Below are 56,928 nucleotides of genomic sequence, written 5' to 3'. Positions count from 1 at the left end.
GACGCGTGGGGCTCTTTACCATAATTTTGGCGATAAAAAAGGATTGCTGGCCGCTGTGGTTGCCCAGATAGACGGTGAAATGGCACGACGCGCTAAGGATGCCGCAGCGACGGCCGGTGATGACTGGGAAAAGCTGCTGGCTGAAGGGATCGCCTATATCAATATGGCGCTGGATGAAGAAGTTCGCCGCATTGTATTGCTCGATGGCCCTGCTTTCCTGGGCGATCCAGCGCAGTGGCCGAGTCAGAATAGTTGCCTCGAATCTACCCGCCAGAGTATTACAACGATGCTCGAACGTGGTGTCATCAAACCGGTGGACCCGGATGCCGCCGCGCGGATGTTAAACGGAGCCGCGCTGAATGCCGCTCAGTGCATCGCTGCCAGCGACGATCCGCAGCAGGCGCTGCCAAAAGTGGTGCGCGTTTTTACATTACTGGTAAACGGCTTACTGAATAGTTCCGGTAAAGGCTGATACGCCTAAAATTCCCCGGCCTCGCTATTGACTTAAATCCGCATGATACGAGAATGCTTCTTTCATGCGGCGATTAGAAGTCAATGGAGTCTATGATCATTCGTTCTCGTCACTATCCCTTTTCCACACCAGTGAAAAGTCGCACCACGCTTATTGCCTGTGCGTTGTTACTTGCCGGTTGTACGTCTAAACCCCCTGCTTCTCTTGTCACGCCGCTGCCGCCTGTTGCGAAGCAGCCGTTGCCGGATAAACCGGGCCAGAACACGCAGGTGCGCGGCGTCTGGCTGGCGACGGTTTCCCGCCTCGATTGGCCACCTGTGGAATCGGTGAATATCAGCAATGCGGGTGTTCGCAACGCTCAGCAGCAACGCGCGCTGATAGCGAAGCTCGATAAACTGCAAAGCCTCGGCATCAACACAGTGTTTTTCCAGGTCAAACCGGATGGAACCGCGCTGTGGCCATCAAAAATATTGCCGTGGTCCGATATGCTGACGGGCGAAATTGGTAAAGATCCGGGCTACGATCCGCTTCAGTTTATGCTCGACGAAGCGCACAAACGCGGGATGAAAGTACACGCCTGGTTTAACCCTTATCGCGTATCAACCAACATCCGGCCTGGCACGGTCGCTGAGCTGAACCGCACCCTGCCCCTTCATCCCTCCAGCGTTTTTGTTCTCCATCGCGACTGGATCCGCACCGCCGGCAATCGCTTTGTGCTCGACCCCGGCATTCCCGATGCGCGTGACTGGATCACCAGCATCGTGGCGGAAGTGGTCGCGCGTTACCCTGTCGACGGCGTGCAGTTCGACGACTATTTCTACGCGGAATCGGTGGATTCCCAGCTTAACGACAATCAGACTTTCCAGAAATACGGTCAGGGATTTGTGTCGAAGGCCGACTGGCGGCGGAACAACACGCAGCAGTTGATCGAACAGGTGTCACGCACCGTGAAGCAGCTAAAACCCGATGTGGCGTTCGGCGTCAGTCCGGCGGGCGTGTGGCGTAATCGATCCCACGATCCGGCGGGATCGGATACGCGCGGCGCGGCGGCGTATGACGAATCGTTTGCCGATACCCGTCGCTGGGTGCAACAGGGTCTACTCGATTACATCGCCCCGCAAATCTACTGGCCTTTCTCCCGCGATGCGGCTCGTTATGATGTGCTGGCAAAATGGTGGGCTGCGGTGGTGAAGCCGACGAATACCCGCCTTTATATTGGCGTCGCGCTGTATAAAGTGGGAGAACCGTCGAAGAATGAACCGGACTGGACAGTCAGCGGTGGCGTGCCGGAGCTGAAAAAGCAGCTCGATTTGAACGAATCAATGGCGAACATCAACGGCACGATTTTATTCAGAGAGAATAATCTCAATCAGCCTCAGGCTCAGGAAGCGGTCAGCTACCTGAAAAGCCGGTGGGGAACTCAGACCCCGTGAAAGGTCACCCCATAGCCCTGCTCCTGCCAGTGGGAAAGTTGCTCCTGCTGGCGTCGCGTTAACGCTTTTCCCGTCCAGACAAACAGTTTTTGCCCCGGGAACAGCTCCGGACGTGGCGAATCAAGTGGTTCGGCCAGCACATCGATGTGCCAGCCCTGCTGCGAAAGACGCCACGCTTCCAGCCACAGACGGGTGCGATCCTCACTGCCCCAGCCGATTAACAGCGCGTCTTTGCCTGGTTTTTTACGCGAGTTTGCCAGGCTCAACACCACATATTCCACCAGCGCGCCATCCAGCAGACTGCACATGGTGCGGGCGGTATTCTGATCCAGCGTCAGCCGGTGACGAACCGGAACATAAATATGGTCGATCAGCGAATCGACCGGGTGCTCCCGGCCAAGTGCCGTCAGCATGGCGCGCAGTTTTGCCGGTCGAACCTGGCGCAGGACGGACATCATCTCTTCCTGCAGCACGCCCCAGCCATCGCTCACCGCGTCGCTATTTTTATCAATTAACGCTTTAACTTTTCCGACAGGCACGCCGCTTTCAATCCAGCGCTTGATCTCTTCAATGCGCTGAATATCTTCATCGTCGAACTGCCGATGCCCGCCTTCGCTGCGCTGCGGTTTTAACAAACCGTAACGCCGCTGCCAGGCGCGCAAAGTGACAGGGTTGATTCCGCATCGTTCGGCTACATCGCCGATGCTATAAATAGCCATTAACTCCCTCATGCTTAAATCCGACACGTATATATCTGACATCAATTAACCCAATGAGGTTGTACAATCTATTATATATTGTACAATATAAAAATGCAGGTGAATCAACCCTGCATTTTATTGGGTTAGTTTTTAAGTCATTCGAACATTAAAAACCTGACTTTTCTGGCCATGCGACGGCCGGGATACCCTCCACCAGCGGTGAGGCAAACAACGGGCCCTGAAACTGAGAAATACCGGCAGATTCAAGCCACATCCACTCTTCCGCTTTCTCCACACCCACGGCTGACACCAGGATTTCAAGCGAACGACAGCCTTTAAGTATGGCCTGGATAATCGCCTGTCGGGAGCCACTTTTGTGTACATCTTTAATCAGATCACGATTAATTTTGATCCGGTCCGGCTGGAACTGCGCCAGCAATAACAGCCCGGCAAAGCCCGCCCCGAAGTCATCGATCGCCACGCGGATACCCGCAGCCTTTAGCTGTCTGACCGCCGTAGTGAACTCGTCCAGCTGCGAAATCACCTCGCGCTCGGTGAATTCAACAATGATTTGCTCAGGCACCAGCCCGTTGGTTTCAATCTCCTGCAACAGGAAATTAACCGCACCGGGGATCTTCACCAGCGTCATCGGCAGCAGGTTCACTGACAGCGACTGTTCGTCAATATCCAGCGCCTTCGCCACCGCAAACGCCGCTTTCTTGCTGTAGAGGTCAGCCTGATAAACCTCATCGCCCGTCTCTGCCGTTACGTTGTCGCCTGACGTCGGTTGTATCACTTCCAGCGCAATAACGTCGCGGGCAAGCGGGTCGATAATCGGTTGAAAAGCAAAGCGATATGCAGACTGCTCATCGGTTAACGCAGACTGAATAACGGTGGCTTCTTCATCCTCAAGAAACTCCCAGGAATCCGCCGGAGGCAGTTCAAAGTAGTTCTCTTTTTCCGTCGCCTCGACAAAGGTGCGGAAGAACTGAAGCGCGCGATCTTCATAAAGGAGCTGATACTTCGAGGTCCCCTTATCCAGCACGCCTTGCAGCACATCTTCCCTGTCATACTCACGTAAATCAAAGAGTTCCATCCCGGCCTTACCGAAACGCCGCGTCGGTGCATAGTCGCAAAGCAGTTCGACGACATTGCAGTGGCGGGCATCTTCACAGATATCCCGGTAAATCTTAAACACGCCCTCTTCGGGCCCTTCAAGAAGCTGGAAGAAGTGGGTGCCGTTGAAGAGCAGGATCCCGGTAACGCCTGCCTGCTCATTCTTTTTCGCAGCCGTGTTAACCATATCCCGGAGGGTTTTGACGGGTACGTCGTCGCTAATATGACTGCGGTAAATAATTGTTGTGAGCATGAGGGGTCCGCCACGCTGAAGTAAGAAGCGCCCACCTTATCAGATGAAAATCGGTACGTCTTGCCCGGTTTACCCCTCAAAAATCTAAGACATCCGGCTGAATCTGCACAAAATTTCAAAAAGCTGTACAACTTCTATGTACAAACTTTTTATTTTTGTATAACTTTATCCCTGTTCTTACTGATTACAGAATTTACAGGAGTGACAGATGCACCAGAAAGGTTACGTTCCGGATCAGACAAATGCCATTGCCCAGTACTTCAACAAGGCGTCTCTGCCATCTCAGCAAGAAACCTTAGGAAGGATTGTGGTGGAAATTCTGAGCGAGGGCCGCAGCCTGAACCGGAAAGCCATCTGTACGAAATTGCTTGGCCGCCTTCAGCAGACTGCTGATGCGGAAGAAGAGGCGCATTTCCACACGCTGATAGGACTGCTTTTCAATCGTTAATATCATCCTGTTACAGGCAATCCGGCGGGAGGGTTTATTGCAGGCGTCAAACAGTCCTTGCAATCAGAGACGCAGTTATGAAAAGAAGTGACATAGAGCAACTGACCGACGAATTTATTGGGGAGGCCGTACTCTCTCTCCTTTCAGAAAATGGCCCTGTGAATACGCAGGCGCTAATTAAAAGACTGCGCGCGATGGCAGCAAAAGAACAAGACGGTCAGCGCAAAGACGTGTTTGTTCGCGTTATTGCCGAAATTAGTAACAACAGCCTTTCATCAATGCATTCGGACGCAACACCCACACCAGCGGATTGGGACGGGGACCAGGCCAATAATGTTTATCCCCTGTTTGGCGACAGCCTGCAGAAAACGACCCGCAAAAAGCATTGAGCGGCCCCTTACTCATTTATAACAAAGGTATGACAACGTGAACTCGTCTATGCCACAGCAATCACCAATTTACACAGATATGCCTAATACTGCGCTGTCCGACTATTTCCGTCACGCAGGCGACATGCTCACCGAAGAATCTGCTCTGCTCGGTGGCATCATCCGGAATATCCTTGCGACAGGCGAAGCGCTGACTAATAAAGCCCTTATCCTGCAATTGATTGGTGCGCTGGAATCGACCAGTGACGTTGTCAGAAGTGATGTTATTCGTAAGACGCTGGAAATCGTGGTTGATCATACGCTCGACGATCTGTAACGCGGGTTTATACCCTCACCCCGACCCTCTCCCTTAGGGAGAGGGAGAAAGGCGGCCCTAGCCAAAATTTGAGCACATTCCATCCCCTCTCCTTAGAGAGAGGGAGAAAGACGGCCCGAGCCAAAGTTTGAGCACATTCCATCCCCTCTCCCCAGGGGAGAGGGCCAGGGTGAGGGGAAACCACTCTACTACCTACTACTCTTTACTCACCCGCCAGATCGCATCCCCGGCGTCATCCGCCACCAGCAACCCGCCCTGTTGATCCATCGCCAGCCCGACCGGCAGCCCGCGAACCTGCTTCTGATCGTCAGTCAAAAATCCGGTGACCACCGGCTGCGGCGTGCCGACGGGCATCCCGTTCTCAAACTTCACCCACATCACCTGGTAGCCGTTAAGCGGTTTGCGGTTCCAGCTACCGTGTTCGCTAACAAACGCCCCGCCGCGATACTGCGGCATATTATCGCCGGTATAAAACAGCAACCCCAGCGGCGCAACGTGGGAGCTGATTGCATAATCCGGCTTAATGGCTTTCGCCACCAGATCCGGGCGCGGCGGTTTGGCGCGCTCATCCACATGCTGACCAAAGTAACTGTACGGCCAGCCGTAGAAGCCGTTCTCCTGCACCGAGGTCATATAATCCGGCACCAGATCGGAGCCGATCTCGTCGCGCTCGTTAACAATCGCCCACAGCTTGCCGCTCTGCGGTTCCCACTGAAGCCCGGTCGGGTTGCGCAGGCCGCTGGCATATATACGACTGGCCCCGCTGGCGGCATCAACTTCCAGCACCGCCGCACGGCGATATTCCGCCCCAATGCCGTTCTCGGTGATATTACTGTTCGAGCCGACGCCAACATACAGCTTGCTGCCGTCAGGACTTGCCAGCAGCGATTTCGTCCAGTGATGGTTAATCGGCCCGCCCGGCAGCTCGGTGACTTCCACACCCGGCGTGCGGATCTCCGTCTGCCCTGTCTGATACGGGAACTTCACCAGGCTGTCGGCATTGGCCACCCACAGCGTATTACCCGTTAGCTGGATACCAAAAGGCGCATTGAGATTCTCAATAAAGTTATGCTTTTCCCACTGCCCGTTCACGTTACGCAGCAGCGTGATCCGGTTCCCGCCCTTACCGCCTTTACCGGACGACTGTTGCACCACGCCCATAATCAGTTGCTTGGGCCGCGTGGTCGGTTTCGGTGTGCCGTTTGCTTCCGCCACCAGCACATCGTTATTCGGTAACACGTACACCTGGCGTGGGTGCATCAGGCCGCTGGCGATTTTTTCGATTTTCAGCCCCGCCGGGACTTTCGGCGTTTCCCCCTCTTTCCAGGCGACGCCTTCAGGCACCTGCATCGGCGGCAACAGGAAGTTTTTCGCCTGCGGCAGTTCCGGGTTCGGCCCGACCTGCTTTTGTGGATCGAGCGTCGCTTCGGTATCACAGGCGCTGAGCGCGGCGGCAATCGTCAGAGCAATCAGGGTGCGATGCGAATGTTTCATGGCGCGTCTCCATAACCGACGCGCGGGCGCAGCGCGAGTTGAACATTAGCCAGCAGGATCAGTACCACGGTGATGGTCGAGAGGATCACCCCCAGCGGCACCACGCCATAGGCATCACGGCTATGAATGAATGCATTGAAAATGGCGACAATCACCGCCAGTAAGTTGAGCCAGAAATGGGTTTTGATCGCGGAACCCTGCGAGCGATGCCCGAACCACACCTGCACCAGATTGATCACGCGCGGAATAATCGCCATCAGCAGCCCGATGACAATCAGCCACCCTGCCGCGTCTGTCCATAACGGCTGATACGATTTCATATACAGAATATCGAAGATCCACGCGGCGACGAAAAACCCCGGTGGAATCGGATTGAACAATTCATAGAGCGCCACGGCAAATGTCGGGCGTTGAGTCGGGCGGATTGGCATTTCCAGCTCCTTTTGTCATCCGGATTTACTCTTAAAGACTAGTAAACCGGCAAGACATTGAACGATTAAATCTTTTCCATGCCCTCAGAAATGCCTTTCATCCGCTCGCTTCCCCGTGTGATACAGGCCACATTTTCGCCATGAAACCGGTTGCACGGGAATCATTCACTGTTAGCATGAAACCGGTTACATGAAAAGTCACACACTCCAATACCCATAAAAAAGGTACATAAGAATGGCAGTTATTAGGGATTACAATAAGTTAGCCAGTGACATCCTGCGGGAAGTGGGCGGAGAAAAGAACATCAACAGTTTCACCCGATGCGCCACCCGTTTACGCTTAGTGTTAAACGAAACGCCAGCCCAGGCGAAAGCGCAGGTCCAGAAACTGCCCGGCGTCATTGCGGTAGTGGAAAGCGGCGGTCAGTTCCAGGTGGTGATCGGCACCCACGTTGCCGACGTGTTTAACGCCCTCTCCGCGATCATCGGGGAAGATAACACCGGCAACACCAGCAAACCCAAAACCCGCTGGCTCGATGCGGTCATTGGCACCATGTCTGCGGTGTTCGCGCCGATCGTCTATATCCTTGCGGCCGCCGGGATTTTGCAGGGGCTGCTGATTGTCGTCGCCCTGATCGACGCCGATGTGAAAACCACCGGCACCTTTGAAATCCTCAACTTTATGTCGTGGACGCCGTTTGCCTTCCTGCCGGTGTTTATTGCCATCACCGCCGCGCGCCACTTCAAATGTAATCCCTTTATTGCCGTGCTCTGCTGCTGTGCGCTGATTAACCCCGAATGGTCTGCTATGGCGGGCCGCATCGCCAACGGGGAATCCATCACCTTCCTGCTGATCCCGCTGGCGAAAACGGTCTACACCTCGTCGGTACTGCCGCCTCTGTTCCTGGTCTGGGCGCTCTCCTGGCTGGAAAAACGGGTTGAAAAGGCGATCCCGGATGTGGTCAGCGCGCTGTTTACTCCGCTGATTTGCTTTGTGATCATCGTCCCGCTGACGCTTCTCATCATTGGTCCGGTAACCACCTGGGCGGCGATGGGCATCGCGTCCGGTTATAACGCGCTGTTTGCCGCCGCCCCTGCGGTCGCTGCCGCGGTCATTGGCGGCGTATGGCAAATCATTGTGATTTTCGGCGTGCACTGGGGTATCACCCCGGTGATCATGGCCAACTTCGACACCCAGGGCTACGACTCCTTCCAGGCCTATCAGACTATCGCGGTGATCGGCCAGATGGCGGCGGTATTCGGCGTGTTCCTGAAAACCCGTAACCGCGAACTGAAAACCACCTCAATGTCGGCGGGTATCACCGCAATTTTCGGTATCACTGAACCGGCGATTTACGGCGTGACGCTGCGCTTTAAAAAGCCGTTTATCTGCGGCTGTATCGGTGGCGCGGTCGGTGCCGTCGTCGCCAGTCTGTTTGGTTCGCTCTATTACGCCTACGCCGCCCTGCCAGGCCTGTTCACCCTGGTGAACGCCATTAGCCCGGATGCGCCGATGTCCTTTATTGGTGAACTGGCGGGCAGCGCAACGGCGATTATCCTGACTATCGTGCTGGTGCAGTTCGTCGGCTTTGACGATCCGGTTGCGGAAGAAACTCTTACTGAAGAGAAAGAGCCCGCCCCGGTCAGCGCGCCGGTGACCACGGCGGCAAAAACGTCGCTGGATCTGGTCAGCCCGCTGAACGGCGATGTGATCGCGCTGGAAGAAGTAGCCGATGACGCCTTCGCGCAAAAAGTATTGGGTGACGGCATCGCCATCCGCCCGCAATACGGTCAGGTCGTCGCCCCCTGCGATGCGCGGGTTGAGACTCTGATCGACTCCCATCATGCGATTGGTCTTTCCTGCGACAACGGCGCGGAGTTGTTGATCCACGTCGGGCTGAACACGGTGAATTTGCAGGGACAGCACTTCCGCCCGCTGGTAAAAGAAGGCGACGTGGTGAAAGCCGGGACACCGCTACTGGAGTTTGATAAAGAGGCCATTGAACGCGCCGGGTACGATCTCACCACCCCGGTGCTGGTGATCAACAGCGATGAATTTACCCTGACCAAACATCAGTCTGCGGGACCTGTTCAGCAGTTGATGCCATTAATGACCGTTTCCTGATGCCATAAACGCCCGGTAACGTCGCCGTTTCGCTGCCGGGCGCACAATTTGCGCTTCAGGATGCCTGATCTCTGATGCTCTGCGGCATAATAAACCCAGGCATTCATAATAAGCAGGAATATATGGTCACAATACTGGATGTTGCCAGAAAGGCGGGCGTCTCCAAAGCGACAGTCTCGCGCGCACTCAACGGCAAAGTGGTGGTCAGTGAAGAGGTGAAAGCCCGCATTTTCCAGGCCATTGAAGAAACCGGGTATCGCCCTAACCTGCTGGCCCGCAAACTGGCAACCAGCAAGTCTAATTCCGTCGGACTTGTGATCACCAACGGCCTGTACAACGGGCCCTTTTTCTCGGCGATGATTTACCAGGCCGCCACGTGCAGTGAAGATCACCAGCGCCAGTTGATTCTGGCCGACGGCAAGCACAGCGAAGAAGATGAGCGCAACGCCATTAACTTTCTGCTGGAGCTGCGCTGTGAGGCCATCATGATCTATCCCAAATACCTCAGCGTTGACGAACTGGACGACATCATTGACCGCAACAGCGTGCCGATTGTGGTGATCAACCGCGAACTCAAGCGTAACCGCAGTAATTCGGTGTTTGTCGATCACCATCGCTGTAGCCGCCAGATGGTGGAACACCTGCTGGCCCAGGGACACCGCACAATTGCTTTTGTGGCAGGCGGCGAAGGTTCCCCTACCGGCGACAGCCGCCTCGCGGGTTATCGCGATGCGCTGAAAGATGCAGGCATCACCCCTGACGAATCATTGATTGTGCGCGGAAGCTGGAGCACCGAAAGCGGCTACGAAGCAGGCTGCGCCCTGCTCAAACAGCGCCGCGACATGACCTGCATCCTCGCCGCCAACGACGATATGGCCATCGGCGTCACCAAAGCGATGACCGATCATGGATTCCAGGTTCCCGCAGACATCTCCGTCGCCGGATTCGATGATTCCATTATCGGCCGCTATTTCACCCCCACGCTCACCACCGTACACATCCCGATGGATGAAATGATCAGTGATGCGGTGCGGATTTTACTCTCACCGCATTCAGACCCGGAAAACGCCCCGCTGACCCTGCACGAAGGAACATTGATTATCAGAGAGTCGGTAGCTGCACCGAAAGCGCTGATCGGGTAGTCACTCTTCCAGTCCCGGCGGTGCAGGTCTTTCGGGCCTGCAACCGCATTAACTTGCGTTAACTTTGTTAATAACCTTCACAGATTAAGAAGATGCGATTCAACTTATTCCGCTTTCCCTCTTTAAATTTGCATTAAGTTAAAACAGCGCGCTTAATTTCTGTTTAAGCACTTTTTTATTTATCAATTTAATAACAAATAATATTTGCGCAATATTAAGCCCGACTAAAAAAATATTTCTCGTGGCTACTATCCGTTGTAACAATGATAGTAGAAAATGCAGCGGACATAATAAAATCTACTGCACTGTCAAGCGCACACTCAAGATCGCAGACAGCTTCCTTTTTGAGATGATCTAAAGAGACTTCATCGTGGGGTTATTAATGAAGCGTAACAATTTTGTTACACAAAAAGAGTATTTGCTCAAAGACGGATCGACGCTGATGTCGACCACCAACACACAGAGTTATATTTCGTACGCTAACTCAGCCTTTATTGAGGCGAGTGGATATGAAGAAGGCGAACTGATGGGCGAGCCGCACAACATCATTCGTCACCCGGATATGCCCCCTGCCGCCTTTGCCGATATGTGGTTTACCATCCAGCAAGGCGAGAGCTGGACCGGGCTGGTAAAAAACCGCCGCACGAATGGCGACCACTACTGGGTACGGGCGAACGTCACCCCGGTATATCACCAGGATGAACTGACCGGCTATATCTCAGTGCGCAATATACCGCTGCGCGAAGAAATAGACGCCGCTGAAAAACTGTATAACGCCGTCAACGAAAATAAAGTTAAAGGCCATCGTTTTTATAAAGGCTTACTGGTTCGCAAGGGTGTTTTTTCATTCCTGTCGTTATTTCAGTGGCTGAGTGTTTCCCGCCGAATTAATGCGGGGATTATTATTAGCGCACTGGCGATCCTCGCCCTGCAATTAATCGCCCTGCCTTTAGCGGCAAAAATGGCCGCAACGGTGGTGATGTTTATTTTGCTGGCGTTATTTTTACAGAAGCAGGTTTCCTCGCCGCTAAAAAAAATCCTCACCCAGATGCAAAAAGTGGTTTCCGGGCGCAAAGCCGACTATTTCCAGTTTAATCGCGTCGATGAAATTGGCCTGCTGATGCGCATGGTGAATCAGTCGGGCCTGAACCTGAATTCGCTGGTGGGGGATGTGAATACGCAACTGCTGGGCATTCGCAAAATCAGTCAGCGCATTGCTGAAGAAGGCGAATCGCTGCAAAAGCGCACCGAAGAAACCTCAGCGGATCTGCACCAGACCGCCGCTGCCGTGGAGGAGATCGCCAGCGCCGTGAAGCAAACCGCAGAAACCGCCTCCGAAGCGATGACCCGTGCGGATCAAACCAGCGCCAACGCCATGAAAAGCGGCGATGTCATGAAGCAGACGATTTCGATGATGCAGTCCGTCTCGCGCGATAACGGCCAGATTGTCGATATCATTGGTGTGATTGACAGCATCGCCTTCCAGACCAACATTCTGGCGCTCAATGCCGCGGTGGAAGCGGCGCGGGCGGGAGAATCCGGACGCGGCTTTGCGGTGGTCGCCGCCGAAGTGCGCAATCTGGCGCAGCACTCGGCGTCGGCGGCAAAAGAGATCAAATCCCTGATTGAGAAAAACGTCGCCAACGTCAGCAGCGGCGTGGTGATGGTTGAAAGCACCGAATCCCATTTGACGGCGATGATCGACAGCGTGATCCAGATGTCCACGATGATCAAAGAGATCGGCACAGCGACGCAAGAGCAAACGCTGGCGCTGCAACTGATTAACCAGTCGGTATCACGTATTGGGGTGATGACGCATAACAACAACAGCATGGTTGAGCATGTCACCGATGCCGCCTGCGATCTCTCCTCCCGCGCTGCACGTCTGCAACGTGCTGTGCAGGTCTTTGGCAGTAACTGAACCCGTTTTGCACCATGCTATAGTAAAACCCTTTCCTTCAATAAAGGCGGGCATGGTGCGATACAGTTTATGGCTTCTGCTGGCGGTGGCGCTTCCTGCCGCCGCCGCCCACTACCTTCCCCCTCCTGACTTTATCCGCACGCCGCCTGCCGCCCGCGCACAGCCTGCTGACTTCACCTGTCCTGCGGCACCCGCGCCCTTTCGCGGTGAACTGGTCTTTCGCAGTAAATACGAAGGCTCTGACGCTGCGCGCGCCACGCTGAATAAAGAGGCACTGGCAGCTTACCGGCAGGCAACGCGGAACATTACTGCCACACAAAAGCGCGTCACGGCGCTGGCGGCGCGTTATGGCAAGGCAGGCGACAAGCGGGTGGCGGATTGTCTGGTCAGCACGCTGTATGCCTGGGCGGTGCAGGATGCACTGACATCCACCATCACCAGTCACACCGGAAAAGCGGTACGAAAATGGGCGCTGGCGAGTTTTACCAGCGCCTGGCTGCAACTCCAGTTCGCCCCGGGTCTGCCGCTTAACGGCAATCCCCAGGCCGCTGAGGTTGAGCGCTGGCTGAGCGCACTGGCGACGCTGACGGTGAGTGACTGGGCGGATCTCCCGCGTGAGAAAATCAATAATCACAGTTACTGGGCCGCCTCGGCGCTGATGACCACTGCCGTGGTGACCGGGCGGGAGGATCTGTTTAACCGCGCGGTGGCGATGCTGCGCACGGCGTTGAGCCAGGTTGACGAAAACGGGTTCTTACCGAATGAATTGAAGCGTAAATCGCGGGCGCTGGCGTATCACGACTATGCGTTGCAGCCGCTGGTCACGCTGGTGAGGTTTGCGAAGGCGAATCAGGTCAGGCTTACACCTGAAGAGAACCGCGCGTTTGCGCGTCTTGTTGCGCGGGTGCGGGCGGGGAAAGCGGATCCGGCGGCGTTTCGCGAGAAGACGGGCAGTGAGCAGGAGCCCTTCACACCCTCACCCCGGCCCTCTCCCTGAGGGAGAGGGAGAAAGGCAGGACGTGCTCAATTTGAGGGAGAAAGGCAAGTGCGAACTCGATCCGTCCCCTCTCCCATGGGGAGAGGGAGAAAGTCAGGCCGTGCTCGATTTGAGGGAGAAAGGCAAGTGCGAACTCGATCTGTCCCCTCTCCCATAGGGAGAGGGTTAGGGTGAGGGGAAACCTGACTTACGGCCTTCTGAACAGCGCGATACTCCGCCCTTCCAGCTCGAAATCCTTCTCACGATTAATCACCAGGCCCCGCTGGTAATCGCCGCTGGTGGTTAACTCCAGCACCCAGCCGTGGTCGCCGAACTGCGGGATGCGGAACGGCAATTTGCCTTCAAACGGGTTGAACAGCATCAGCACGTCGTGCCAGATGCCCTCTTCAGGTTTGAGATCCGGCCGGCCGATATAGACCACCAGCGAGGAACCTTCTTCCCATTGCTCAGGCGTCTGCTTCCCGCCGCCGGCATTGAACCACTCGATCAGCATCCCGTCGCGCCAGTTTTCACGTCGCAGCAGCGGTTGTTCCGCGCGCAGGTGGATCACCTTGCGGGTAAACTCGCGCAGCATTTCACCGCCTTCCGGCAGATTATCCCAGTCGATCCACGACAACTCGTTGTCCTGGCAATAGACGTTGTTATTACCCTGCTGGCTGTGCCCGAACTCATCCCCCGCCAGCAGCATTGGCGTGCCGTGGGAGAAGAACAGCGTGGCGAGGAAGTTGCGCTTCTGGCGCTCGCGCACGGTGTTGATCCCTTCGTCATCGGTCGGGCCTTCCGCGCCATAGTTGTATGAGCGGTTATCGTTATGGCCGTCGCGATTCTCCTCGCCGTTGGCATCGTTATGCTTGTCGTTGTAAGACACCAGATCGTTGAGCGTAAAGCCGTCGTGCGCGGTGAGGAAGTTCACGCTCGCCCACGGCCTGCGCCCACGGATGTCGTACAGATCGCCGGAACCGAGCAGCCGGGCGGCGAAATCATTCGGCACGTTGTCGCCGCGCCAGTACTCGCGCACCGTGTCGCGGTATTTATCGTTCCATTCGGCCCAGCCCGGCGGGAAACCGCCAACCTGATACCCGCCCGGTCCGATATCCCACGGCTCACCGATCAGTTTCAGTTTTGAGAGCACCGGATCCTGGGTAATCGCATCAAAGAAGCCGCCGCGCTGGTCAAAGCCTTCCGGCTCGCGTCCCAGAATCGTTCCCAGGTCGAAGCGAAAACCATCGATATGCATCGATTGCGCCCAGTAGCGCAGGGAATCCATGACCATTTGCAGCACGCGCGGATGCGAGGTGTTGACCGTGTTCCCGGTCCCCGTATCGTTGATGTAATAGCGATGCTGATCCGGCAGCGTCCGGTAGTACGAGAAGTTATCGATCCCTTTAAAGGAGAGCGTCGGGCCCAGTTCGTTACCTTCCGCCGTGTGGTTGTAGACCACGTCCAGAATCACTTCGATCCCGGCATCATGGAACGACCGCACCATATCGCGGAACCCCTGAATACCGCGCGGACCGAAATAACGGGTGGCCGGGGCAAAGAATCCCAGCGTGTGATAGCCCCAGTAATTGCGCTGCCCGCGTTCAAGTAAATGCTGATCGTCCGGGAACCAGTGCACCGGCAGCAGTTCTACCGAGGTGATCCCCAGACTTTTGATGTAATCCACCGTCGCTTTATGGCCCATCCCTTCATAGGTGCCACGCAGCTCCTGCGGCAGTGCGTTGTTAAGCTGGGTGAAGCCTTTAACGTGAGTTTCATAGATCACCGTGTCCGGCCACGACACCGCCGGGCGGTTGTTATCCTGCCAGTCAAACTCATCCGGATCGACCACCCGGCAGCGCGGCATAAACGGCGCGCTGTCGCGGGTATCAAAGGTCAGATCTTTATCTTCATGCAGCAGTTCATAGGCGAAGTGCGATTCATCCCACTGGATCTCCCCCACCAGTTCGCGGGCATAGGGATCCATCAGCAGTTTATTCGGGTTAAAACGGTGCCCGTTATGCGGATCAAACGGGCCGTACACCCGGTAGCCGTACAGTGCGCCCGGCTTCAGGCCCGGCACGTAGCCGTGCCAGATCTCGTGGGTGTACTCCGGCAGTTCAAGCCGGGCGATTTCTGTTTTACCTGAAGGATCAAACAGGCACAGCTCAACGCGTTCTGCGTGCGCGGAAAAAAGCGCAAAATTGACACCCTCGCCATCATAATTGGCACCCAAAACCAGGCCGTGCCCCGCCTCGATACTAAATGCGTTACCACTTGTCATTTTCTACTCTCCATGCGGTCAGTATTGTTATTGATAACAACGTCTTATGCTCTTTATCATCATGAAATACTGATAAGCACTGCCGAGGTATAAATATCAATCTCACCTAAATCTATGCGATCGGTCAGGCTATATTCCTGACCATTAAGAATGTCGCGGTAACGACGGTTTGCCAGCGCGGGAGGCAGCGCAAGGGTGGTATTCGCCCAGCGTTTTGCATCCACCGCGTCATGATCGTGAAGCGCGTCAAACACCAGCCGTGGGGCGATGACAATCAGCGCATCGCGGCTGTCCACCCGCCCGTAGGCGATAACGTTGCTCGCCCGATCGCCACTGGCCGCAAGCGGCAGATAATCGCCCTGGCGGAACAGCGCCGGATGTTGCTGCCGGACGCGCAGACAGCGGGCAATCACCTGCTGCAGTAGCTGGCCATTTCGCCAGCTTGCGGTGGTGGTCAGCACCGGTTTATCCAGGCCGTTCAGTTGCCCTTCCAGCGTCGGGAAATCCGGCTCGCGACGGTTATCCGGATCGACCAGGCTGAAATTCAGCGCCTCGCTGCCCTGATAGATATCCGGCACGCCCGGCGCGGTCAGTTTGATCACTGTTTGCGTCAGACTGTTGACCAGCCCGGCACGAATATAGGGTTGGATCTCGCGGGTAAAATCATCTAAAAACGCGCGATTATCCGGGGAAAGCAGATGACGGGCGTAATCCAGCACCGCCTGCTCGTAGGCGTCGTTGGTTTCCACCCAGTCGGTGCGCAGCTTCGCTTCGCGCAGCGCTTTTTCAATAAATTCCAGGAACCGCTCCTCAAGCGCCTTCAGCCCTTCTGCATCATCGGGCGTCAGGGTGACCGGCCAGACGCCTGCCAGCGCCTGGTAGAGCATCCAGGCATCGGCGTGTTTCGGGGCCAGGCCATCGTCGAGAACCGTGACTTTGTCCTGATTCATCTGCCGCCAGCGGGCGACGCACTCCACCCAGTTTTCCGGCGCTTCAGTCAGGGTGTAAAGCCGTGCGCGGGCATCTTCCCCGCGTTTGGTGTCATGCGTGGATGTACCGGAAAGCGCGTCCGGCTGGCGTTCGAGGCGGGTTTTCATCTCCGAATGGAAGCGCTCCAGCGAGAAGACGCGTGGCAGCGGCTCGGCACCCACTTCATTGAGCGCCAGTTCCATGTTCTGACGGAAAAACAGCGTGTCTTCCACCGACTTCGCCATCAGCGGCCCGGTCAACTGCTGGAAACGGGTGCGGAACAGTGCGGCGTCATCGCGGGTGACGTCTGACAACGCCCCTTGCAGAATGTGCACCACAAAATCGAGCGCGGCGTTATCCGGTGCGTGTGCGCTGTTTCTCACCCGTGCGGCCACTTTTTGCAGCAGTGCGTCATCGGCAGGTGTCAGCCCTTCGGCGGTGCCGTAGGTGCGATAGACCGGGAAGGCCACCAGCAACTCGCGCAACGCTGAACGAATAGCGGACTTCTCCAGCGTGATGTTTTCTTTTTCAGCAATCGCCACCGTGTAACGTAACAGAGTGGTAAATTCGCCTTCGAAATTGCGATCGACCATTAACAGCTTGGCGTCGCGCAATTCCGCTTTCATATCCACCGGCTTGCCGACCACGTTGTCGTAAGCCATGCGCAGGGCGTCAATCTTGTCGTCGTCAACCAGCACATCCGACAGCGCGGCGATAAACTCATAGCCGGTGGTGCCGGAGATCGGCCAGTCCGCAGGCAGATGCTCCCCTTTGCCGAGGATCTTCTCTACGGTGATGTAACAGTCAGGACCCGCCTGGGCTCTGAGCGTTTCAAGGTAGCTTTTCGGATCGGCCAGACCGTCAACGTGATCAACGCGCAGGCCGTCCACCGCGCCGGAATGCACCAGCTCCAGGATCAGACGATGGGTGTCGTCAAACACCTGAGGATCTTCGACACGCACGCCCACCAGCCCGGTGATCTCGAAGAAGCGCCGCCAGGAGAGATCGCGCGGTGCTTCGCGCCATGACATTAAGCGCCACGGCTGCTGCTCGTGTAAGGCCGCGATGTGCTGCTTGTCGGTCAGGTTAAGGATCTCAGACTCCCGCCCTTCCCAGCTTGCGGGCGTCAGCGGATAAAAGGTGTCGTAATAGGCAAGCGCTGGGTGACCGGTTTTAGGATCGGCTTTGACGCTGATTTCGCCGTTTTCCAGCACCGCCTCAAAGGTGTCACCGAGAAACGGCAGCGTCAGGCGGCGGGACCAGTCGATATCAAAATGACGGGCATAGCGGCTGTTCTCGCCGTGTTCGATCACATCCCGCCACCAGGCGTTCTCCAGCGACGTCGCCATATGGTTCGGCACGATATCGAGGATCAGGCCCAGCCCCGCCTCTTTGAGCGCTTTCACCATCCGGTCAAAACCGGCGCGCCCGCCAATCGACGGGTCGATCTCATTCACATCGGTCACGTCATAACCGTGCGTGGAACCCGCGGTCGCGGTAAAAATCGGTGAGGCGTAAAGGTGGCTGATCCCCAGTTGCTTCATATAGGGTACGAGGGCGGCGGCACGATCGAAGGTCATGCCGTTACGGAACTGAATGCGGTACGTTGCAGTTGGAATGCTCACGGTGCTTCTCCTGAGGCAAGGCGAACAAGAATAGAGTCTGGTGCAAGCGTTGTGCCCTCTTCCGGCCAGGCAAAAATTGTCTCGCCGGGCAGAACCGGGAGCGGCACGGCAGTGGCGCTGATATTGAGTGCCATCGAGAGCGTGCCTTTCGGGAAGGTCCAGCTCACCACCACCACGCCGTCTGCGGTGTCGATCACCCGACCCGCCTGACCGCCTGCGGTAGCCAGCAGCGGCACAATCTGTTTCTGCCGCAACGCCAGCAGCGAGCGGGTTAACGCCAGCCAGGATTTACCTTCTGCGCTGTCCTGTTTTTTCCAGTCGAGTTTTGACGCCAGAAACGTTTTTTCGTCATTGGGGTCCGGCACGTTTTCGTCATGTCCGGCGTGGCCCGCAAACTCTTTCGCCCGGCCTTCGCGCACGGCTTTAGCCAGATCGCCGTGAAAATTGGTAAAGAATAAAAACGGATTGGTTTCGCCGTACTCTTCGCCCATAAACAGCAGCGGGATGTGCGGTGACAGCAGCAGCGCGGCCAGCAGCACTTTTGTGCGCTCACTGCCGGCAAGGGAAATCAGCCGCTCGCCCTGGGCGCGGTTACCCACCTGATCGTGATTCTGGATGAAATCAACAAAGGCGACCGGCGGCTGCCCGGTGCTGTCCACACCGCGCGGTTTACCGGATTGCTGTGAGATCTCACCCTGATAGACAAAGCCTTCGGTCAGCGCCCGGGCGACGCGTTTTTCCGGCTCATCGGCAAAATCTTTGTAATAGGCGTGGGTTTCGCCGGTGGCGAACACATGCACCGCATTGTGGAAATCATCGTTCCACTCGCCGCTGAACAGTGGCATTTCGCCCTGCTCGCCGCGCGGATGCAGGAAAATCACATTGCGGCTGTCTTCGGTCGTTAAATGCACCGGGCGATCGGTGATCTCCGCGCGGATACGTTCGGCGATCTCAATCAGGACATGTTTTTCCGCCGTATCTTCAATCTGATCGATGGCATCAAAACGCAGGCCGTCGAGATTAAATTCCTTCAGCCAGTAGAGCGGCGCTTCGGCGATGTAACGCCGCGTGGCGTCCACATCATAGGCAATGCCCGCGCCCCAGGGGGTATGCCGCTCTTTATGGAAGAAATCCGGGGAGAGCAGAGGCAGATAGTTGCCTTCGGGACCAAAGTGGTTGAGCACGATATCCAGCACGACCGAGATCCCAAGCCCGTGCGCGGCATCAATAAAGGCTTTGAAATCATCGGGCGAGCCGTAGGCGCTGTGCGGCGCATACAGCAGCACGCCGTCGTAACCCCAGCCCCGGTCACCGCCGAACTGGGAAACAGGCAGCACTTCAATGGCCGTAATGCCCGTTTCCGCCAGATACGGCAGTTTTTTGATGGCGGCACTGAAGGTGCCTTCAGGCGTAAAGGTGCCGACGTGCAGTTCGTAAAACACCGTCTCTTCCCATGCGCGCCCGCGCCAGTCGGTGTTTTTCCAGGCGTAGCTCTGCGGATCAATCACCAGAGAAGGCCCGTTCACGTCGCGCTTTTGAGCGCGTGAGGCAGGATCGGGTACCAGCATGCCGTCCTGTAACACAAAGTTGTATTCAGATCCGGCAGCGACATTTGCGACCTGGCATTCAAACCAGCCGTCATCGCCTGCCGTCATTTCAATATCCTGACCAGAAAGTCGCAGTGTAACCTGCTTCTGCCCGCTCGCCCACAGGCTGAAACGGACGTCACCGGAGGCAAGGTATTCCGCCCCCCAACTCTTACGAAATAATTTGGATTCCATTCAATGACCTCATTTACCGCAGAAAATGAACAGATACACCAGTGTCAACTTCCAGATACCGCCCTGAGCCACCGCCCCGACTGGTATGAGATTAAAATCATAGACCATGCGCACCGAACTGATATGCGGCGGCAAATATTCAGACAGGTTATCTCTTCCGAAACACACCCCTGTGGAAATATATAGATAATATGTATCTTTATAGATCATCAGCATGCATACTGGTGATGCATGTAGCAGTCCGACACAATAAAAATTGAGAGGCTCAATGAGCAAGAATGATAAGGACAGGCTGGTAGATAAAGTCATGGGCGAAGCAGTAATGACGCTTCTTGAAGCCGATGATGATGTTTCTTTTGATGCCCTGATTGGGCAACTTCAGGACAATCTGAAGGGTGAGCTGGATCATGGCAGACGTGAAGCGTTCCGTACCGCCATTAACGGTGTTCATCATTTCAGAACCCTTCCCGATGAAGACGATCGCTCCACAACTCGCGTAAAGCTTCCAAAACGTGACGCGCGTTTACTGCCTGGCACGACGCAGTACAAACACTAATGGTCTCTGTTTAACCGGTACGGTTAACAGATTTTCCCCACTACATTCGCCCTTCTAATCAGACTTGCTTTTGCATGTTTCGTTAAATGCTCTCTGTGAATTTGATCGTGGCTTTCGGGCCATAGAAGACAGTCACCCCCTCCGGCATTGAGAGTGCAATTGAACCAAGATGAACGAGTTAGACTTGAGAATATTCAAGAGGTTATAGGTGAGGCCGCGACGTATTTAATGAACTCGCGCAAGCCCGTTGATGCTGACAACCTTCTGATGGTGCTGCGTACCCGCAGCGGCATGACGACGGATCCCCGGCAAAAGCAGGTTTTAGACGCTTCATTGCAGTATTTAAAGGCGCGGATCTTAAAGACCGCCTGACACGCTCCCGGCACCTCCCATAAAGAGACGTGCCGGGGTCATTTATAACTCACACCGCTTACAGATCGTCCGGGGTTTTCTGCACGATGTGTTCTAATGCATTGCGATAAATATCCAGTTTGACCACATCCTCTTCCGTCTCCAGCAACCGTACCAGCGCCAGGATGAGATTTTTATTGCTGACATCAATCTGGTTGTTCCGCAGTTCCTGACTCAGTTCATTAATCAGGAGGCGTTCGGCCTCAAAATTCTGGGTACTTAGCCCAAAATAAGAATTCAGTTGTTCTTCAGCCGTAGTTCTGTGCATAGCTTTTCCTGTTCATTTTTTAACTGCCCGCCTCTCCAAATGTGAGAGGGGAAAAAGACCTGCATAAACCTAGTCAGCATTTCAAGAATCCGCAATGTCAGGCTGTGTGATTGCAGAAAATTCCTTCGTCATCGCCCGCGTAATAAGCAGTTATCCGCGTTAACTTCCTCAGTCTCTTTCACAGCTTTTCTCACCCGTTAACGAATCTTCACACAGTGTTGTGAAGTCTCTTCTTCCTCACTTCGCTAATTATCTCTTTAAATTCATAAACATAGATGCGTCGCTTCTCGTTTCTTCAATCCTGCCCTTTGTGAGATTCATCATGTGAATGTGAAGGGTTCTTTTGAATAATAACCTCAATTCGAAAGTTACCCGATGGAGCAGGATCATGACGGTCAAAATAGGTGTCATCGCGGATGATTTTACCGGCGCAACTGACATCGCAGGATTTATGTCGCAACAGGGCTGGCGGGTTGTCCTGCTGACGGGGCAGCCGCAGGCAGAAATGCCGTGGAATGACGACGCCGACGCGATTGTAATTTCATTAAAAAGCCGCTCGCTGGATCCGGAAGAAGCGGTTGCCCGGTCGCTGGCCTGTTATCGCTGGCTCACGGAGCAGGCGCGTGCTTTACAGATCTATTTCAAATATTGCTCCACCTTCGATTCCACGCCGCGCGGCAATATTGGCCCGGTCAGCGATGCGCTGATGGCCCATTCCGGCGTGCCGATGATTGTTCACTGCCCGGCGCTCCCGCAGAACGGGCGCACGGTGGTGCACGGGCATCTGTTTGTAAATGGCACGCTGCTCAATCAGTCCGGGATGGAAAACCACCCTCTCAATCCGATGAAAGACGCCCGCATTGCCGCCCTTCTCGCCCCGCAAACCACCGGCAAAACCGGACTTATCGATCTGGCGACGATTCACCTGGGACAAGGTGCGATAGCCGATCGGCTACATGCGTTGCGCAGCGCCGGCGTCAATCATGTGATTGTCGATGCGCTCAGTGAAGAGGATCTGAATACGCTGGCGCAGGCGCTTTACTGTCTGCCATTACTGGCGGGGGGATCGGGTTTAGGCGGAGCACTGGCGGCATTACGTCCCTCCGCTTATGCGCCGGGTGATGATCGTGTCCCCATGCCACCTGCCCGCACGGTGATCTTCTCCGGCAGTTGCTCATTAATGACCAATCGCCAGGTTAATGCGTGGAAAGCACAAGGCCCGTCGCACCGGGTCGATATGGCGCGCTGTATCAGCGGCGATGAAGATTACATTGATACGCTCGTCGCCTGGGCGGTTGCTGAACCGACGACTCCGCTGATTTACGCCACCACCTCCGCCGGTGAACTGGCGCGCATTCAGTCGCAGTATGGCGAATCGGTCGCCAGTGCGGCTGTCGAAGCGCTCTTCTCGCGCCTCGCCGTGCGCCTGCTGGCGTCGGGTTTTAACACCTTTATTGTCGCCGGGGGAGAAACCTCCGGCACGGTGGTCGAGGCCTTGCAGGTTAAAAAACTGAGCGTCGGCCCGGCCATTGCACCGGGCGTGCCGTGGGTTTATGACCGCGAACGCCAGCTTTCTCTGGCGCTGAAGTCGGGTAATTTCGGCGATGAAGCATTCTTTTTCCGCGCACAGGAGCTACGGGCATGAGCGGGATAACCGAGTATCAACTGCGTGAACAACTGGTGCATTACGGCGCATCGCTGTTTAACCGGGGTTACAGCAGTGGCGGATCGGGCAATATCAGTGTTCGTCTGCCGGACGGCGGCTATCTGGTGACGCCGACTAATTCCTGCCTCGGCGAGCTTAAGCCTGAAACCTTAAGCCGTCTGGATGCCGACGGTCTGCATATCGACGGCGAAAAACCGTCGAAAGAGGTGCCGATGCACATGGCCTGGTACCGCCATCGCCCGTCGTGTGGTGCGGTGGTACATCTGCACTCACCGTGGCTGACGGCCCTCTCCTGTCTGCCGTGTGAAACGCCCGCCAACTGCCTGCCGCCGCTGACGCCCTACTATGTCATGCGCGTCGGCCAGTTGCCGCTGCTGCCCTATTTTCGCCCCGGCCACGACAACATTGCGCACGCCCTCGCCGAAATCGCCCCGGACCGCACGGCGGCGCTGCTGGCAAATCATGGCCCGGTGGTCAGCGGTAAAACCCTGCGCGAAGCGGTATTTAACATGGAAGAACTGGAAGACAGCGCGCGCATCTGGCTGACCCTGAAACCGCTGGGCTACGTGCCGCTCACCGCGGAAGCCATCGCCGAACTGCAACAGGTCTATCGCCCCTGAGGAGCCACGCATGATCCCGGAACAACGTCGTGATTTTATTTACCGCTACGTGCACGAGAAGAATGTGGCTTCCTTTAATGAACTGGCGGAGCTGATGAACGTCTCGCACATGACCGTGCGCCGGGATATCCAGACGCTGGAGGAGGAAGGGAAAATCGTCGCCATTAACGGCGGCGTGAAACTCAACAATCTGCTGAAAATGGAGCTGCCGTGGCGGGAGAAAGCCGAGCTTCGCCATGACATTAAGCGGCGAATGGGCGAGCTGGCAGCGCTGCTGATTGAACCCGGCCAGACGCTCTATCTCGACGCCGGGACTTCACTGTTTGAAGTCGCCAAAGCAGTGGCGGCCAGCCACTGCTTTAACCTGACGGTAGTGACCAACGATTTTTCCATCAGTCACTATCTGATGGATATGCCGCACATCTCGCTGTATCACACCGGCGGACTGGTGGATCAGCGTAACCGTTCCTGCGTCGGCAAAAGCGCCGCCGGTTTTTTGCAGACGCTGAATATCGACGTGGCGTTTTTAAGCTCCTCCTCCTGGGACGTGGAGCGCGGCATGTCCACGCCGAGCGAAGGCAAAGCGTCGGTTAAAGAAGCCGTGCTGAAGGTGTCGCGCCGCCGGGTGCTGGTATCAGACAGCAGCAAATTCGGCAAATATGGCCTGTTCCATATCTGCGATCTGGAGCAACTGACCGACATTATTTCTGATGATGCCCTCCTGCCCGCCGCGCAAACGGCCATCGGTGAAAAAGGCGTCAAACTGCATCTGGTCAACAGCGGCAAGGAGGCCAGTCATGCTCAGACTGGCCGCTAATCTGGACTGGCTGTACCGCGATGTGCCGATCGACGCGCGATTTTATGCCGCACGCGACGCGGGATTTCACGGCGTCGAGGGACTGTTTCTCTGGCAGCATTCGTTAGCTCAGCTCTGTGCGCTGTCGCGTGAAACGGCGCTGCCTGTGGCCCTGATGAACGCGCCAGCCGGAGACTGGGACCAGGGCGAACGCGGGCTGGCGGCGCTGCCTGGGCGCGAGGCGGATTTTCGTCAGAGCATAGCGGTGGCGGCGGAATACGCCAGGGCGCTGAACTGCTCCCGCATTCACGTTATGAGTGGGCTGCGGCTTAATGAGATGCCGTTTGACGAGCAATATGCCCTGCTCATTACCCGGCTGCGTAACGCCTGTGACGTTTTCGCCGCGTTTAATATCGAGGTAGTGATCGAACCTTTAAACAGTGAAGATATGCCAGGCTATTTTGTGAATAGTTTTCTGCTGGCGCAGAATATTATTCATGATACCGCCAGAGAGAATATTGGCCTGCAATTTGATATTTACCACTGTCAGAAAATGCACGGCAACGTCATTAATAATATCCGGCGTTATCAGGCTATAACCCGTCATTATCAGATCGCATCCGTACCGGGTCGCAATGAACCCGGCAGCGGTGAACTGAATGATGCGCGGATACTTACATTAATTAATCAACTGGATTATCAGGGCTGGGTGGGATGCGAATATCACCCTTCAGACTCTCCCAGTAATATGGACTGGATAACACCTTACCTTTAATAAAAATAAAAACTCTTACCCGGAGGAATACTATGTCGGACAACGTGATTATTTCACTGGCCCCGGTCGCCGCGGACTGCCCGCGCGTCGAACCGGACGAACTGTCGCAGGAAATACTCGCCTGCGTTGAATATGGTGCCGCCATCGTGCATTTACATGTGCGCGATAAAAAAGGACGCCTGACCCCGGACACCACCGATTTCAACGCCACGATTCAGGCGGTGATGGCGAAGTCGGATCTGATTATTCAGGCCTCGACCGGCGGCGTCTCGTCTATGAACATTGAGCAGCGCTGTGCTCCGCTGGTCTGCACCGGGGTGGAAATGGCCTCGCTTAATGTCGGTTCGGTGAATCTTGGTGACGCGGTCTATTTTAACCCGACGCCGGACGTGGAATATAGCGCCCGACATATTGTTGAGCGCGATATCGTGCCTGAATTTGAAGTCTTCGAAATTGGCATGATTAATAATATTCTCGCGCTTCAGCAACAAATTAATTTCCGCCAGCCGCTGCTGTTTAATATCGTCTTAGGTCATCGCGGCAGTTCCCCTGCCACTGTTGATGCTTTAATTGCCCTGCGCAGCATGATCCCGCGCGATGCGCTGTGGGGAATTACCCATTTCGGACGCGGTAATTTCGATATTATCGGCGCGGCGATCGGCATGGGTGCCTGTGAAGTGCGTATCGGTTTTGAAGACAGCTATTTTATTAATGTTCGCGATCGCGTGGAGCGTAATTATTTACTGGTTGAAAAGCTGGCAACGCTTATTCGCAGCATGGATAAAACCGTCGCCACGCCTGCTGTCGCCCGGCAAATGCTCAATATTCCCGCCCGTGTGTCACAGAGGAATTAATCATGACCGTAAGAAATCTTATTTCTAAAGCCGGACTGGGCGTCAGTTGCGCCGGGGCTGTACTGGCGGTACTCGGCGGCGTGTTGCAAACGCCCGCCCTGTGGCATGCAGGGCTGGTGATGCTCACCGCTGGATTTGCCGTCGGAGCCGGGCACTGGCCCGCGCTGCGCAGTTACCAGTTCACCCTGTGGATCATCGCGGGTTTCGTCGCGGCGATGATCTACTCCACCGATCTGATCGTCTGGGGCGGGTTTAACATCACCCACAAATGGATCGTCTTTTTGATCATCCAGGCCACCATGTTCAGCATGGGCACCAAGCTCACCATTCAGGATTTTATCGACGTGGCAAAAATGCCGTGGGCGGTATTTGTCGGCACATTCTGTCACTTCCTGATCATGCCGCTGCTGGGCTTTAGCCTGACCTTACTGTTTGATTTTCCGCCCGAGGTGGCGGTGGGCATTCTGTTAATAGGCGCATGCCCGAGCGGGTTGTCTTCCACGGTGATGGTGTACATCGCCAACGCTAACCTTGCGCTGGCGGTCTCCATCGCAGCCGTCTCCACGCTTGCCGCCACGGTCATGACGCCGTTGTGGGTGAATCTGCTGGCGGGATCGATGATCGACATTAAGCTCACCGCCATGATCATGGATGTGGTGAAGATCGTGCTGATCCCGATCGGTGCTGCGATCCTGCACGACTACCTGAAAACTTACGCCAGCGTGCAGGGCCGCCGGATTGTGCAGGGGATCGCCGCGCTGTGCGCGCTCTGGCTGATCTTTATGCTGGCAGGCGGCTGGGACACGCTGTTCGGTACCGCCAGTGCAGATGCGCAAATGTATGGCGTCGTGACTAACTTCGCGGCGGGTGGCATTGTCTGGGCGCTGTTTTACAACTGGCTGTATTCCCGCTCTCCAAATGTGCAGAAATACATGCCGACGGTCTCGATGATCGGCATCATTTTCTTCACGACCACCGCCGCGGCCGCCGGGCGCGACAACCTGATGCAGGTCGGCTTCCTGCTCTGCTTCGCCATGCTGTTACATAACCTCGGCGGTTTCTTTATTGGCTATCTGATGAGCCGCTGGATCTTCCGCATGGACGTTCAGTCGGCGCGCACCGTCGCCTTTGAAGTAGGACTGCAAAACGGCGGGATGGCGTCCGGGCTGGCCGCTGCTATGGGCAAACTGGCGACTGTCGGACTCGCCTCCGCCGTCATGACCCCACTCGGCAATGTAAGCGGTTCTCTGCTGGCGAACTACTGGCGTAAAAAAGATGCCCGCAAAGCGCAGCGTGAAGCCACCGTCGGCGACGCACCTGTTTCTACTGAGCAACTTTCAAAAGGATAACAACATGCCTTCATTAACTTCAGCGCAGGCGCAACGGGCGGTCCGGTTTGCCCTCGATCTGGCGCAAAACCACTACAACGGCAGACCGCTCAGCGTGGCGGTGTGCGATGCCAGCGGCGAGCTGTTGAGCTTTGCGCGGATGGACAACGCGAAGCTGTTGACTATCGAACTGACGCAGCGCAAAGCGCGCACCAGCAGTCGGCTCGGCTGCACCACCCAGGCGTTTTTAGCCCGCCTGCAAAAAGAGCAACTGGAGATTGGCTACTTTGGCGATGCCCGCTTCACCGCTCTGCCGGGTGGTATCCCTCTGCTGGTGGACGGCGTATGTATTGGCGCGGTGGCGGTGGGCGGGCTATCAGCCCAGGAAGATCATGATGCGGCGGCGAGCGTCGCGGCCTTTCTTAGTGAGGAGTCAAAATGAAAAAAGTCGCCCTTTTCCATACCAGCGCTGCCACGCTGCCGGTCATGCAGCAGTTGAGCGGTGACATCATGCCGCAGGCCGATGTGATGCACATTGTTGAAGATTCGATGATCAAAGAGGTGATGAAAGCCGGTGGCGTTACCCCGGACATCGCCGCCCGTATCGCAGGTTACGTGCAGGTTGCCGAAAAAGCAGGCTGCGCGATCTTTATGACCGCCTGTTCCTCCATCGGCACTGCGGTAGAAAGCTGCCAGTTTATGACACCGCTGCAACTCGCGCGTATCGACAGCGCAATGGTCGATGACGCCATTGCACGGGGCGGGCGGATCGCCGTGCTGGCCACCGTCGCCACCACCCTTGCACCGACTCTGGCTTTTGTTGAACGCAAAGCACAGGAAAGCGGGAAAAGCCTTGAGATCACCTCGTTACTGATGGAAGAAGCTTTCCACGCGCTGCTCAGGGGTGACATGGCGACGCACGACCGCATTGTCGCTGAGGGTCTGCAACGCACCTTTGCCGAAAGCGACGTAGTGATGCTGGCGCAGGCGTCAATGGCGCGGGTGCTTCAGCAGTTGCCCACCCCGCCTGTCCCGGTGCTGACCTCACCGGAAAGCGGTATCCGCTGGCTGAAAACACAAACTGAACGTTAAGTTCATGCCGGGTGACGAGACTTACCCGGCCTACAAACTCTGGTAGGCCCGGCAAGCCTCGCTCCGCCGGGCATTCTGGCAAATACAGTGTTACACTCACTCAATTCATTCACCATTCAAATAAAAAAGGAGGTTAATTATGTTGCGCTGTGAATTGTTTATCTATTCACATCACTTTGGCGATCGCCACTGCTCAAGCGTTATCGGTATCGTGCTGCGATAACTGAAGCTTGAGCGAAGCTATCATCTGAATCCCTTCCCTCGGGCTTACCGGGTTATCGTCAGCGATGTTTGACGAGGCACACACGTGCCAGTAACTCTTGAGTAAGCAATGAGCACATTACTAACTGCACAATCCCTTCGTGTTGATACGGCGTTTGGTTCGCTGTTTCGCGATATCTCTTTTACCGTCAAAAAAGGCGACCGTATTGGCCTTATCGGTTACAACGGCTGCGGCAAAAGCACCCTGCTAAAGGTGCTGGACGGCACACTTGCGCCCTCCTCCGGCGTATTTTCCACTGCCCGACACTGCCTGCTTGCGCGGGTGGAACAGCATTTACCCGACGGTCTGGCCACGGTGACGATGCTGGATGCGGTACTGTCGCAACTGCCCGCATCTGAGCATGAAAACCTGCGCTGGCAGGCGGAGTTATTGCTGGCAAGCCAGGGCTTCAGTGCCGATGAGTGGCATCTGACGGCCGGGACGCTCAGCGGCGGGCAGCATACGCGGCTGCTGCTGGCGCGGGCGCTGATCCGCAATCCCGATCTGCTGCTGCTTGATGAACCGAGCAACCACCTCGATCTGCCTACGCTGTTGTGGCTTGAACAGTTCCTGCAGGGTTGGTCCGGCACCTTTGTGCTGGTGTCCCACGACGCGCGGCTGCTGGATGCGGTGACGAACACCACCTGGGTCTTGCGCGACCAGACGCTGCACAGCTTTACGCTGCCCTGCTCGCGGGCGCGTCAGGCGCTCACGGAGCGAGATGAAGCCGATGCCTTACGGCAAAAAGCGGAGCAAAAGGAGATCGACCGCATCGCCGCCAGCGCGAAACGGCTGGCAACCTGGGGACAGGTTTACGATAACGAAGATCTCTCGCGCAAAGCCAAACAGATGGAAAAACAGATCGAACGGCTGAAAGACGCGCAAACCGATGTCACCGCGGGCAGCCACTGGACGCTCAGTTTGCAGGGCGATGCGTTGCAGGCTGACCGGCTGCTGGAACTGACCGATCTGCCGGTCGCGCCTGCCGCTGACGCTGCACCGCTGTTTACCGCCCCGCTCGCTCGGCTGAAAAGCGGTGACCGGGTGGCGCTGATGGGGCGCAACGGCTGCGGAAAATCCTCGCTGTTGCGGCTGATCTGGCAGCATTACCAGCAGGAAAATCTCAGCGAGGGACTGGTTCTGCATCCCCGCGTGACGCCGGGTTATTACGATCAGACGCTGGAACAATTGCCCGACGACGCCACCCTGTTTGACGCGCTGGAGCCGTTCGCCCCGTCGCCGGATGTGCGTAAACGCGCGCTGATCGGTGCCGGATTTGCTTTCGCCCGCCACGGGCAAAAGGTCAGCACGTTAAGCGGCGGCGAGCGCTCACGGCTGTTGTTTGTCGGCATGTCGCTGGCGCGCTTTACCCTGCTCCTGCTGGATGAGCCAACCAACCATCTGGATATGGAAGGTAAAGAAGCGCTGGCAAAAACGCTGACGGAATTCAGCGGCGGCGTGCTGCTGGTCAGCCATGACCGGGATCTGATCGCCAGCAGTTGCAATCGCTTCTGGCTGGTCGAGAACGGGGAATTGCAGGAGTGGCATGACGTAGAGGCGGTGTTTGCGCGGCTGGGCGAGGCAAATAAACCGATAGCGCTGGAGGAGAGCAAACCGGCTGCGTCGGCCAGTCATGCTGATGACTGGCTGGCGGAGTTGATTGAGCTTGAGGCAAAGCTGGCGGAGGATTTGGCGCGTAAGCCGAAACACCAGAAGCCGCAGTTGCAGGCGCAGTGGCGCGCGGCGATTGATGCGCTGAATCAGCGGCTGGCGCTGGAATAAGGACTTTCCCCCTCACCCCGGCCCTCTCCCCAGGGAGAGGGGGAAAAGCCAGCCCGCACTCGATATCAGGGAGAGGGGGAAAAGCCAGCCCGCACTCGATATCAGGGTGAGGGTGAATCCACGCTCGATCTATCCCTTCTCCCTCAGGGTGAGGGTGAATCCGCGCTCCATCCATTCCCTCTCCCTCAGGGAGAGGGTTAGGGTGAGGGTGAATACCTGGATCACGGACTCCTCCGAAACCCGTCCGAAACATTGATATTTCCAATAATATGTCCGAACATCATTGTTGCCGCGTATTGTTTAATACACTACGGCAATGGCAATCGCTATGGGATTACGCTTTCCCGGCAGGTACTGCGGGCGCGTCCTTGAAACTCGAAACAGGATTAAGGAGTCAGCATGAAAACGAATCGTCAGGCACGTCATATTCTGGGTCTGGACTACAAAATCTCCAACCAGAGAAAAGTTGTTATTAAAGATGAGGCGGAAACCGTCGTCACTCACCGACATGGTCGCCATCGTCGCGCTGAATAAGCAGAATACCCGCCCGGCAATCCCGTTGCCGGGCTTCTTTCCTTCCCTCCCCTTAATGATTCTTCTGCGCCATGCATTCACTTGCTTTATACTTGCCGCCGCCGCATGACCGGCCAGCACGCAGGTAACCGTGCTTGTGCCTGGAAGCCCATTAAGGAGTTTGTGAGATGTTACTGAAGTATAAAAAAAACCGTTCGCTGTACATCCCCTATGCCGGGCCGGTGTTACTGGAATTCCCGCTGCTGAACAAAGGAAGTGCTTTCAGCCTGGAAGAAAGAAGCCAGTTTAACCTGCTGGGCCTGCTGCCCGAAGTGGTTGAAACCATTGAAGAACAGGCTGAGCGCGCCTGGTTGCAGTATCAGGGCTTTAAAACGGATATCGACAAGCATATTTACCTGCGCAACATCCAGGATACCAACGAAACTCTCTTTTACCGTCTGGTCGAAAATCACCTCGACGAGATGATGCCCGTGATTTATACCCCCACCGTCGGCTCGGCCTGTGAACGCTTCTCGGAGATCTACCGTCGCGCGCGTGGCGTGTTTATCTCATATCAGAACCGTCAATATATGGACGACATTCTGCAAAACGTGCCGACGCATAACATTAAAGTCATTGTTGTGACCGACGGCGAGCGCATCCTGGGTCTGGGCGACCAGGGGATCGGCGGAATGGGCATTCCTATCGGCAAGCTGTCGCTGTACACCGCGTGCGGCGGCATCAGCCCGGCCTATTGCCTGCCGGTGGTGCTTGATGTCGGCACCAATAATCAGCAACTGCTCAACGATCCGCTGTACATGGGCTGGCGTCACCCGCGCATCACCGGCGATGAATATTACGCTTTCGTCGATGAATTCATTCAGGCCGTGAAGCAGCGCTGGCCGGATGTGCTTTTGCAGTTTGAAGATTTTGCGCAGAAAAACGCCATGCCGCTGCTCAACCGCTACCGCGATGAGATCTGCTCATTTAACGATGATATTCAGGGCACGGCAGCGGTAACGGTCGGTACGCTGATCGCCGCAAGCCTCGCGGCAGGCAGCAAACTCAGCAATCAGAAAATCGTCTTTTTGGGCGCAGGCTCCGCCGGGTGTGGCATTGCCGAGCAGATCATCGCCCAGACTCAGCGTGAAGGCTTAAGTGAAGCCGCCGCGCGCAGCAAAGTCTTTATGGTCGATCGCTTCGGCCTGCTGACCGATCAGATGCCCAACCTGCTGCCTTTCCAGAGCAAGCTGGTGCAAAAGCGCGAAAACATTCAGAACTGGGACACCGACGCCGACGCGATTTCTCTGCTCGACGTGGTGCGCAATGTGAAGCCGGACATCCTGATCGGCGTCTCCGGGCAGACGGGGTTATTCACCGAAGAAATCATTCGTGAGATGCACAAGCATTGCCCGCGCCCGATCGTGATGCCGCTGTCAAACCCGACCTCACGCGTGGAAGCGACGCCGCAGGATATTCTGGCCTGGACGGACGGCAATGCGCTGGTCGCCACCGGCAGCCCGTTTGCGCCGGTGCAGTGGAAGGATAAAACCTATCCCATCGCCCAGTGCAATAACGCCTATATCTTCCCGGGCATCGGCCTTGGGGTGATTTCGTCCGGCGCGTCACGCATCACCAATAATATGCTGATGGCCGCAAGCGAAACCCTGGCAGAGCACTCGCCGCTGGTGAAAAACGGCGAAGGCATGGTGCTGCCAGCGCTGTCTGAAATCCAGACGGTCTCACGCGCCATCGCCCTTGCGGTAGCAAAAATGGCGCAGGAAGAAGGCGTGGCGGTCACCACCTCCATCGAAGCGCTGCAACAGGCTATCGACGATAACTTCTGGCAGCCGGAATACCGCACCTACCGCCGGACCTCTATCTGATCCCCATCCCCACAGGCCTGCTGCGGCAGGCCTGTTTATTTTCTCTTTTCATACCGCCAATATCAGGTATTGACGGCGATGTTTACCCGAGTCGTTGGGCAAAAAAATGTTATAAATTCCCCTTCGATCTATTTAGGGGATATATAGGCGCAGGATGACGAAAAAGAAAGCAACGCTGATTGGGCTGGTGGCGATCCTGTTGTGGAGCACCATGGTGGGGTTGATCCGCGGCGTCAGTGAGGGTCTTGGGCCGGTAGGCGGCGCGGCGATGATCTATACGCTCAGCGGTATTTTGCTGATAGTAACCGTCGGTTTTCCCGATATCCGTAAATTCCCGCCGCGTTATTTAATTGCTGGTAGCGTGCTGTTTGTGAGCTACGAAATGTGCCTCGCTCTCTCTCTGGGCTATGCGACGACGCGCCATCAGGCGATTGAAGTCGGCATGGTTAACTATCTGTGGCCCAGCCTGACTATCCTCTTTGCGATCCTGTTTAACGGATTGAAATCAACGCTGTGGGTGATCCCGGGACTGCTGATTTCGGTCACGGGCGTCAGTTGGGTATTAGGCGGCGACAGCGGGCTTAATATTGCCGATATCCGCCAGAATGTGATTTCTAATCCGGTCAGTTATTTGCTGGCGTTTTGCGGAGCAATTATCTGGGCGGCCTACTGCACGGTGACGAGTAAATATGCCAAAGGGCATAACGGCATTACGTTCTTTATTCTGCTGACGGCGCTCAGCCTGTGGCTGAAATATGCCTTCAGCGATCAGCCGGAAATGGTCTTTAGCTGGCCGGTGATCCTGAAATTATTCATGGTGGCGTTTGCGCTGGGCTTTGGTTACGCCGCGTGGAATACCGGGATTTTGCAGGGGCACGTCAACGTCCTGGCTGCCGCATCCTATTTTACCCCGGTGCTCTCTTCGGCGCTGGCGGCGGTAATGCTGAGCGCCCCGCTGTCGTTTGCCTTCTGGCAGGGGGCGCTGATGGTGTGCGGCGGATCGTTATTGTGCTGGTGGGCGACCCGCCGCGCCTGATCTTCACATCACGCTTTTTTGACGCCCGCGAGACTAAACCAGATCCCGATGGCCAGCAGCAGCAACATGACTCCGGCGGAACCCAGCGCCACGCTGTGTGCGCTGATAAACGCCGTTTTTGCCGCGGTCATCGTCGCCTGCGCCAGCCCCGGTTCGAGGCTTTGCACCAGTTGCGCGGTTTCACCTATTGACGATGACGCCTGGGCGATCTGATCGGCGCTCAACCCTTCCGGCAGCGCAATCGACAGCGCAAAACTGCGGCTTAAGATCAGGCCAAATAACGCAATGCCCAGCCCCGCGCCGAGTTCGTAAGCCATAGTTTCAATCGCGCCCGCCGCCGCCGCTTTCTCTTTCGGCGCGGCGGCCATGATAGCCGCGGTGGACGCCAGCAGCGCGCTGGCGGCACTGAATCCCAGTAATGCCATTAACACCGCAGCCTGCACGCGCTGCGAGCTGAAATCGGTGACGGACAGCCCCAGAAAACTGACCGCGCTGAGCGTCATGCCGCCCACGGCAACGCAGCGCAGACCCAGGCGCGACACCAGCACGCCTGCAATCGGCCCGCTGAATCCGCTCGCCAGCATGACCGGCAGCATAAAGACGCCCGCCGCGAACGGCGTAAAGCCGTGCACAAATTGCAACTCCTGCGCCATCAGCAATTCAAAACCGACCAGCGTGATCATGGCGGTGGTAGCCATCAGCACGCCGCTCAAAATAATGCGGTTGGTGAACAGACGCATATCGATCATCGGCGTCGCGGCGGCAAGCTGGATGCGCACAAACGCGGTGAGTAAACAGAAGGCGATGACCGCCCCACCCGCCAGCCATCCCGGTGCTATGGTGGCTTTCAGCGCCGTTTTTGCGCAGTAGACCAGCAGCAGAATGGCGACGATCAGCATGACCGCATGACCGAAATTAAGCGGCTGTTCCCGTCTGCCAGACTGGTGCGGGACACACCAGGCCGTGAGCGCCATCACCACGATGATGATCGGGATGTTGATCAAAAACACCGATCCCCAGTAGAAGTGCTCCAGCAGTAAGCCACCAACCAGCGGCCCGAATGCCGCACCGCCCGATCCGACCGCCGCCCAGACGCCAATCGCCATATTGCGGTGTCGCGTTTCGGTGAACGTATTACGGATGCCCGCCAGCGTCGCCGGGACGATCATCGCCGCGCCAATCGCCAGCAATGCCCGCGCCGCAATCAAAAAGCCCGCGCTGGTTGCGCACGCCGCCAGTAAGGACGCCATGCCAAACAGCGCGCTGCCGGACAGGAGCAACCGTTTAAAACCAATGCGGTCGCCCAGTGCGCCCATCGGCAGCACCATGCCCGCCATCACCAGCGAATAAATATCAATGATCCACAGCAGTTCGTTGCTGCCGGGGCGCAACGTGACGCTGAGCGTCGGGGCCGCCACATGCAACACCGTGGCATCGATCGCCACCGGAATGTAGACCATCACAATCACGATTAACGTCAGCCATTGACGCAACATACACTTTCTCCCTTAAACCTGGACAAGCGTCCAGAACCGGCGATCCTACGTGAAGTTGAACGTATGTCCAGCTTTTTGTTACACTCGCGGCGTACCTCACAATAACGAGTCACTATGAGCTACCTGAATCGGGAAGAACGCCGGGAGATCATTCTCCAGGCTGCCATGCGCGTTGCGCTGGAAGAAGGATTTACCGCCATGACCGTGCGCCGGATTGCCAGCGTCGCAAGCGTTGCCGCAGGCCAGGTGCATCACCATTTCTCCTCCGTCAATGAACTGAAATCACAGGCGTTTATTCGTGTTATTCGCGCCCTGCTGGACGCCGATGTGGTGGCCGACAGCGCAAGCTGGCGCGAGCGATTACATTCCATGCTCGGCAGCCAGGACGGAGGGTTTGAACCTTACATCCAGCTCTGGCGTGAAGCGCAATTGCTGGCGATGAAAGATCCTGAGATCAAAGGCGCATACGTGCTGACGATGGAAATGTGGCATGTGGAAGTGGTGAAAATCATTCGCCAGGGCGTTGAAGCCGGGGAATTCACCCTCGCCGACAATATTGAAAACATCGCCTGGCGGTTGATCGCACTGGTCTGCGGGCTGGACGGGATTCAGGTGCTGGGAATGCTCCAGCTCGATGGCGATGCGTTCGACCGCCATCTTGACCGGGTGATCGGGCTTGAGCTGTTCCAGTAAACGCGCTTTATTTGCTCTCGGCGGATATCCCCGACATCACCGCCGTTAGCTGTTCAAGCGTGACGCCGTTTTGCGCATCGCTCGTTCCCAGACCAAACTGCGTTTGCATAAGTTCATGTAACGCCGCGACGTCCGGGAGCGTCACCTGCTCGACCACGTGCCCGTTCTGCCAGTGGGTGAAATGGAAATTGGTCAGGGTGAGCTTGCCGCCGTCCGGCAAATGGCGGCACATCAGCAAATGATGGCGGAAATGCGAATGCGGCCAGTGCGCCGAATAGAGATTGCCCATCACATAATCGGAAAAATATTGCTGGCTGAGATCGAAGCGGTACATCGACTGCCAGTGATCGTGATGACGGAACTGCAAAAGCCAGTCCGCGCCGTCCTGCATCAGCCGGTACAGGCCGTGCGGCGTTTCCTGCTCAATTTCTGCTTGCAGGCGCACCGGCGCGGTGAGCGTCTGCCCGCCAAAGCCGACATCGGCAATCCAGGGCTCGCCTGCAATCTCCAGCAGCAGTAAACGGTGAGTGCGCGGCGGCATCTCTGTTGGGTTCGCCAGCACCACGCGCCCTAACAAACTGCGCACGGTAAAGCCGATTTCACGTAGCGCCCGTTCAAACAGCCCGTTTTGTTCAAAGCAATAACCGCCCCGGCGGGCGGTGACGAGTTTGGCAAACAGCGCGTCATCGGTCAGCTGAATTTCACGCGGCAGCAGAACGTCGAGATTTTCAAACGGAATGGCGCTGTTGTGATGTAAATGCAGCGCCCGCAGCGTCTCCAGATTCGCAGCGGGCGTGCCATGCCAGTTCAGGCGGTCAAGATAAGCAGTTAAAAAAGGACTCATAGGTGGCTCCGGCACAGGATGAGCCTCCTTTATACCCTGGCATAAAATTTTGATGCGGCAATTTGTGCACTATCCCCGGCCCCGACGCTGCATAATCCCCAGCGCCGTGAGCATTAAAATCAGCCCGGTCAGTAAAGTGAGCGTCGCCATCGCCATCCCCTGACCTACTGAACCCTGCTCAAACTGCCGCCAGATAAACACCGCCACGGTTTGCGTTCCGGCAGGCGCGAGTAATAACGAGGTGACCAGTTCGCGTGAGGCGATGGCAAACACCATCAGCATCGCGGCCAGCATCGCCGGGAAGACCAGCGGCAGGACGATCAGCCTCAACGCCTGCAATGCGCTGGCTCCGTGCACGCGGGCGGCAGGTTCCAGATTCCCGCCAAGCTGACGCAGCGCGCTGCTGACATAGCGCACCGGCCACGGCATCAGCAAACAGCAGTACGACAACAGCAAAATCGCCCAGGTGTTATAGGGCGAAACCGGCCAGAACGTGCGGTTCCACAGCAGGATCAGCCCCACGCCGACCACGATCCCCGGCAGCGCGGCGGGCATCAGCGACAGCGCATCAAGCAGGCTGCGCCCTTTTATCTTCTGCACCACCACCAGCCAGGCGGCGAGCAGGCCGAGGACGCCGGTGATCAGCGCCGCACCGAGCGCCAGCGATAAACTGGTGCCGAGCGCCGACAGCGCATCCCCCTGCTGGGAAAAGAGCGCGCTGTAGTGCTGTGCGGTGACGTTTTCCCACGCCAGCCCGCCGGAGAGCGTCGACATAATGCCCGTTACCGCCATCGACAGCCCCGGCAGACCGACGGCGAGAAAGCCCACGCCCGCCATCGCCAGCATCACCGGCACCGTAGCAATCCCTAACGACGCACCGAGGTTTTCAGTCGGTTTGCCGGTGACGCTGGTGACGTCTTTATCCCCCACCAGCTTGCGTTGCAGCCACCATCCGGCCAGCGCAATGGCGATCAGGATCAGCGAGAGCATCGACGCGCCCGGCAGATCGATCGGCCAGTCGGCGAGTTTTTTCTCGATCCCGACCGTCATCATCACCACGCCGGATCGCGTACCGAGGGCGGCAGGCACGCCGTATTCTTCAATCGCCAGGGTAAACGCCAGCAGCATCCCCGCCGCCAGCGCGGGCGAGAGCATCGGCAGCGTGACGTGCCAGAACGCGCGCCACGCCGTTGCGCCATGCACGCGGGCAACAATCGCCAGCCGCTGCCCGCTCGCGAGCAGACTGCGCGACACCGCAAAATAAACCACCGGGAAAATATTCAGCGTCATCACCAGCACGATCCCGCTGCGGCTGAACAGCAGATCGTTGAGATCAAGCCCGGTCAACTGCGCCAGATAACCGTTGGTCTGTAAGACCAGCATCCACGACAGCGCGGCGATATAGGGCGGCGTCAAAAACGGGATCAAAAACAGCACGTCCCACAGGCGTGGAAACGGCACATTAAACAGACCGCGCACCACGCCGAGCGGCAGGCCGATCAGGGCACTGAGCAGCGCCACGCCTGCGGCGATCCACAGCGTGCCGCCGATCATCGCGGGCAGTTGCGCATCCTGTAACTGCGGCAGAAAACCGCTGAACGCCCCGTCGAGAGAGCCTGCGCTAAACTGCGGGAAGATGGCCTGTAACACAATAAACAGCAGCGGCAGCGCAACCAGGACGACCAGCAGCGCCACCGTGACAAGAGAAATCAGTCTCTGATTCACAGCGGATATCCTGAAGACGGGGTTGCCCCCGTCGGCTGAAATTACTTCGTAAAGAGGGTGTTGAAGCGTTGCAGCACGTCGCTGCGCTCGCTGGTGCCGTCGTTGGTGGTCGGCAGGATCTTCAGATCGTTGAGCAGCGGGCGTTTGGCCGCCACGTCGGTGCGCGCTGGCATCAGCCAGGCGTCAGCCACCAGCGCCTGACCTTCCGGCGACAGCACATAATCAACAAAGGCTTTGGCATCATCGGCGTGCTGAGTGGTTTTGAGGATCATCATCGGGCGTGGAGCGATCACCGTGCCGCTGGCCGGGAAGATCACTTTCAGCGATTCGCCCTGGCTGATGTTGCCGTAAGAGACGTAATCCACCGCGCCGAACACCGCCGCTTTCGCCCCCTGCATCACCGGCGTGACCGCCTGGGCGTTCGGTCCGCTGACCACCATGCCGTTCTGTTTCAGTTCGTCAAATAACGTCCAGGCCTTGTCGCCCATGCTGTTTTGCAGGCCGATCAGCAGATCCAGCGACGCGCCAGAGAGCGCCGGATCCGGCGTGGTGACTTTATCTTTGAAATCCGCCGAGGTCAGATCCTTCCACTCTTTCGGCTCCGGGGTGCCGCTTTTGGTGTTCCAGACGATACCGAGCGCCGACACGCCCTGCGCCACGTATTCCGGCGTTTTCAGCGCATCGGGCACTTTTTCAGCATTACTGCTGGCATACGGCAGCAGCCAGCCACGGTTATGCAGATCTTCTGCCGTGTCCCAGGACGCTGAGATCAAAATATCCGCCTGCGGATTCGCCTGCTCCGCTTCCAGACGCGCCATCACCTTGCCGGTGGTCGCCTGAAAAATATTCACTTTCACGCCGGTTTTCTTCTCATACCCGGTGGCGAGACTTTTCGCCAGCGAGCCAGGCCCGGCGGTATAGACAGTCAGCGCATGGGCGCTGGAGATCATGGCGGACGATAACATCATGGCGAGGGCCACTCCTTTCTTCACAGACATAACAGCTTTCATGCAAATTCCCCTGAGGATGGTGTAACAGCGCGAACGGCGGCAATGCTGCCCGCAGAAAGGTGCACGATGCGGTCGGCCAGAATTTCGGCTTCGCGGCGATCGTGGGTCACATAAACGGCAGTGGTACCGAGCTGGCGCAGCAAACGTGCCATCTCTGTACACAACGACTCACGGAGTTCGCTGTCCAGGTTGGAGAGCGGTTCATCGAAAAGCAGGACGCGGGGTTCACCGACAATGGCGCGGGCCAGCGCCACGCGCTGCTGCTGCCCGCCGGACAGCCCGGACGGTTTGCGATCGGCAAAGGCCTCAAGACCGACGCGGGCCAGCGCTTTGACCACACGCGCGTCACGTTCAGCACGCGGCACATTGCGCATTTTCAGCGGGAACGCGACGTTTTGCGCCACCGTCATATGCGGCCAGAGAGCGTAATCCTGGAAAACCATGCCGATATCGCGCGCTTCCGGCGGCAGCGACCAGTCAGGTTTTGCCACCAGGCGTTCGCCAAAATGGATCTCGCCTTTCGCGGGTTGGGTTAACCCTGCCAGCAAGCGTAACAGCGTGCTTTTGCCGCAGCCGGACGGACCGAGAAGCGCCACCACGCTGCCTGCGTCGATAGTCAGATCGATATCATCGAGAACGGTGTGTGAGCCGAAAGCATAGGAAATGCCTTGCAGCCGGATTGCGGTGAATGCGTTCACGCTCGCCCTCCCGTGACAGGAAGCCGAAACATGCCCGTGGTCAACACCCGACGGGTCGCACTCACCTGTGGAAAACACAGGGGAGCAAACATATTGTTATCCTCTTTGGGACTTCTTTGGACGGGACTATAGGCAGGAATTGTGACGATTCGATTAAGATAATGTTGCGACTTGATTTTTTACCGCAGCCGGACATTTAATGCCGTAACGCTAAAACGAGGAGAGATCATGAGCCACTTCCGCCCTGTCGCCCTGGATCACGCCAGCCGCCTGCTTAATCATGGGCCGACAATCTGGATCACCAGCCGCGACGAAAGCATCGACAGACGCAACGTGATGGCGGCCGCCTGGTCAATGCCCGTTGAATTTTCACCCCCGCGCATCGCTATTGTGGTGGACAAAAGCACCTGGTCGCGCGAACTGATCGAGCGCAGCGGCATGTTTGGCATTGTGGTGCCGGGCGTGGCGGCGACCAACTGGACGTATGCCGTTGGCAGCGTCACCGGGCGCGATGAGGATAAATTCAACTGCTACGGTATTCCGGCGTTTGCGGGTCCGGTGCTGGGCTTACCGGTGGTGGAAGAAAAATGTCTGGCGTGGATGGAGTGCCGCCTGTTACCCGCCACCGCCGCGCAGGAAAAATATGACACCCTGTTTGGCGAAGTGGTGGCCGCTGCCGCTGATGAACGCGCGTTTATCAACGGTCGCTGGCAGTTTGATGATGACAGGCTCAACACGCTGCATCATTTAGGCGGCGGGAATTTTGTGACCAGCGGAAAGGCGTTACAGGTGAAATAGAACGTGGCCGGGTAAGGCGTGAGCCGCCACCCGGCGTTACGGCGCAATTACATCGAATAGCCTGGCTTTTTGATCAACACGTTCATGTGCGGGTTGATTTCCGTGTCCCAGACCTGGGTTTTCCACTCGTCCGGCGCAACATGGTTGAGCGCCACGCTGACCGAACTCTCTTTACTGTCGAAATGGCGCACGATCACCTGAGTAATCTCTTCCGCCAGCGCGGTTTTTTGTTCGTCAGTAAACTCGCGCGGGAAACTTTTGATATCAACGTGTGGCATAGCAGGCTCCTTATTAAGTTGAGAATAAACCTAACACATCGCGGGTGAACGGGTTGTCAATTGATGCCGTTTGCGAGAAACGCCTCGACCTGGCGCGGGCTGCGCAGGCGAACAAAGCGAATATGGGCAAACGCGGGATTCACCAGATCGGCCTCATAACGCGCGCGGTTGGTGCGCCAGGTTTTCAGCGTCCAGACAATGATGGACTCCCGGCTGAAAAACGACTGGCGAAAACTTTCGCGGTTGCCCGTGCCGGGCCAGAGTTCCTCTTTCCGCCATGCCCGTGTGATCGCGCGCCTGAGCGCCTGACGTACGGTGCGCGCAAAGCCGTAATCAACCCACACCACCATATCAACGTCCTGCCATTTCAACGGGCGCGTACGGTTGTAATTGCCGTCCAGTACCCAGCCTGGCGTGGCGTTCAGCTTTTCTTTAAGCAGCGCAAACAGCTCCTCATCGGAAATGCCCTGCCAGTTCGCCCGCCAGTAGAGCGCATCCATTTCGATATACGGCACGGCGAGGCGTTCAGCCAGGCGGCGGGCGAGCGTCGTTTTGCCGCTGCCGCTGGTGCCGATAACGTTAATTTTCATGATTACGCCGACTCCCTTTCGATAAGCGTAAAACCGATATCCTGAATTGCATCGTCCTGGGCAACGCCTTCAATGCGGTTTGCCAGCAGCGTCGCGGCGCGTAAGCCCATGTCGGCACGGTCAATGCTGACGGTGGAAATCGCCGGGCGGTTGCAGGCGGCAAAATCGAGATCGCCAAAACCCATCACCGCCAGATCGTCCGGCACGCGCAGTCCCCGGCTTTCGGCTTCCATAATCGCGCCCTGCGCCAGGGTGTCGGAACTGCACACAATCACGTCATATTCGCCCTGGGCAAGCAGTGCCGCTAACCCCTCGCGTCCCAGTTTCAGGCGCGCGGGAAGCGGCACTTCAACCAGCCCTGCCACGGCAATATCCTGCGATGATAGCGCCTCACATAATCCTTCTTTGCGTTGCCCGGCGCGGCGGTCTTCCGCCCAGATCAGTCCCGGCTTGCGGTAGCCTTTTTTTATCAGGAACTGCCCAATCGCCCGGCCGACCTTTTCATGGGAGAAACCGACCAGCATATCGAGTGGCGTGGGGGTCTGATCCCAGATCTCCACTACCGGCACATTGGCGTTGAGAATCACTTTGCGCAGGTCAGTGGAGTGGTGAATGCCGGTCAGCACAATCCCGTCCGGGCGACGGGAAAGTAAGGTGGCGACCAGCTCGGCTTCGGTTTGCGGCGTATAGCCCGACATACATAACAGCATGTGGTATCCACGCGCCGCCAGCTCATCGCTTAATGACTGAATTGAATCAACAAACATGCTGTTACTGATCTGCGGCACCACCACCGCCACCAGTCGGCTGCGCCGGGAGGCCAGCCCGCCCGCCAGCGCGTTCGGGATATAGCCCGTCGCTTTTACCGCCGCGAGGACTTTCTCCACCGTTTTCGGGCGCACCAGCTGAGGCGTATTCAGCGCCCGGCTAACGGTCATTGAAGACAACCCGGCGGCGCGGGCAACGTCGTCAAGCGTGGGGGCGCGGGGAGATAAAGGCCGGGCGGATTTTGGCGTCGTCACGAAGGATTACCCTGCTCAGGAGTGGAATAGCTTCATTATTTACCAGCCCTGTTCTTAACGCCAGCTATCATCTTGCCCAACTAAGATAAATCAGTGAGTTAGACAGAAAATCTCTCATATTTTGTTAGCGCAATCATTTTTAGCGACGTCTGCGCCTGTTCTGTGATTAACCCCACAAACCACCCTGCTTTTCTCCTGCAATTTGTGATCAACTGTACAGTTTACGCCCAAAAATCTGGCGCACCTGAAAAGGGTAAATTACAAATGTTAGCGCAAACATTATTTCCTTTAACGGAGTCTATCATGACCAACAGCGCGAACTCTGAAGCCGTCACCTATGCCAAAGCGCAGGGTGCCAAAACCGCCGCCGAAACGGGCGATCGCATTGAATGGGTAAAACTCTCCCTCGCCTTCCTGCCGCTGGCGACGCCGGTGAGTGACGCCAAGGTGCTTACCGGCAGACAAAAACCGTTGACGGAGGTGGCGATCATTGTCGCGGAAATCCGCAGCCGGGACGGTTTTGAAGGCGTGGGTTTCAGCTACTCAAAACGCGCGGGCGGCCAGGGGATTTATGCTCACGCGAAAGAAATCGCCGATAACCTGCTGGGCGAAGATCCGAACGATATCGACAAAATCTACAGCAAACTACTGTGGGCGGGCGCGTCCGTCGGGCGCAGCGGCATGGCGGTGCAGGCCATCTCCCCTATCGATATTGCGCTGTGGGACATGAAAGCCAAACGCGCCGGACTGCCGCTGGCGAAGTTGCTCGGCGCGCACCGGGATTCCGTGCAGTGCTACAACACCTCCGGCGGATTCCTGCATACGCCGCTGGATCAGGTGCTGAAAAACGTGGTGATTTCACGCGAAAACGGCATCGGCGGCATCAAGCTGAAAGTCGGTCAGCCGGACACCAAAGAAGATATCCGTCGCCTGACCGCCGTGCGCGAAGCGCTGGGCGACGATTTTCCGCTGATGGTGGACGCCAACCAGCAATGGGATCGGGAAACCGCAATCCGCATGGGGCGCAAAATGGAACAGTTCAATCTGATCTGGATTGAAGAGCCCCTCGACGCCTACGACGTGGAGGGCCACGCTCAGCTCGCCGCCGCGCTGGATACGCCGATTGCCACCGGGGAGATGCTGACCAGTTACCGCGAGCATGAGCAGTTGATTCTGGGCAATGCCAGCGACTTCGTGCAGCCGGATGCGCCGCGCGTGGGCGGGATTTCGCCGTTTCTGAAAATCATGGATCTGGCCGCCAGACACAACCGCAAACTGGCCCCGCACTTTGCGATGGAAGTGCACCTGCACCTCTCCGCCGCCTACCCGCTGGAGCCGTGGCTGGAGCACTTCGAATGGCTGAATCCGCTGTTTAACGAACAGCTTGAACTGCGTGACGGACGGATGTACGTCTCCGACCGTCACGGCCTCGGTTTCACCCTGAGCGAGCAGGCCCGCCGCTGGACGCAGCAAAGCTGTGAGTTTGGTAAACGTCCCTGATCGGGGTTAATAAGTGATCCCCGGCGGGTTAATTTGTGACGTTGTCACCTCCTCCCCTGCTTCGCCCCAGCGGGCCAGCGCCCGCTGATAATCACCGCGCGCGATGGCCCCATCCAGCGCGGCTTTTAGCGCCACCACCAGGCCGTTACCTTTTTTGGTGGTGGTCGCGACAAAGGCTTTTTTCGGTCCGAGTCCGACAACTTTGGTTTTGCCGGTCAGCGCCGCTTTGTACGACGCCACCGACTGCGGGCCAAAGAACACATCTGCGCGACCGGACTGAATATACAAATTGCCGGACGCGTCATCGGTGAGATAAACCGGCAGCGCCGGTTTGCGCCCCGCTGTTTCATTTTCCGCATTCCAGCCGAGCAAAATCTTCTCCTGATTGGTGCCGGAACCGACAATCACCTTACGCCCCGCCAGATCCGCAGGCCCGCGCACCGCCTCAATCGGACTGGTGGATTTCACCGAGAACGCCAGCGAATCCACGCGATAGGTGGCGAAATCGTATTTCTCTTTACGCTGCTCGGTGACGGCGATATTCACCAGCGCCACATCGTAGCGCCCGGCGGAAATCCCCAGCGGCCAGTCCTCCCAGGCGGTCGGCACCAGTTTTAACTTCAGTCCCAGGCTGTCTGCCAGCAGGCGGGCGATATCGGGATCGCTGCCGATGCGGGTGCGGTTATCACTGGCCAGCAGCGCCAGCGGCGGCGAATTGAGCGCCGAGATCGCCACCGTCAGCGTCCCCGGTTCAACGAACTTAAAGCTGGCCGGAATTTTGGCGATTGCCGCTTCGTCGCGCGCGGTATGCAGCGGCGTTTCGTTAGCCGCCAGATCGATCCCCTGCGCGGTACTCACTGAACTAACCAGTAACAGCGTCCATAATCCTTGCTTCATGCCCTCTCCTTACAACACTTTGGATAAAAACTGCCGCGTGCGCGGGTGCTGCGGGTGGTTTAACACCGCCTCGCTACTGCCCTGCTCGACAATTTTGCCGTCGACCATAAACACCACGTTGTCTGCCACCTCTCGGGCGAAACCGATTTCGTGCGTCACCACCACCAGCGTGGTACCGGATCGCGCCAGCTTTTTGATCACATCCAGCACTTCGCCCACCAGTTCGGGATCGAGCGCCGAGGTGGGTTCGTCGAACAGCATCACTCTGGGGCGCAGCGCCAGCGCGCGGGCGATGGCAATGCGCTGTTGCTGACCGCCGGAAAGATGCCGCGACCAGGCATCGGCTTTATTGCGCAGGCCCACCACATCGAGCAATTCATACGCCCGCTCAATGGCCGCTTTGCGGCTCAGTTGTTTGTGGGCGATGGGCGCTTCGATCAGGTTCTCCAGCACCGTCAGATGCGGGAACAGATTGAAGTTCTGGAACACGTAACCGACATTGACGCGCTGGCGCAGGATCTCCTTTTCCTTCAGTTCATAGAGTTTGTCCCCCTGACGGCGGTAGCCAATGTAGTCGCCGTCGATCTGGATAAAACCTTCATCGACGCGCTCAAGGTGGTTAATTGCTCGCAACAGCGTGGATTTGCCGGAACCGGACGGCCCCAGGATCACCGTCACCGAGCCCGGCGCTAACTCCAGCGAGATATCGTCGAGCGCTTTATGCCGACCAAAATATTTGCTGACGCCGGTAATCGAAATATGGCCTTCATGAGAGGTGTGCATGGACAGGCTCCTGTGGTTGGGCGACGCGTCCCGGCGCGGCTGCGCGGGCGACCCGCACGCTATTAATGGCCGAGCGGCGTTCGCTGCGGGCAATCCAGCGCTCGACCAGATGCTGAATAAGAGACAGCACGCTGGTGATCACCAGATACCACGCGGCACCGACCATCAGCAGCGGGATCACTTCCTGGGTGCGGTTGTAGATCATCTGAATGGTGTAGAACAGTTCCGGCATCGCCAACACGTACACCATTGCCGTGCCTTTGGCGAGACTGATGATCTCGTTAAAGCCGGACGGCAAAATCGTGCGCAACGCCTGGGGCAGAATGATGCGCAGTGTGCGGCGACTGGCGGGCAGTCCAAGCGCGGCGGCAGCTTCATATTGCCCGTGATCGACACCCAAAAATCCCCCGCGAATAATCTCGGCGGTATAGGCGCTCTGCACCAGCGTCAGCCCCACCACGGCGGTGGAAAACTGCCCGAGCACGTTGATGGTTTCGTAACTCGCCCAGTTGATACCGGTAAAGGGAATGCCGACGGTAAGCGTGTCGTACAGGTACGAAAAGTTATAGAGGATGATCAGCACCACGATCAGCGGCAGCGAACGAAACAGCCAGATGTAGCCCCACGCCAGGCTGCTTAACAGCCACGACGATGAGAGCCTGGCGAGGGCCAGCACGCCGCCGAAAATCACGCTCAGCACCGTACCCAGCAGGGTCAGCAGCAGCGTTTGCCCCAGCCCTTCGAGGATCACCGGATCGAAAAACCAGCGCGCAAACACGCTCCACTCCCAGCGCGGATTAAACGCCACGGACTGCACAACAATCGCCAGCACCAGCAGCGCCACCACCGCACCGACGACACGCAGCGGATAGCGCGCGGGCACCACTTTGATGGGTTCAGATCTGTTCATTGTTTCTCCTCAGGCCGATTTGCCCAGTGCCACGCTAAGCGCTTTGGTGAAGCGCAGCCGCCCGTCAAACGGCGGCAGACTGTAGGTTTCCGGGTCGCGCTGTAAATCAAATTGCGCGTCATAGCCCTGACTTAAATAGAGCCGTACCGCTTCCGGCTGGCGAAAGCCGGTGGTCAGGTAGATGCGGCTGTAGCCTGCAAGTACCGCGCGGCGCTCCAGTTCCTGCACCACCCGCGCCGCCAGCCCCTGCTGGCGCAGGGTTTTGTCGGTCCAGATGCGCTTGATTTCAGCGGTATGCGCATCGAAAGGTTTATACGCGCCGGTGGCGATGATTTTCCCGTCGCGCTCCAGCACGATAAACAACCCCTGCGGCGGCAAATACCATTCGGTCAGTTCCACCTCAGCGTCTTTGGCAAAATAATCGCCGTAGCGTGCGGCGTACTCGGCAAACAGGCCGTTAAGCACGGGCTGAAGTTCAGACGCCTCCGGGGAGACGTCGCGGAAGTGTTCGCTCATCTGCCGCTCCTTAATCGCCAAGGCCTGGCGGGTTGATTTCCGACGCGGGAATGCGCTCAATGTCTTCGCCCCAGCGCGCCAGTACTTTCTGGTAGTCGCCGTTTTTGATGACGCCGTTAAGCGCGGTCTGCACCGGTTCGGCAAGGCCGCTGCCTTTTTTCAGCGTCACGGCGATGTGCGCCGCTTTCGGCCAGCCGCCGTCCACGCTGCCCACCAGTTTAGTTTTTTGCGTCAGCGCGGCTTTCCATGCGCCAATCACGTTCGGGCCAAAAAAGGCGTCGGCGCGACCGGACTGGATCGCCAGCGTCTGCGCGGCATCATCTTTGGTATACACCGGGGTAAACGGCTTCAGGCCCTTCTTCTGATTCTCTTTGTCCCACGCCAGCAGGATCGCTTCCTGATTGGTGCCGGATCCGACGATGATCCGCAGCCCGGCAATGTCTTCGGCCTTTTCAATCGATTTAATCGGACTGGTGGATTTCACGTAAAAGCCCAGCGAGTCCTTGCGGTAAGTGGCGAAATCAAACTTCTCTTTGCGCTCTTTGGTGACGGTGATGTTGCTGATCGCCGCGTCATATTTCCCGGAGGTGACGCCGAGCGGCCAGTCTTCCCACGAAGTCGGCACTACGTTGAGTTCAAGCCCGAGGCTGTCGGCCACCAGGCGGGCGATATCCACCTCGCTGCCGAGCAGGGTTTTGTTGTCGTCAGCAAAAACGGTTAACGGCGGCGAGTTCAGCGCGGCAACTGCCACGGTGAATTTGCCCGGCTGCACGAAGCGGTGATCTTTTGGCAACTGCGCGATGGCCTGCGGATTCGCCGCCGTGTTGATCGGGGTTTTATTGGCGTCCAGGCTCACGCCCGTGCCGTTAATCGTCACCTCTTTTGCATACGCCAGCGGCGTCAGGGCGAGCGTCATAGCCAGTAAAAGCGATGTTTTCTGCATAGCGGGTTCTCTATTTTGTTTTTATAAACTGATTAACGGGCGCATCCAGGCCCAGACTTTCACGCAGCGTGGTGCCGGGGTAATCGGTGCGGAATAATCCGCGCGCCTGCAACAGCGGTACCACCTGGTCAACGAAACGCGGGAAAGTATCGGGCGTGCCGCCCTGAATGATGAAACCGTCGGCGGCGTACTGGCTGAACCACTGTTCCAGCCCGTCGGCGACCTCCTCCGGCGTACCGGCAAAGCGCGGACGCGGCGAAGCGGCTTCCAGCGCCACCTGGCGCAGCGTCAGACCGCGCTCGCGGGCGTTGCGTTTGATTTCATCGGTGGTGCTGCGAAAGCTGTTTTGCCCCAGCTCGCCGAGATCCGGGAAAGATTCATCCAGCGGATACTGGCTGAAATCGTGATGCTCGAAATAACGTCCCAGATAATTCAGCGCGTCGGTAATCGACACCAGCGCGGCGGTGGTCTGATACTGGGCTTCCACATCCGCCGCGTCTTTTCCGACAATCACGCTGACGCCCTGGAAAATATGCAACTGATCGGCATGACGCCCGTTGGTTTCAAGCTGTAATTTAACGTCGCGATAAAAGGCTTTGGCTTCATCTAACGTTTCATGATGGGTAAATATGGCGTCGGCATGTTTCGCGGCTAATTTTTTACCGTCATCGGATGCGCCCGCCTGAAATACAATCGGCCTGCCCTGCGGCGTGCGGCCAATATTCAGCGGCCCGGCGACCTTAAAAAATTCCCCTTCATGATTAAGGGTGTGTAATTTATCCGCATCAAAGAATTGCCCGCTCTCTTTATTGCGCACGAAGGCGTCTTCTTCCCAGGAATCCCATAGCCCTTTCACCACGTCGAGATATTCATCGGCAATGCGGTAACGCAGCGCATGCTCCGGGTGTTTATCGCGGGAGAAATTTTTCGCGGAGCCTTCCAGCGGCGAAGTCACCACGTTCCAGCCCGCGCGCCCATTGCTTAAATGGTCGAGGCTGGCGAACTGGCGCGCTACGGTAAACGGCTCGCTGTAAGAGGTGGAGAGCGTGGCGACCAGCCCCAGGTGTGTGGTCAGGCTGGCGAGCGCCGATAATACCGTCAGCGGTTCAAAGCGATTAAGAAAATGCGGAATGGATTTTTCATTAATATAGAGGCCGTCGGCGACAAATAAAAAATCCAGTTTCCCCTGCTCGGCTTTTAATGCTGTCTCTTTGACGAAATCGAAATTAATACTGGCGTCGGCAGCGGCTGCCGGGTGTCGCCAGGCGGACATATTCCCGGACGCGCCATGCAGAATTGTGCCCAGCCGTAATTGTCTTGCGCTTGCCATAGAATGTCCTCAATCAGAATTATTGTAATAACGCCTTTTCAGCCAGCAGCGCGAAATAACGCGCCGCGCCTTCGAGTAGCGCTTCATCAGGATTAAACGCCGGATGATGCAAACCGTACTGGCTGGCGCTGCCGATGCTGACGAACGCGCCGGGAATATGTTGCAGATAGACGGCAAAATCTTCGCCGCCCATATGCAGGTCGGCATGATGGGTGCGGTAGCCGTGCCAGTCGGCGACGTCGCGGGCAAACGCTGCCCATTTTTCATCGTTGACTAACGCCTGCGGGCCGTCGAACCAGGTGACGGCGATCTCCGCGCCGAACGCCTGCCCGAGTCCGGCGGCGATCTCATTGACGCGATTTTTCACCTGCTGGCGCACCGCGCGTTTGTGGGTGCGCAGCGTGCCTTCCAGTTCGACGTTTTCCGGCAGCACGTTCCAGGTGTTGCCGCCCGCGATGCGCGTGACGCTCAGTACCACCGAATCCAGCGTATTCACGTTGCGGCTGGCGACGCTTTGCAGGGCATTCACCAGCTGACTTGCCAGCAAAATGGCGTCGTTGCCTTCGTGTGGCCGCGCCGCGTGCGCGCCTTTGCCGTTGACCTGGATCGCAAAGCGATCGACGTTGGCGTAAAACGCCCCGCCGCGCGTGGCGAATTCTCCTACCGCTAATCCCGGTTCGTTATGCATCCCAAAAATCGCGCTGACGCCCTCCAGCGCCCCGGCTTTTATCAGCCGCTTTGCGCCGCCAAAATTTTCTTCGGCGGGCTGAAATAAAATGCGCACTTTTCCGGCCAGGGTCTGCTCGTTTTGTTTCAGTAATAACGCGGCACCGAGCATTACGCTGGTGTGCACATCGTGTCCGCAGGCGTGCATGACGCCGGGGTTTAACGAGCTAAACGGCACGCCGCTGGTTTCGGCAATCGGCAGCGCGTCGATATCCGCCCGCAGCGCGATAATTTTTTCCCCCGCACCCACTTCCGCGACCACGCCGGTCGGCAGATCGTACGGCAGCAGGCGCAGTCCGGCAGCTTCCAGCCACTGCCGGACGCGGCGGGTAGTTTCAAATTCTTCCAGCGACAGTTCCGGGTGCTGGTGCAGCTCGCGCCGCCAGTCGATTAACTGCTCTGCAAAACTCATCCGGCGACCTCCTGCAACGCGTTCGCCCGCGCATGGGCGTCAGCCAGCAGACGCAGGGAGTCGAAACGCGGCTGGCCTTCCGCCACCGGCGTGTCGATGATGAACTCGTCGATGCCGTAGTCGCGGTGCAGATCGTCGAGGGCGGCGAGCACGCTTTGCGCGGTGCCTTTAATTAACGCGGATTCGCGGCGCACGATCTGCTTCGCCGGGCTGCCCGCCTGCCGCGCAAAAGCCTGCGCCTGGGATTCGCTCGCCACGGTGACGCGCTGACCGTTTGCCAGTTCCACGCCCCACACTTCCACCTGTGCAGCCAGCCGGTCGGCCTGCTCCTGGGTCGGGGCGACGATCACCTGCACGGCAACCAGCGTGTTGCGCGCGCTGCTTTTCTGCCAGGCGCGGAGCACCTCGCGCAGCAGGGTTTTGTCGCCGTTAAGATGGGCGGCAAAGACGAAATTCCAGTCGAGAGAGGCGGCCAGACGCGCGCTTTCAAGACTCGCGCCGAGTAAAAACCCGTCGACGCGGTGCGGCGGCACCGGCGTGGCAAGCACGCTTTCGGCATCCTGCTCACTGACCGACAGCGACAGCCAGTGATCCAGTTGCGCCAGTTGATCGGCAAAAGTGCCCTTTTCATCACTATGCACGCCCTGCTGCAACGCCTTCGTTGAGAGCGGCAGACCGCCCGGCGCTTTGCCGACGCCCAGATCGATTCGCCCCGGCGCAAGCGATGCCAGCAGATTGAAATTTTCCGCGACTTTATAGGGGCTGTAATGTTGCAGCATTACGCCGCCGGAACCGACGCGAATGCGCCGGGTTTGGCCGATAATCCAGGCGATAACCAGCTCCGGCGACGGGCTGGCGAGTTGCGCAGTGTTGTGGTGTTCCGCCACCCAGAAACGGTGATAACCCCAGTCGTCCGCCAGCTTCGCCAGTTGCAACGTACGCGCCAGCGCCTCTTTTGCGGTTTCACCTTCAGCGAGGGGACTTTTATCCAGAAGACTCAGACGATATGACATGCGCACACTCACTTTGCTTAACATGTCACCATTAATAAATGGGCTTGAAACTTGTGTGAAACAATTAATTTACATTTGGAAAGCTAAAAAGTGGCTAAGGGCGATTGCTGGCGGTAATTCGGGTAAACCGGGATAATCTATGAAATATCCTCATCAATACGCTTCAGGGCATCCTCATGCTGAAAGAGAACTTTAACGATTTGCAGATCTTCCTGGTGGTGGCGAGAGAGCGAAGTTTTACCAAAGCCGCCGGAAAACTCGGAGTGTCGCAATCGGCGCTGAGCCACGCGATCAAGGCTCTGGAGGCGCGGCTTAACCTGCGTCTGTTGACGCGTACCACCCGCAGCGTGGCACCGACCGAAGCGGGAGAGCGGATCATCGCCTGCCTTGAGCCGCGCATTGCCGATCTGGAACAGGAACTGGGAATACTGGTGCAGCTTAACGGTACGGCCTCCGGCAATATCCGTATTTCAGCGGGTGAACACGCTGTGCGCAGTTTCCTGTGGCCCCGCTTAAAGCCCTTTTTGCAGGATTATCCCGGCATCAACGTCGAACTGCTGGTAGATAACGGTTTTGTCGATATCGTTGAGGGGCGGCTGGACGCGGGCGTGCGACTGGGCGAAAGCATCGAGAAAGACATGATCGCCGTGAAGATCGGCCCGGATATGCGCATGGTGGTGGTGGGATCGCCGGACTATTTTGCACAAAACCCGGTGCCACAGACCCCGCATGATCTCCAGCATCACCGCTGCATCAACATGCGTCTGCCCACCGCCGGGGGGCTGTATCACTGGGAATTTGAAAAGGACGGCAAGCCGCTACGCGTCCGGGTGGAAGGACAACTGACCATCAATCTGCTGTCAGAAAGAATCGACGCGGCGCGATCGGGATTCGGCCTTGCCTGCGCCCCGGAAGATACCGTCGGGGCACAGATCAAGGCCGGGGAACTGATTCAGGTGCTTGATGAATGGTGCCCGTCGTTTCCGGGGTATTACCTCTATTACCCCAGTCGCAAACAGCACCCACCCGCCTTCGCTTTACTGATTGAGGCGCTGCGTTATTAGCGCCCTACTCTCGCCTGTAGCGCTGCGGGATAGCGATCGCCGGTGATCTCTACTGCGTCCAGCGCCTGCGTGATTTTACTGAGATCGTCAGGCGTCAGTTCCAGATCCGCTGCGCCAAGATTCTCCTCCAGGCGGTGCAGTTTGGTGGTGCCGGGGATCGGCACAATCCATGGCTTCTGCGCCAGTAGCCAGGCCAGTGCGATTTGCGCGGAGGTCATGCCTTTTTCAGTGGCGAGTTGACCGAGCAGCGCTACCAGTTTTTCGTTGGCTTCAAGCGCCTCTGCCGCAAAACGTGGCACTTTGCTGCGAAAATCATCCTCGCCGAAGGTTGTCCCCGCTTTGATGGCTCCGGTCAGAAAGCCTTTACCGAGCGGGCTGAACGGCACAAAACCGATCCCTGACTCTTCGAGCAGCGGCAAAATTTCCCGCTCCGGCTCGCGCCACCACATCGAGTATTCACTTTGCAGGGCCGCAACCGGCTGCACGGCATGGGCGCGGCGTATGGTCGCGGCTCCCGCTTCGGAAAGACCAAAATGTTTGACCTTGCCTTCTGCAATCAGGTCTTTCACCGTCCCGGCGACATCTTCAATGGGCACGTCCGGATCAACGCGATGCTGATAAAGCAGATCAATGACGTCGGTATTCAGGCGGCGCAGCGACCCTTCCACCGCCGTGCGGATATGCTCCGGGCGACTGTTCAGGATCTGCTGTTTGTTGTCATCGCCAAAGGTAAAGCCAAATTTGGTGGCGATCACCACCTTGTCGCGAAACGGTTTTAGCGCTTCACCGACCACCTCTTCATTGAGATACGGGCCGTAGACTTCCGCGGTATCGAAAAAGGTCACGCCGCGCTCGACCGCTTCGCGGATAAGCGTAATCGCCTGTCGGGTATCGGTTGCCGGGCCATAGCCATGGCTTAGTCCCATGCAGCCTAAACCCAGCGCTGAGACTTCAAGTCCGGATTTACCGAGAGTACGTGTTTGCATTGGATGCTCCTTAGAAGTTTGTGGGAAGGAAAACGTGCGGTATTGCTCATCGGGTTCTCCTGTCATAAACGTCCAACAGAGTAGCGCGTGGGCAGACAGAGATAATCGGGCTGAATAGAATAGGCGCTATCACTCCTGCTCATTAATCATATGTGACAACGTCACCTGAAAGTTTGAGTGTCTTTTAGCCAGGCTGAATCGAGTCCATACGGCGTCATTGCTGCTCTCCAGTTTTCACGCGATATCCGTCAATCTTTCACCGGGTATCTTTTGCGTCGCTCACTTTTTGCGGGTAGGATGCAGCGCCATGTTTTGTCTTATCCATACGAAGAATCACTGGAAAGACGACGCATTTATTCGCCGGGGCAATCGTTTGGTTCGTTCCGGCCGGGTGAGGAAATTCAGACAGGTCAACAGGTAACACAATGAAAACAAGCAACAACAGCGCAGCGGAGCATCAGGCTGCAAAACGTCGCTGGCTCAACTCTCATGAAGAGGGTTACAGCAAAGCGATGGGCAACCGTCAGGTGCAGATGATAGCCATCGGCGGGGCAATCGGGACGGGGTTATTTTTAGGCGCAGGCGCGCGACTGCAAATGGCTGGCCCGTCACTGGCCATCGTTTATCTGGTGTGCGGTATTTTTTCGTTCTTTATTCTGCGTGCGCTGGGCGAACTGGTGTTACACCGCCCTTCCAGCGGCAGCTTCGTCTCTTACGCCCGTGAGTTTTTGGGTGAGAAAGCGGCATTCGTTGCGGGCTGGATGTACTTCATTAACTGGGCGATGACCGGGATTGTGGATATCACCGCCGTCGCGCTGTATATGCATTACTGGGGTGCGTTTGGCGATGTGCCGCAGTGGGTGTTTGCGCTGGGCGCGCTGGCGATTGTCGGCACCATGAACATGATCGGCGTGAAGTGGTTCGCTGAGATGGAGTTCTGGTTCGCGCTGGTAAAAGTGCTGGCGATTGTGGTGTTCCTGATTGTCGGTACGATTTTCCTCGGCACCGGTAAACCGCTGGACGGCGGTGCGACCGGCTTCCATTTGATCACTGATAACGGCGGCTTCTTCCCGCACGGCCTGCTGCCTGCACTGGTGCTGGTACAGGGCGTGGTCTTTGCCTTTGCCTCTATTGAGCTGGTCGGTACGGCGGCAGGCGAATGTAAAGATCCGCAGACCATGGTGCCTAAAGCGATCAACAGCGTGATCTGGCGTATCGGCCTGTTCTATGTCGGCTCCGTGGTTCTGCTGGTGCTGTTGCTGCCGTGGAATGCTTACCAGGCGGGTCAAAGCCCGTTTGTGACCTTCTTCTCCAAACTCGGCGTGCCGTATATCGGCGACATCATGAATATGGTGGTGCTGACGGCGGCGCTCTCCAGCCTTAACTCCGGCCTCTACTCTACCGGCCGTATTCTGCGCTCGATGTCGATGGGCGGCTCTGCGCCGAAGTTCATGTCTAAAATGAGCAAACAGCATGTGCCATATGCGGGCATACTGGCGACGCTGGTGATTTACGTCTTCGGCGTGCTGCTGAACTACCTGGTTCCGGCCAGCGTGTTCGAGATTGTGCTGAACGTGGCGGCACTGGGGATCATCGCATCCTGGGCGTTTATCGTGGTCTGCCAGATGAAACTGCGCAAAGCCATTAATGAAGGCAAAGTGGCTGATGTCGCATTTAAACTGCCGGGTGCGCCGGTTACCGCATGGCTGACGCTGCTGTTCCTGTTCAGCGTGCTGGTGCTGATGGCGCTGGATTACCCGAACGGCACCTACACTATTGCTTCTATTCCGTTTATTGCGGTACTGCTGGTGGCTGGCTGGTTTGGTGTGCGTAAGCGCGTTCATGCGATCCACAGCACCGCGCCGGTGCAGGCGGGCGATGAGAAAGACGAGAAGCTGGTAGAAGAGTTGTCGCGGTAATCACCCTCACCCCGGCCCTCTCCCTGAGGGAGAGGGAGAAAGGCTGTAAACCCTCTCCGTAAGTGAGAGAGAGTAAAGAAAAGGCTCCATCTGGAGCCTTTTTTACGTCTGCTTACAGCGCAATGCGGATCACATCATCCGGCTGCGTCGCTTCTTTTTCACGGCTTGACGCCTGCTTCACGCTGACATACAGCGTTTTACCGTCAGCCGAAAGTGCCAGGCTGTTCGGGTGGGTTGGCGTGTCGATAGTCTTCACAACCTTGTAGGTTTTCGCGTCAATCACGCTCACTTTTCCGGCCTGACGGTGCGTCACGTAGACTTCATTACGCGCTGGGTTAAACAGCACGGCCAGCGATTCCGGGGCGGCGATTTTCTGAATCACCTTGCCGTCACGCAGATCGACCACCAGCACTTCCGGCGCTTTGGAATCGGTCACAAACGCGCGATGCCCGGCGGTATCCAGGCTCAGGTTAAGATAGAAGTGCTCTTTACCGTCATCCTGCAATTTTTTGCGCGTCAGGATTTTGTTGCTGGCGGTGTCGATGGTTACCAGTTCGCCGTCGCCGTTGGTGGTGTACAGGCGTTTAGCGTCGCTATCAATCGCCAGACCGGTGCTGAAGGTGCCGGTTCCGGTGATGGTGGATTTCAGCGCCAGGCTTTCACCGTCAACCACCCAAATCACACTCTCTTTGCCAATGCCGGTGATGTAAACGGTGTTGGTGGCTTCATCCACTGCCAGTTCGCGCGGCTGCAACGGGCGCACGGTTTCAGAACGCTTACGCTCATCCAGCACCAGGCGGCCTTTCACTTCGCTGGTTTTTGCATCAATGGCGGTCACCGCGCTGTTAGTGATGTTGCCAAACCACAGCGTCTGCGTGCGGGTGTTGATGGTCGCGCCAAACGGTTTTAAATCATTATGAATAGCCTGCGTCACTTTCAGTGTGACCGGATCGAGGCGATAAACCACCCCGCCCTTATCTGTTTTACGGCTTTGCGAGGTGGCAAGCCACAGCGCGTTTTCCTGCTGGCTGAACGCCATTTCATAGGCACCTTT

Annotated in this window: 52 protein-coding genes and 1 pseudogene (2 of these 53 cut by a window edge); 28 read left to right on the top strand and 25 right to left on the bottom strand. The window is 57.1% G+C overall.

Translation table 11 applies throughout. From position 1 onward, the window contains the following. Window positions 1–472, top strand: the 3' portion of a protein-coding gene (locus BM373_RS09780; protein ID WP_090461252.1) for a TetR/AcrR family transcriptional regulator. Its footprint begins 131 nt before the window's first position; 472 of the gene's 603 nt are visible here — the last part of the coding sequence; its start codon lies beyond the left edge, outside the window; its stop codon occupies window positions 470–472. Between the two features lie 92 nt (window positions 473–564). Beyond that, window positions 565–1,905 carry a glycoside hydrolase family 10-like protein gene (locus BM373_RS09775; RefSeq protein WP_090461251.1) on the top strand — a complete coding sequence of 447 codons (1,341 nt, stop codon included), beginning with the start codon at window positions 565–567 and terminating at the stop codon, window positions 1,903–1,905. Here BM373_RS09775 and BM373_RS09770 read toward each other — a convergent pair. Both BM373_RS09770 and BM373_RS09765 read right to left on the bottom strand, forming a co-directional pair. Beyond that, on the bottom strand, window positions 1,893–2,624 hold the full coding sequence (locus BM373_RS09770; protein ID WP_090461250.1) for a MerR family transcriptional regulator: 732 nt from the start codon (window positions 2,622–2,624) through the stop codon (window positions 1,893–1,895). The two genes, BM373_RS09775 and BM373_RS09770, sit on opposite strands and share 13 nt — an antisense overlap. Window positions 2,625–2,772: 148 nt before the next feature. Next, window positions 2,773–3,975, bottom strand: coding sequence for a diguanylate phosphodiesterase (locus tag BM373_RS09765; RefSeq protein WP_090461249.1), 1,203 nt, complete (start codon window positions 3,973–3,975; stop codon window positions 2,773–2,775). 208 nt (window positions 3,976–4,183) lie between these two features. On the opposite strand from BM373_RS09765, the gene ycgZ reads away from it, so the two are divergent. The 3 genes from ycgZ (at window position 4,184) to BM373_RS09750 (ending at window position 5,128) form a co-directional block, all read left to right on the top strand. Then, complete coding sequence (gene ycgZ, locus BM373_RS09760; RefSeq protein WP_090461248.1) at window positions 4,184–4,423, top strand: regulatory protein YcgZ; 240 nt, start codon at window positions 4,184–4,186, stop codon at window positions 4,421–4,423. Window positions 4,424–4,500: 77 nt separating this feature from the next. Further along, a complete protein-coding gene (locus BM373_RS09755) occupies window positions 4,501–4,812 on the top strand; it encodes a hypothetical protein (RefSeq protein WP_090461247.1) in 312 nt (103 codons plus the stop codon). 49 nt (window positions 4,813–4,861) lie between these two features. After that, the gene (locus tag BM373_RS09750) at window positions 4,862–5,128 is read left to right on the top strand and encodes a biofilm development regulator YmgB/AriR family protein (RefSeq protein WP_090461246.1); all 267 of its coding nucleotides are present in this window, start codon (window positions 4,862–4,864) and stop codon (window positions 5,126–5,128) included. Window positions 5,129–5,323: 195 nt separating this feature from the next. On the opposite strand, the gene BM373_RS09745 is transcribed toward BM373_RS09750, so the two are convergent. Both BM373_RS09745 and BM373_RS09740 read right to left on the bottom strand, forming a co-directional pair. Beyond that, window positions 5,324–6,622: a PQQ-dependent sugar dehydrogenase gene (locus BM373_RS09745; protein WP_090461245.1), complete on the bottom strand. Its 1,299-nt coding sequence runs from the start codon at window positions 6,620–6,622 to the stop codon at window positions 5,324–5,326. Further along, window positions 6,619–7,053: a DUF2231 domain-containing protein gene (locus tag BM373_RS09740; RefSeq protein ID WP_090461244.1), complete on the bottom strand. Its 435-nt coding sequence runs from the start codon at window positions 7,051–7,053 to the stop codon at window positions 6,619–6,621. The genes BM373_RS09745 and BM373_RS09740 overlap by 4 nt, the downstream gene beginning before the upstream one ends. Window positions 7,054–7,288: 235 nt before the next feature. On the opposite strand from BM373_RS09740, the gene BM373_RS09735 reads away from it, so the two are divergent. From BM373_RS09735 to BM373_RS09720, 4 genes are all read left to right on the top strand, one after another. Next, window positions 7,289–9,178 (top strand): beta-glucoside-specific PTS transporter subunit IIABC, encoded by a 1,890-nt coding sequence (locus BM373_RS09735; protein WP_090461243.1) that lies wholly within the window; start codon window positions 7,289–7,291, stop codon window positions 9,176–9,178. 122 nt (window positions 9,179–9,300) lie between these two features. Beyond that, window positions 9,301–10,320, top strand: coding sequence for a LacI family DNA-binding transcriptional regulator (locus tag BM373_RS09730; protein ID WP_090461242.1), 1,020 nt, complete (start codon window positions 9,301–9,303; stop codon window positions 10,318–10,320). Between the two features lie 382 nt (window positions 10,321–10,702). Then, on the top strand, window positions 10,703–12,241 hold the full coding sequence (locus BM373_RS09725; RefSeq protein WP_090461241.1) for a methyl-accepting chemotaxis protein: 1,539 nt from the start codon (window positions 10,703–10,705) through the stop codon (window positions 12,239–12,241). 55 nt (window positions 12,242–12,296) lie between these two features. Then, window positions 12,297–13,238, top strand: a complete 942-nt coding sequence (locus BM373_RS09720; RefSeq protein WP_177220138.1) for an alginate lyase family protein — start codon at window positions 12,297–12,299, stop codon at window positions 13,236–13,238. A gap of 187 nt (window positions 13,239–13,425) precedes the next feature. On the opposite strand, the gene glgX is transcribed toward BM373_RS09720, so the two are convergent. The 3 genes from glgX to treZ are packed head-to-tail and all read right to left on the bottom strand — an operon-like array spanning window position 13,426 to window position 19,876. Next, on the bottom strand, window positions 13,426–15,501 hold the full coding sequence (glgX, locus tag BM373_RS09715) for a glycogen debranching protein GlgX (RefSeq protein WP_090461239.1): 2,076 nt from the start codon (window positions 15,499–15,501) through the stop codon (window positions 13,426–13,428). A 59-nt stretch (window positions 15,502–15,560) separates the two neighbouring features. Further along, window positions 15,561–18,095 (bottom strand): malto-oligosyltrehalose synthase, encoded by a 2,535-nt coding sequence (gene treY / locus BM373_RS09710; RefSeq protein WP_090461238.1) that lies wholly within the window; start codon window positions 18,093–18,095, stop codon window positions 15,561–15,563. Then, window positions 18,092–19,876 (bottom strand): malto-oligosyltrehalose trehalohydrolase, encoded by a 1,785-nt coding sequence (treZ, locus tag BM373_RS09705; RefSeq protein ID WP_090461237.1) that lies wholly within the window; start codon window positions 19,874–19,876, stop codon window positions 18,092–18,094. Before treZ ends, treY begins: the two co-directional genes overlap by 4 nt. A gap of 268 nt (window positions 19,877–20,144) precedes the next feature. Between treZ and BM373_RS09695 the strand changes: the two genes are divergently transcribed. Further along, complete coding sequence (locus BM373_RS09695) at window positions 20,145–20,432, top strand: hypothetical protein (protein ID WP_090461235.1); 288 nt, start codon at window positions 20,145–20,147, stop codon at window positions 20,430–20,432. Between the two features lie 159 nt (window positions 20,433–20,591). Beyond that, on the top strand, window positions 20,592–20,804 hold the full coding sequence (locus tag BM373_RS09690; RefSeq protein WP_143102643.1) for a hypothetical protein: 213 nt from the start codon (window positions 20,592–20,594) through the stop codon (window positions 20,802–20,804). 58 nt (window positions 20,805–20,862) lie between these two features. On the opposite strand, the gene BM373_RS09685 is transcribed toward BM373_RS09690, so the two are convergent. Continuing rightward, on the bottom strand, window positions 20,863–21,111 hold the full coding sequence (locus BM373_RS09685) for a biofilm development regulator YmgB/AriR family protein (protein ID WP_090461233.1): 249 nt from the start codon (window positions 21,109–21,111) through the stop codon (window positions 20,863–20,865). A 388-nt stretch (window positions 21,112–21,499) separates the two neighbouring features. On the opposite strand from BM373_RS09685, the gene otnK reads away from it, so the two are divergent. The 12 genes from otnK to yddG all read left to right on the top strand — a co-directional run bounded on the left by otnK (window position 21,500) and on the right by yddG (window position 33,721). After that, window positions 21,500–22,756, top strand: coding sequence for a 3-oxo-tetronate kinase (gene otnK / locus BM373_RS09680; protein ID WP_090461232.1), 1,257 nt, complete (start codon window positions 21,500–21,502; stop codon window positions 22,754–22,756). Continuing rightward, complete coding sequence (locus BM373_RS09675; RefSeq protein ID WP_090461231.1) at window positions 22,753–23,397, top strand: 3-oxo-tetronate 4-phosphate decarboxylase; 645 nt, start codon at window positions 22,753–22,755, stop codon at window positions 23,395–23,397. Before otnK ends, BM373_RS09675 begins: the two co-directional genes overlap by 4 nt. A gap of 10 nt (window positions 23,398–23,407) precedes the next feature. Beyond that, the gene (locus BM373_RS09670; protein WP_090461230.1) at window positions 23,408–24,214 is read left to right on the top strand and encodes a DeoR/GlpR family DNA-binding transcription regulator; all 807 of its coding nucleotides are present in this window, start codon (window positions 23,408–23,410) and stop codon (window positions 24,212–24,214) included. Continuing rightward, window positions 24,195–24,968, top strand: a complete 774-nt coding sequence (locus BM373_RS09665; protein ID WP_090461229.1) for a hydroxypyruvate isomerase family protein — start codon at window positions 24,195–24,197, stop codon at window positions 24,966–24,968. Before BM373_RS09670 ends, BM373_RS09665 begins: the two co-directional genes overlap by 20 nt. A gap of 32 nt (window positions 24,969–25,000) precedes the next feature. Next, on the top strand, window positions 25,001–25,822 hold the full coding sequence (locus BM373_RS09660) for a beta-keto acid cleavage family enzyme (protein ID WP_090461228.1): 822 nt from the start codon (window positions 25,001–25,003) through the stop codon (window positions 25,820–25,822). Window positions 25,823–25,824: 2 nt separating this feature from the next. Further along, window positions 25,825–27,171 (top strand): bile acid:sodium symporter family protein, encoded by a 1,347-nt coding sequence (locus BM373_RS09655; RefSeq protein WP_090461227.1) that lies wholly within the window; start codon window positions 25,825–25,827, stop codon window positions 27,169–27,171. 4 nt (window positions 27,172–27,175) lie between these two features. Next, complete coding sequence (locus BM373_RS09650; protein ID WP_090461226.1) at window positions 27,176–27,592, top strand: GlcG/HbpS family heme-binding protein; 417 nt, start codon at window positions 27,176–27,178, stop codon at window positions 27,590–27,592. Further along, complete coding sequence (locus BM373_RS09645; protein ID WP_090461225.1) at window positions 27,589–28,242, top strand: aspartate/glutamate racemase family protein; 654 nt, start codon at window positions 27,589–27,591, stop codon at window positions 28,240–28,242. Before BM373_RS09650 ends, BM373_RS09645 begins: the two co-directional genes overlap by 4 nt. A 331-nt stretch (window positions 28,243–28,573) precedes the next feature. Beyond that, the gene (locus BM373_RS09640) at window positions 28,574–30,286 is read left to right on the top strand and encodes an ABC-F family ATP-binding cassette domain-containing protein (protein ID WP_090461224.1); all 1,713 of its coding nucleotides are present in this window, start codon (window positions 28,574–28,576) and stop codon (window positions 30,284–30,286) included. Between the two features lie 399 nt (window positions 30,287–30,685). Further along, window positions 30,686–30,820 (top strand): stationary-phase-induced ribosome-associated protein, encoded by a 135-nt coding sequence (sra, locus tag BM373_RS09635; protein ID WP_090461223.1) that lies wholly within the window; start codon window positions 30,686–30,688, stop codon window positions 30,818–30,820. A gap of 167 nt (window positions 30,821–30,987) precedes the next feature. After that, on the top strand, window positions 30,988–32,685 hold the full coding sequence (locus BM373_RS09630; protein WP_090461222.1) for an NAD-dependent malic enzyme: 1,698 nt from the start codon (window positions 30,988–30,990) through the stop codon (window positions 32,683–32,685). Between the two features lie 154 nt (window positions 32,686–32,839). After that, on the top strand, window positions 32,840–33,721 hold the full coding sequence (gene yddG, locus BM373_RS09625; RefSeq protein ID WP_090461221.1) for an aromatic amino acid DMT transporter YddG: 882 nt from the start codon (window positions 32,840–32,842) through the stop codon (window positions 33,719–33,721). Between the two features lie 8 nt (window positions 33,722–33,729). Here yddG and BM373_RS09620 read toward each other — a convergent pair whose 3' ends face one another. Beyond that, window positions 33,730–35,217: a SmvA family efflux MFS transporter gene (locus tag BM373_RS09620; RefSeq protein ID WP_090461220.1), complete on the bottom strand. Its 1,488-nt coding sequence runs from the start codon at window positions 35,215–35,217 to the stop codon at window positions 33,730–33,732. Between the two features lie 114 nt (window positions 35,218–35,331). On the opposite strand from BM373_RS09620, the gene BM373_RS09615 reads away from it, so the two are divergent. Further along, the gene (locus BM373_RS09615) at window positions 35,332–35,910 is read left to right on the top strand and encodes a TetR family transcriptional regulator (RefSeq protein WP_090461219.1); all 579 of its coding nucleotides are present in this window, start codon (window positions 35,332–35,334) and stop codon (window positions 35,908–35,910) included. 7 nt (window positions 35,911–35,917) lie between these two features. Here the strand turns inward: BM373_RS09615 and nhoA are convergent, their stop codons facing one another. The 4 genes from nhoA to BM373_RS09595 form a co-directional block, all read right to left on the bottom strand. After that, window positions 35,918–36,754 carry an N-hydroxyarylamine O-acetyltransferase gene (nhoA, locus tag BM373_RS09610; protein WP_090461218.1) on the bottom strand — a complete coding sequence of 279 codons (837 nt, stop codon included), beginning with the start codon at window positions 36,752–36,754 and terminating at the stop codon, window positions 35,918–35,920. A 69-nt stretch (window positions 36,755–36,823) separates the two neighbouring features. Then, window positions 36,824–38,479 carry an ABC transporter permease gene (locus tag BM373_RS09605; RefSeq protein WP_090461217.1) on the bottom strand — a complete coding sequence of 552 codons (1,656 nt, stop codon included), beginning with the start codon at window positions 38,477–38,479 and terminating at the stop codon, window positions 36,824–36,826. A gap of 41 nt (window positions 38,480–38,520) precedes the next feature. Next, window positions 38,521–39,489 (bottom strand): ABC transporter substrate-binding protein, encoded by a 969-nt coding sequence (locus BM373_RS09600; RefSeq protein ID WP_090461216.1) that lies wholly within the window; start codon window positions 39,487–39,489, stop codon window positions 38,521–38,523. Then, window positions 39,486–40,187, bottom strand: a complete 702-nt coding sequence (locus BM373_RS09595; protein WP_090461215.1) for an ABC transporter ATP-binding protein — start codon at window positions 40,185–40,187, stop codon at window positions 39,486–39,488. The genes BM373_RS09600 and BM373_RS09595 overlap by 4 nt, the downstream gene beginning before the upstream one ends. A 228-nt stretch (window positions 40,188–40,415) precedes the next feature. On the opposite strand from BM373_RS09595, the gene BM373_RS09590 reads away from it, so the two are divergent. Next, window positions 40,416–40,985, top strand: a complete 570-nt coding sequence (locus BM373_RS09590) for a flavin reductase family protein (protein WP_090461214.1) — start codon at window positions 40,416–40,418, stop codon at window positions 40,983–40,985. A gap of 47 nt (window positions 40,986–41,032) precedes the next feature. Here BM373_RS09590 and pptA read toward each other — a convergent pair whose 3' ends face one another. The 3 genes from pptA to BM373_RS09575 are packed head-to-tail and all read right to left on the bottom strand — an operon-like array spanning window position 41,033 to window position 42,875. Next, the gene (gene pptA / locus BM373_RS09585; RefSeq protein WP_090461213.1) at window positions 41,033–41,263 is read right to left on the bottom strand and encodes a tautomerase PptA; all 231 of its coding nucleotides are present in this window, start codon (window positions 41,261–41,263) and stop codon (window positions 41,033–41,035) included. Between the two features lie 56 nt (window positions 41,264–41,319). Continuing rightward, window positions 41,320–41,853 carry an AAA family ATPase gene (locus tag BM373_RS09580; protein WP_090461212.1) on the bottom strand — a complete coding sequence of 178 codons (534 nt, stop codon included), beginning with the start codon at window positions 41,851–41,853 and terminating at the stop codon, window positions 41,320–41,322. A gap of 2 nt (window positions 41,854–41,855) precedes the next feature. Continuing rightward, complete coding sequence (locus BM373_RS09575) at window positions 41,856–42,875, bottom strand: LacI family DNA-binding transcriptional regulator (protein WP_256214618.1); 1,020 nt, start codon at window positions 42,873–42,875, stop codon at window positions 41,856–41,858. A 303-nt stretch (window positions 42,876–43,178) separates the two neighbouring features. Between BM373_RS09575 and BM373_RS09570 the strand changes: the two genes are divergently transcribed. After that, window positions 43,179–44,375 carry an L-talarate/galactarate dehydratase gene (locus BM373_RS09570; protein ID WP_090461210.1) on the top strand — a complete coding sequence of 399 codons (1,197 nt, stop codon included), beginning with the start codon at window positions 43,179–43,181 and terminating at the stop codon, window positions 44,373–44,375. 6 nt (window positions 44,376–44,381) lie between these two features. On the opposite strand, the gene BM373_RS09565 is transcribed toward BM373_RS09570, so the two are convergent. The 7 genes and pseudogenes from BM373_RS09565 to BM373_RS09530 all read right to left on the bottom strand — a co-directional run bounded on the left by BM373_RS09565 (window position 44,382) and on the right by BM373_RS09530 (window position 51,905). Continuing rightward, window positions 44,382–45,272 (bottom strand): transporter substrate-binding domain-containing protein, encoded by an 891-nt coding sequence (locus BM373_RS09565; RefSeq protein WP_090461209.1) that lies wholly within the window; start codon window positions 45,270–45,272, stop codon window positions 44,382–44,384. 9 nt (window positions 45,273–45,281) lie between these two features. After that, complete coding sequence (locus BM373_RS09560) at window positions 45,282–46,055, bottom strand: amino acid ABC transporter ATP-binding protein (RefSeq protein WP_090461208.1); 774 nt, start codon at window positions 46,053–46,055, stop codon at window positions 45,282–45,284. Then, a complete protein-coding gene (locus BM373_RS09555) occupies window positions 46,039–46,965 on the bottom strand; it encodes an amino acid ABC transporter permease (RefSeq protein ID WP_090461207.1) in 927 nt (308 codons plus the stop codon). Before BM373_RS09555 ends, BM373_RS09560 begins: the two co-directional genes overlap by 17 nt. A 9-nt stretch (window positions 46,966–46,974) precedes the next feature. Beyond that, window positions 46,975–47,481, bottom strand: a complete 507-nt coding sequence (locus tag BM373_RS09550) for a GNAT family N-acetyltransferase (protein ID WP_090461206.1) — start codon at window positions 47,479–47,481, stop codon at window positions 46,975–46,977. Window positions 47,482–47,491: 10 nt separating this feature from the next. Continuing rightward, window positions 47,492–49,754, bottom strand: a pseudogene (locus BM373_RS21820) (NtaA/DmoA family FMN-dependent monooxygenase). Between the two features lie 19 nt (window positions 49,755–49,773). Then, window positions 49,774–50,892, bottom strand: coding sequence for an amidohydrolase (locus BM373_RS09535; RefSeq protein WP_090461203.1), 1,119 nt, complete (start codon window positions 50,890–50,892; stop codon window positions 49,774–49,776). Next, entirely contained in the window at window positions 50,889–51,905 is a 1,017-nt protein-coding gene (locus BM373_RS09530; RefSeq protein WP_090461604.1) for an LLM class flavin-dependent oxidoreductase, read from the bottom strand. The genes BM373_RS09535 and BM373_RS09530 overlap by 4 nt, the downstream gene beginning before the upstream one ends. 176 nt (window positions 51,906–52,081) lie before the next feature. Between BM373_RS09530 and BM373_RS09525 the strand changes: the two genes are divergently transcribed. Next, the gene (locus BM373_RS09525; protein WP_090461202.1) at window positions 52,082–52,969 is read left to right on the top strand and encodes a LysR family transcriptional regulator; all 888 of its coding nucleotides are present in this window, start codon (window positions 52,082–52,084) and stop codon (window positions 52,967–52,969) included. Here BM373_RS09525 and BM373_RS09520 read toward each other — a convergent pair. Next, entirely contained in the window at window positions 52,966–53,955 is a 990-nt protein-coding gene (locus BM373_RS09520) for an aldo/keto reductase (protein WP_090461201.1), read from the bottom strand. The two genes, BM373_RS09525 and BM373_RS09520, sit on opposite strands and share 4 nt — an antisense overlap. 425 nt (window positions 53,956–54,380) lie before the next feature. On the opposite strand from BM373_RS09520, the gene ansP reads away from it, so the two are divergent. Beyond that, window positions 54,381–55,874, top strand: a complete 1,494-nt coding sequence (ansP, locus tag BM373_RS09515) for an L-asparagine permease (RefSeq protein ID WP_090461200.1) — start codon at window positions 54,381–54,383, stop codon at window positions 55,872–55,874. A gap of 112 nt (window positions 55,875–55,986) precedes the next feature. Here ansP and BM373_RS09510 read toward each other — a convergent pair whose 3' ends face one another. Beyond that, window positions 55,987–56,928, bottom strand: partial view of a 7-bladed beta-propeller protein YncE gene (locus BM373_RS09510; protein ID WP_090461199.1) — the 3' portion only. The gene runs 120 nt beyond the window's last position; 942 of the gene's 1,062 nt are visible here — the last part of the coding sequence; the start codon falls outside the window, past its right edge; the stop codon is at window positions 55,987–55,989.

This window comes from Enterobacter sp. kpr-6, from assembly GCF_900116015.1.
Taxonomy (GTDB): domain Bacteria; phylum Pseudomonadota; class Gammaproteobacteria; order Enterobacterales; family Enterobacteriaceae; genus Enterobacter_D.
This window is presented reverse-complemented; position numbering and strand designations above follow the sequence as displayed.

What these genes read in the sequence shown, in the direction of transcription:
- BM373_RS09775 (WP_090461251.1), top strand. Translation starts at nt 565, where the DNA reads ATGATCATTCGTTCTCGTCACTATCCCTTTTCCACACCAGTGAAAAGT.
- BM373_RS09770 (WP_090461250.1), bottom strand. Translation starts at nt 2,624, where the DNA reads ATGGCTATTTATAGCATCGGCGATGTAGCCGAACGATGCGGAATCAAC.
- BM373_RS09765 (WP_090461249.1), bottom strand. Translation starts at nt 3,975, where the DNA reads ATGCTCACAACAATTATTTACCGCAGTCATATTAGCGACGACGTACCC.
- ycgZ (WP_090461248.1), top strand. Translation starts at nt 4,184, where the DNA reads ATGCACCAGAAAGGTTACGTTCCGGATCAGACAAATGCCATTGCCCAG.
- BM373_RS09755 (WP_090461247.1), top strand. Translation starts at nt 4,501, where the DNA reads ATGAAAAGAAGTGACATAGAGCAACTGACCGACGAATTTATTGGGGAG.
- BM373_RS09750 (WP_090461246.1), top strand. Translation starts at nt 4,862, where the DNA reads ATGCCACAGCAATCACCAATTTACACAGATATGCCTAATACTGCGCTG.
- BM373_RS09745 (WP_090461245.1), bottom strand. Translation starts at nt 6,622, where the DNA reads ATGAAACATTCGCATCGCACCCTGATTGCTCTGACGATTGCCGCCGCG.
- BM373_RS09740 (WP_090461244.1), bottom strand. Translation starts at nt 7,053, where the DNA reads ATGCCAATCCGCCCGACTCAACGCCCGACATTTGCCGTGGCGCTCTAT.
- BM373_RS09735 (WP_090461243.1), top strand. Translation starts at nt 7,289, where the DNA reads ATGGCAGTTATTAGGGATTACAATAAGTTAGCCAGTGACATCCTGCGG.
- BM373_RS09730 (WP_090461242.1), top strand. Translation starts at nt 9,301, where the DNA reads ATGGTCACAATACTGGATGTTGCCAGAAAGGCGGGCGTCTCCAAAGCG.
- BM373_RS09725 (WP_090461241.1), top strand. Translation starts at nt 10,703, where the DNA reads ATGAAGCGTAACAATTTTGTTACACAAAAAGAGTATTTGCTCAAAGAC.
- glgX (WP_090461239.1), bottom strand. Translation starts at nt 15,501, where the DNA reads ATGACAAGTGGTAACGCATTTAGTATCGAGGCGGGGCACGGCCTGGTT.
- treZ (WP_090461237.1), bottom strand. Translation starts at nt 19,876, where the DNA reads ATGGAATCCAAATTATTTCGTAAGAGTTGGGGGGCGGAATACCTTGCC.
- BM373_RS09695 (WP_090461235.1), top strand. Translation starts at nt 20,145, where the DNA reads ATGAGCAAGAATGATAAGGACAGGCTGGTAGATAAAGTCATGGGCGAA.
- BM373_RS09685 (WP_090461233.1), bottom strand. Translation starts at nt 21,111, where the DNA reads ATGCACAGAACTACGGCTGAAGAACAACTGAATTCTTATTTTGGGCTA.
- otnK (WP_090461232.1), top strand. Translation starts at nt 21,500, where the DNA reads ATGACGGTCAAAATAGGTGTCATCGCGGATGATTTTACCGGCGCAACT.
- BM373_RS09675 (WP_090461231.1), top strand. Translation starts at nt 22,753, where the DNA reads ATGAGCGGGATAACCGAGTATCAACTGCGTGAACAACTGGTGCATTAC.
- BM373_RS09670 (WP_090461230.1), top strand. Translation starts at nt 23,408, where the DNA reads ATGATCCCGGAACAACGTCGTGATTTTATTTACCGCTACGTGCACGAG.
- BM373_RS09665 (WP_090461229.1), top strand. Translation starts at nt 24,195, where the DNA reads ATGCTCAGACTGGCCGCTAATCTGGACTGGCTGTACCGCGATGTGCCG.
- BM373_RS09660 (WP_090461228.1), top strand. Translation starts at nt 25,001, where the DNA reads ATGTCGGACAACGTGATTATTTCACTGGCCCCGGTCGCCGCGGACTGC.
- BM373_RS09655 (WP_090461227.1), top strand. Translation starts at nt 25,825, where the DNA reads ATGACCGTAAGAAATCTTATTTCTAAAGCCGGACTGGGCGTCAGTTGC.
- BM373_RS09650 (WP_090461226.1), top strand. Translation starts at nt 27,176, where the DNA reads ATGCCTTCATTAACTTCAGCGCAGGCGCAACGGGCGGTCCGGTTTGCC.
- BM373_RS09645 (WP_090461225.1), top strand. Translation starts at nt 27,589, where the DNA reads ATGAAAAAAGTCGCCCTTTTCCATACCAGCGCTGCCACGCTGCCGGTC.
- BM373_RS09640 (WP_090461224.1), top strand. Translation starts at nt 28,574, where the DNA reads ATGAGCACATTACTAACTGCACAATCCCTTCGTGTTGATACGGCGTTT.
- sra (WP_090461223.1), top strand. Translation starts at nt 30,686, where the DNA reads ATGAAAACGAATCGTCAGGCACGTCATATTCTGGGTCTGGACTACAAA.
- BM373_RS09630 (WP_090461222.1), top strand. Translation starts at nt 30,988, where the DNA reads ATGTTACTGAAGTATAAAAAAAACCGTTCGCTGTACATCCCCTATGCC.
- yddG (WP_090461221.1), top strand. Translation starts at nt 32,840, where the DNA reads ATGACGAAAAAGAAAGCAACGCTGATTGGGCTGGTGGCGATCCTGTTG.
- BM373_RS09620 (WP_090461220.1), bottom strand. Translation starts at nt 35,217, where the DNA reads ATGTTGCGTCAATGGCTGACGTTAATCGTGATTGTGATGGTCTACATT.
- BM373_RS09615 (WP_090461219.1), top strand. Translation starts at nt 35,332, where the DNA reads ATGAGCTACCTGAATCGGGAAGAACGCCGGGAGATCATTCTCCAGGCT.
- nhoA (WP_090461218.1), bottom strand. Translation starts at nt 36,754, where the DNA reads ATGAGTCCTTTTTTAACTGCTTATCTTGACCGCCTGAACTGGCATGGC.
- BM373_RS09600 (WP_090461216.1), bottom strand. Translation starts at nt 39,489, where the DNA reads ATGAAAGCTGTTATGTCTGTGAAGAAAGGAGTGGCCCTCGCCATGATG.
- BM373_RS09590 (WP_090461214.1), top strand. Translation starts at nt 40,416, where the DNA reads ATGAGCCACTTCCGCCCTGTCGCCCTGGATCACGCCAGCCGCCTGCTT.
- pptA (WP_090461213.1), bottom strand. Translation starts at nt 41,263, where the DNA reads ATGCCACACGTTGATATCAAAAGTTTCCCGCGCGAGTTTACTGACGAA.
- BM373_RS09580 (WP_090461212.1), bottom strand. Translation starts at nt 41,853, where the DNA reads ATGAAAATTAACGTTATCGGCACCAGCGGCAGCGGCAAAACGACGCTC.
- BM373_RS09570 (WP_090461210.1), top strand. Translation starts at nt 43,179, where the DNA reads ATGACCAACAGCGCGAACTCTGAAGCCGTCACCTATGCCAAAGCGCAG.
- BM373_RS09565 (WP_090461209.1), bottom strand. Translation starts at nt 45,272, where the DNA reads ATGAAGCAAGGATTATGGACGCTGTTACTGGTTAGTTCAGTGAGTACC.
- BM373_RS09560 (WP_090461208.1), bottom strand. Translation starts at nt 46,055, where the DNA reads ATGCACACCTCTCATGAAGGCCATATTTCGATTACCGGCGTCAGCAAA.
- BM373_RS09555 (WP_090461207.1), bottom strand. Translation starts at nt 46,965, where the DNA reads ATGAACAGATCTGAACCCATCAAAGTGGTGCCCGCGCGCTATCCGCTG.
- BM373_RS09550 (WP_090461206.1), bottom strand. Translation starts at nt 47,481, where the DNA reads ATGAGCGAACACTTCCGCGACGTCTCCCCGGAGGCGTCTGAACTTCAG.
- BM373_RS09535 (WP_090461203.1), bottom strand. Translation starts at nt 50,892, where the DNA reads ATGAGTTTTGCAGAGCAGTTAATCGACTGGCGGCGCGAGCTGCACCAG.
- BM373_RS09530 (WP_090461604.1), bottom strand. Translation starts at nt 51,905, where the DNA reads ATGTCATATCGTCTGAGTCTTCTGGATAAAAGTCCCCTCGCTGAAGGT.
- BM373_RS09525 (WP_090461202.1), top strand. Translation starts at nt 52,082, where the DNA reads ATGCTGAAAGAGAACTTTAACGATTTGCAGATCTTCCTGGTGGTGGCG.
- BM373_RS09520 (WP_090461201.1), bottom strand. Translation starts at nt 53,955, where the DNA reads ATGCAAACACGTACTCTCGGTAAATCCGGACTTGAAGTCTCAGCGCTG.
- ansP (WP_090461200.1), top strand. Translation starts at nt 54,381, where the DNA reads ATGAAAACAAGCAACAACAGCGCAGCGGAGCATCAGGCTGCAAAACGT.